Genomic DNA, 57,671 nt, shown 5'->3' with positions numbered 1-57,671 from the left:
CCTGTCCGGCTACGGGCGCTGAACCCCGTTCGGCGGACCAGGCCGGGGCGTCCGGGAGCCGTTCGATTTTCACGACCAGGAGGACTACACGTGCAGGACGTCTTGGCGCGCCAGCCCGACCGCAGCGCTGCCGCGGAAGAGGCGCCGAGCCTGGTGAATGCCATCATGCGGGAGCGCTGGGTGGTTCTGGCCTGCGTCGTGATCGCCGCCCTTCTGGGGATCGGGCTGAGCACGCTGCAGTCGCCGCAGTACGAGGCGAGCAGCACGATGTTCCTCAACAACAAGGGCGATTTCGATCCGCTCGCGACGGCCGGCAGCACCCAGGACATCGACCGCTTCCTGTCCAACCAGGTGGCTCAGATCGAGGCCGAGTCGGTGCTCGACGCAGCGAAGAAGGAGCTGGGCGAAGACTCGCTCAGCGTCCAGGAGTTCGCGTCGCGCATCACCGTGGTGCAGTCCGAGACGGCCAGCGTGATCACGGTCACCGCCACCTCGGGCACCGACACCGGTGCCGCCGCCGCGGCCGACGCGGTGGTCAAGGCCTACCGCGCGGTGCGGGCCCAGCAGATCAGCGACACGGTCGACAGCGCGGTGCAGCAGAACAGCACCGGCGTCGCGGCCAGCACGATCCGCGCCTCGGCCGCGGCCTACGGCGACGGCGTCACCTACGTCCAGGCGGCGTCGGTCCCGGCGGGCAAGTCCTCGCCGCAGCCGATTCGCAACGCGCTCATCCTGGCGCTGGTCGGCCTGATCGCCGGCACCGGATACGCCCTCTACACGCAGTCGTTCTCGCGCCGTAAGGTCGGTCCGGCCGAGGCCAGCGCCATCTTCGGCGCCCCGGTGCTGAGCGAGGTGCCCGACCGGGGCCGCATCGGTTCCGACGACTCGATCGCCGCCGCCTACTCCGAGCCCGGAGACGCGTACCGGATGGCCGCGGTGGGTCTCGACTACATCCGCGGAACGGCGCCCGGTGTCTTCCTGATCACGGCTCCGCACGACGGTGCCGGTTCCAGCCTCACCGCGCTGAACCTGGCCGCGGCCGCCGCCGACCACGGTCGTCGCGTGTTCCTGCTGAACATCGAAGACACGGTGCGTCCCCAGTCGCAGGCCGACAGCGGCATCTCCCGGGTCCCGCTGCACGACCTGGCCCAGGGGCACATCGACCTCGGCCACGCGGTCGAGCGAAAGGCCGCCTCCCGCGCCCAGTTCGGCGTCATCCGCCTGCAGGTGCTGCAGCCGGTGCAGGGGCACCCGGTGCCCGACGTGCAGTCGATCCTCGACCAGCTGCCCGACGACACCGACCTGGTCCTGATCGACGCGCCGCCGCTGCCCGCGTCCTCCGCCTCGTTCGTGCTGGCCGGTCAGGTCGACGCCGCGGTCGTCGTGATCGACGACGTCACCACCCCGGCCGACCTCGAGGAGCTGCAGCGCCGCTGCCGTCTCGCCGGGATCCCGGTCGCCGGTGTCCTGGTCAACCACATCCGCCGGTCCAGCAACCTGGTCACCCGTCGTCGCCAGCGCGCGGCCATGGGCTCGCTGCCCGACCGGATGTACGACACCTCGCCCCGGGGGCTGCCCATCCTCAGTGCCCCGGCCGGCGACCAGCGCGACCCCGCGTACTCGTCCTCCGGCGGTCGTGGCGGCTACCGCGACGACGCCTACAACACCGGTGGTCAGGGTTACGGCGGTGGCCAGGCCCGCGGAGACAGCGGTGAACTGCCGTGGTCGGCCGTCACCGGTGGGGCTCCTGACGACGACCCGAGTTCACGCCGCCGTCACCGCTGAGCCGGTGGGCTCCGGTGCCCACCGGAGTCGGTAGCACCACGAAAGATCAGCAGGCACGGGTGTTCCTGTGATCACCGAGCGTAGAAGCTCGGTGGCTACAGGCCCGTGCCTGATCTGTTTTGGTACCGCTGAAGCCGGGGCGGCGATATGCTCTTATGTGCCCTTTAAGGGGAATTTTCGAGGATCCAACAGGACGGGGTCGTGACAGGTCCCGTCGTTATGCTCTGCCCCGTGATCCCGTTCCCATCAGACGACTTGGGAGATCAACCGGCCGTGGCGTCATGTGTCAGTACCCCGCTGGTTGTTCGGATGCTCCATGTCTGACCGGATCACGGAGACCGACCCGTCCGGGATGCACCGCAGGTCCTCCAAACACCTCAATTCCCCGGCCGAACGGTCGAGGCTTTCAGGTATGGAGCCCGAGGCAACCCCGCGTCGCCGCTCCATGCCCGCCCCTGACACGGAGCCCGGGCCCACCTCGGGTCGCCGCTTCGGGCCGCAGGCCCCGGTGAACGAGTCCGGGGGCCACCGGTCCGGCTACGAGTCCGAGAACGAGGCCGCGCCGGGTCTGCGCCGGCGCGGGGCCGGTCACGGGGGCAACCCGTCCGACCCGAGCGCCGAGCCCGTCCCGGGCCTGCGTCGCCGCTCGGCATCCGGTTCGCCGGCGGAGTCCGACCGCGGTTACTCACCCTCCGCGTACGACGCCCAGCCCGGAGAGCCCCGGCCGCGTCGCATGCAGCCCCGGCCCGACACCCGCACCGAGCGGGATGCCCGTACCGAGCGGGATGCCCGTACCGAGTGGGATGCCCGCACCGAGTGGGATGCCCGCACCGAGTGGGATGCCCGTACCGAGCGGGACGCCCGTACCGAGCGTGACGCCCGCGGCGAGCGCGGTAACCGCGACGGCCGCGGCGAGCGCCCCGAGGCCCGTTACGACGGCCGCCAGGGGGAGTCCCGCAGCAGCCGCGAGGCGCCCCCGTCCCGCCGTTCCCGCGGCTCCGGCGACGACGTCTCCTTCCCCACCCTGGGCGACAGCCGGCGCACCCCTCCTCCGCCGATGGCCCTGCGCCAGACGCAGCCCAAGGAGAGCCCCCGCAACCGCAGGCTGGCCCTGATCGCGGCCGCCGTCGTCGCCCTGCTGGTGATCGGCGGGGTGGCCTACGCGCTCGACCGTGATGACAGCAGCGTCACCCCCACCACCACGGCCGCCCCGAGCGCCGAGCCCGACGTGCAGCCCTCGACCTCCACCGCTGCCGAGGCGCCGTCCACCGGCGCCGCGAAAGACGTTGCCCTGGGCGTCTACCGAGGCACTGCCCCGTCATCGGTGCGTGAGTTCGGCAACTGGCTGGGCCGCGACGTGGAGTACGCCTCGGACTTCTCCAGCCGCACCACCTGGTCGGAGATCTCCAGCCCGATGTACATGCTGAACGCGTGGCAGGGGCAGGGCTACCGCATGGTCTACGGCGTGGCGATGCTGCCGACGCAGCAGAGCGCGACGATGGCGGCGGGGGCCAAGGGCGACTACGACCAGTACTTCCGCACCCTGGCCCAGAACCTCGTGGCCACCGGTCAGGGCGACGCGATCCTGCGGCTGGGCTGGGAGTTCAACCTCTCGGCGTCACGGTGGCACCCGGACACGAAGGCCAACTTCATCAACTACTGGCGCAACATCGTGACGGCGATGCGCTCGGTGCCCGGCACCGAGAAGCTCCAGTTCGACTGGAACCCGAATGTCGGCGGCGAGACCTACAACTCGACCGTCTTCTACCCGGGCAACAAGTACGTCGACTACATCGGCGTCGACACCTACGACATCTCCTGGGAGAACTACCCCTATCCCAAGGACTGCACCGGCAAGTGCCGACTGGCTCATCAGCAGGAGGCCTGGAACAGCCTCTACAGCGGCTCCTACGGGCTCGCCTTCTGGTCGGACTTCGCCGCGTCGAAGGGCAAGCCGCTGACCCTGCCGGAGTGGGGCATGTGGGACCGGCCGGACGGGCACGGCGGCGCCGACAACCCGTACTACATCAAGCAGATGTTCGCCTTCATCGACGATCCGTCGAACAACGTCGGCTACCAGATGTACTTCGAGTTCGACGTCCCCTCGGCCGGTGACCACCGGCTCGCCACCCTGACCTCGGGCGGCAAGGCCTATCAGAGGCTGTTCGCGAAGGACTGATCAGCGCGACGGCTCGATCGGCACAACGCCGCTCGACCGGCACGCCGGCACGAAAGCCCGGCCAGGCACAACGAAAAGGCCCCGGACCGTGAGGTCCGGGGCCCTTCTCGTACCGGAAGATCAGGCGAAGAGCGCAGCCTGCTCGATGCGCAGCGCGTCGATCAGCCGGCCCTCGGGCAGCGTCACGTCGGCGTAGGTGAGCACCTCGTCCTTGGCCACGTCACGGGTGAGAACGCAGTTCTCGGCGACGCCCATCGGGAGCAGGTTCTCGTCCTTGGTGACCGCAGCCTTCTCGGCCACCGCGTAGGTGTCGTAACCGCCCAGGCCGTCGATCGTCTGACCGGCCTTCAGGTCGCGCTTGGCGACCGCGACGACCTCGACCGTGGGCGCACCCAGCGGCTGCATCACGGCGTCGTTGAAGAGCACGGCCCGCGCCACCGACAGCGGCACTTCGAAGTGGCACAGGTGGTACGGCGTGTAGAAGCTGTACAGCGGGCCCTCGCCGAGCTTGTACAGGTTCAGGTAGTGCTTCTGCTTCGGGTCGTCATGCGTCGCGAGCACGAAAACGCCCGGGCCGGGCTGGCTTCCGACGACGTAGTCGACGTAGCCGCCGTTCGCCTTGAGCTCCTCGACGTCGTACGCCTTGGTGAGCTCGTCGACGTGCGCCCGGTGGTCGGTGCCGCGCATGCCGCGCTTCTCCACCGTCATCCCGGTCGCGTTGGCCACGATCGCCTGCTCGAAGGAGATCTTCGTGCCGTCGGCGAAAGAGGTCACCATGTAGGGGTCCTGCCCCCACTGCTTGGCGAAACCCTCCTGCGTGGTGGGGTTGCGGTACTCGTCCTGCAGGCCCTTGATGTTGCCGGCCACGAGCGGGGTGAGGCCGATGCTCTTCACGAAGCGCACCAGGTTCATCTGCACACCCGGCTGGTCGCCGTCGCAGCCGGTCACGATGACGCCCTTGGCGTCGGCGCGGGCCTTGAGGGCGGAGCCCACCGTGCCGTCGACCTCGGCGTTCAGCAGCACGACGTGCTTGCCGCCGTCGATCGCCGACGTGACCACGTGGGCGCCGAACTCGACGTTGCCGGTGGCCTCGACGATCGCGTCGATGCCCTCGGCCAGGGTGACGGCCTCGTAGTTCGAGGTGATGACCGGGATGCCGGCGGCAACGGCCTTGGAGGTCGCCTCCGCGGTCTCGGTGACCTCCCACGACGTCACGCCGGCCTCGGTGTACGCCCGCTCGGCGTTGGCCTGGGTGCGGTTCACGATGGCGGCGACGACCATGCCGGGAACCGAGTTCACGACCTGGTTGACGAAGCCGCGGCCCATGAAGCCGGCGCCGACCAGGGCGACCCGCACCGGGTTGCCCTCGGCCTCGCGCTTGGCCAGGGCGGTGTCGACGATGATCACTGGCCGGCACCTTCCAGCAGCGCCCAGGAGGCGTCCTTGGTGCTGATGACGCTGACCGGCAGCGGCCAGGTCAGGCCCAGGGCCGGGTCGTCGTACCGCTGGCCGCGCTCGGCGTCGGGCGTGTACTTGCCGGTGACCTGGTACATCACCTCGGTGTCGTCGACCAGGGTCTGGAAACCGTGGGCGAACATGGCCGGCACGTAGAGAGCCTTGCGGTTCTCGGCGGTGAGCTCGACCGACACGTGCTGCAGGTAGGTCGGGCTGTCGGGCCGCATGTCGACGATCTGGTCGACGACCGCGCCACGCACGCAGCGGATGAGCTTCACCTCGGGGGCGTAGTCCAGCTGGTAGTGCATGCCGCGCAGCGTGCCGGCCTTGTGGTTGTACGACATGTTGCACTGCTCGACGGCCGGGTTCAGGCCAGCGGCCTCGAACTCGGCGACGTCGAACGTGCGGGCGAAGAAACCGCGGTCGTCTTCGCGGCGCTCCAGCTCGACGATCGCGACGTCGGGGATGTGCGTCTTGGTGATGATCACTTGGACGCCGCCTCCTTGGTCCAGAACAGGTCGGCGTCGAGCTGCTTGCTGTTGATCAGGTACTGCAGCTGCTTGAGGCGCGTGTGGCCGCGACCGGTGAAGGTCTCCTCGTCCATGTCGATGGCCTGGAAGACCTGGTGCAGCTGGGCGGCACCCTTCTGCGCGTCCCAGTCGCAGCTGAAACCGGGCAGCTGGGAGGAGATCTTGTCGAAGTTCACCTTGTAGCTGCGGTTGTCGCCACCGGCCGGGCCGAAAGTGACCTCGCAGCCCGGGAACTCGGCGCCGACGGTCTCGGCGATGGTGCGCACCTGGTAGTTCTGCTCGTTGCTGCCCACGTTGAAGACCTCGTTGTGGACGGCCTCCCGCGGGGCCTCGAGCGCGCAGTAGATCGACTTGGCGATGTCGAGACCGTGCACGAGCGGACGCCAGGGCGTGCCGTCCGAGTTCATCGCGATCTTCTTCGTGGTCCAGGCCAGGCCGGACAGGTTGTTCAGCACGATGTCGAAGCGCTGACGCGGCGACGCACCGAAGGCGGTGGCGTTGCGCATGAAGGTGGGCGAGAAGTTGTCGCTCGCCAGGGCGCCCAGGTCGCGCTCCACCAGGGTCTTGCAGTCGGCGTAGGCGGTCTGCGGGTTCACCGGCGACGTCTCGTCGACGGTGCCCTCGGCAACGCCGTACACGCTGCAGGAGCTCATGTAGACGAAGCGCTCCACACCGGCCTGGATGGCCAGCTCGGCGAGCTTGACCGAGCCCTTGTGGTTGACCGTGTAGGTGACCTCGGAGAGCAGCTCACCCAGGGGGTCGTTGGACAGCTCGGCCATGTGGACGATCGCGTCGACGCCCTCGAGGTCCTCCACGGTGACGTCGCGGATGTCCTTGGCCAGGGTCTTGGCCGTGAACGGCACGCCGTTGTAGAGCCAGCCCTGCCGGTAGTAGCCGGTGTCGACGCCGATCACCTCGTGACCGCGCTTCATCAGCTCGGGCGCCACCAGGCAGCCCAGGTACCCCTCGGTGCCTGTCACCAGGACCTTCATGGTCAATTGCTCCTTGTCGTACGTACTGCGGTCAGTGTGGAGAGGGACGGGCAGGCTCAGTCTTTCCAGAACTTCCAGACGGCCTCGCCGCGGTCCCACATCTTGTTGAGCTCGGTCCAGTCCCGGTAGGTGTCCATACCGAGCCAGAAGCCCTCGTGGCCGTTCAGAGAGAGCTGACCGTCGCGGGCCAGCTGCTGCAGCGGCTGCTGCTCGAGCATCATCGAGTCGTCTTCGATCGGGTCGAGGTAGGTGTCGATGAAACTGCGCTCGAACATGAAGAATCCGCCGTTGACCCACCCGGTCGCCAGGGTCGGCTTCTCGTTGAACTCGACGACCTGGCCGTTCTCGACGTGCATCTCGCCGTAGCGGCTGGTCGGGTGCACGGCGGTCACGGTACCGATGCGGCCACCGGCGCGGTGGGTCTCGACGACCTTGCTGATGTCGACGTCACCGACGCCGTCGCCGTAGGTCAGCATGAACTGGTCGGCCTTGAGGTGCTGGGCGACCTTCTTCACGCGGCCGACGGTGCCGGTCTGCAGGCCGGTCTCGACGAACGTGATCTCCCAGTCCTCGACCGCGCCGGCGGAGTGGAACACCGGGTCGGCGCCGTCGTGGGTGAGCGTGAAGTCACCGGCCGCCTGGCGGTAGTCGAGGAAGTACCGCTTGATCACGTCGCTCTTGTAGCCCAGGCAGATCACGAACTTACGGAAGCCGTGGGCCTGGTACATCTTCATGACGTGCCACAGCACCGGCCGCCCGCCGATGTCGACCATCGGCTTGGGCAGCTTGTCGCCGCTGGCCTCGCGAAGCCGGGTACCCATGCCCCCGGCGAGCAGGACCACGGGGATCTCGGAGACGGGCAGCTGTTCAGTCACAGGGCATTCCTCGCACAGATGGGGGGTGTGAACGGTCGGGTTCGGTAGTCGCCTTGATCACCTGTGGTGACCAGTATGGCGGCGCAGCGGGGGTGTTCCGTTCCGGTCCGGCCGGGAAAGACCGGTTCGGCCCAGAGACATACCCCCTGATCAGACGCAGGCGGCCGCCGGAGCGTTGCGTCGGATCAGCCGCCCTCGGCCCGGATCACGGACATCGCCGTCCGCATCAGGATCTTGATGTCGAGCCAGAGCGACCAGTTCTCGATGTAGTAGTTGTCGAACCGGGCGCGCTCGGCGATCGAGGTGTCGCCGCGCAGGCCGTTGACCTGGGCCAGACCGGTGAGGCCACAGGGCACGCGGTGCCGGGCCACGTAGTGCGGGTGCTGGCTGCGGAACGTGGCCACGAAGTGGGGACGCTCGGGGCGGGGGCCGACGAGGCTCATGTCGCCCCGCAGGATGTTGAACAGCTGAGGCAGCTCGTCGAGCGAGGAGCGGCGCAGGAACTTGCCGACCGGGCCGAGCCGGTCGTCGAGCGCGATGTTCCAGTTGGTCTGCGACTCGGTCTCGTCCACCGGCTTGAGCGAGCGGAACTTCATCACCGAGAAGTGCTGGCCGTCGACGCCCACGCGCTCCTGCTTGAAGATGATGCCGGGGCCACCCTCCCAGCGCACCAGCGCGGCGATGAGGGTCATCAGCGGCGACAGCAGGAACAGCGCGAAGCCGGAGAAGGCGATGTCGATCGCGCGCTTCACCTGCCAGGCGCGGCTGCGGTAGGCGGCGCGGCGCAGGCGGATCAGCGGCATGCCCCACGCGGTGTCCATCTCGCCGCCCACGTGGTGCAGCTCGAACAGGCGCGGAACCACGAAGATCTCGCAGTGCAGGCGGTCGCAGGTGCGGATGATGTCGACCAGCTCGGACTCCCGCATCGAGCCGAACGCCACGATCACGTTGCGCACCTGGTGGTCGAGCAGGACCTCGACCAGCTGCTCGGGACGGCCCAGGATGCGGTGCGAGGCGCTGACACCCGGCCGCGGCGGGTCGATGTCGAGGAAGCCGATCGGCTGCAGGCCGTACTGCGGGTGCTGCGACAGCGACTCGGCCAGATAGGTGCCGACCCGGCCGGCGCCGAGGATCAGGGTGCGGTGCGCGATCCGGCCGGTGCGGCGGGCGTACCGCACGAGCCCGTAGGCGGCGCTGCGCAGGCAGATCGTGGCGACACCGGTGACGGCGGCCGCGATCAGCAGCTTCCAGTCGACCATCTCGACGTCCCAGCGCAGCTGGTTCAGCGTGAGCTGGCCGGTGACGGTGAGGGCCAGGACCACCAGGAGACGGCCGGCCAGGGCCGGGAGGTCGTCGAGAATGCCGGGCGACAGCCGCGAGCGGTACAGGCCGGCGGTGGCGTAGGCCGAGATCAGCAGCAGCGTGAAGAGGCCCATGATCGGGCGGACCCCGCCGGAGGCCAGGGCGCCGGCCAGGCAGGCCAGCAGGTCGAGCAGCACCAGCATCGGGCGCACCCCGGCGCGCACCAGCGGGCCGGTCCAGGTGCCGGCCGGCGGGTCGTCGTCCTGGGCGCCGTTGGCGACGAAGGGTGCGTCGGCGGGGCGGGCCGACAGCTGCGGCGAGTTGAGCTGGGGCAGCTGGATCGGCTGCGTGGCCATCTGCTGGTTGAACCCGGGGGCCGGCGCGTAACCGCCGTAGCCACCCGGTGAGGCGTTCTGCTCCGCCAGCAGGTGCGCCGGCGCCGGTTCTCCGCGTAGGTCGACGACCCGCCGTGTTTCGTCCGGACGGGCGGCGTCCGGGGTGGAGTCCCCGGCGTTTCGCGCAGCCCTTCCCATCGGATCACGGAGCGTCACTTGAAAGCCCTCCCTGTCGCACTGATCGTCCGCAGCCCCGCACTGCCGTCCCTGCCAACGTACGGTCTCGCCATCTCCATCGTTAGCCAATGCAGACTTCGTTACCGCAACGCACGTGTCGAGTGACGGTTCTGGTATCAGCAACTACGTCGCGTAGTCACTGACGCAACTCCGGGATTCAAATCGGGCAAACCGAAAATTATCTTTCGGGCGATTGCCCGTCGAACCGCCGATCCCGGGCAGCACCAGAAGTATGGCCGTTCGGACGAGGTTTGAGATTCGACGTTCACCCGAGCGACAGCGCCGGGTGGATCGACAGCGGCACTGCTGCCCCCCGTCCGTAAGCATGCCAGGGTGCCGCAGTCGTTGGGTCCAGGGTCATGAAGAAAGCATGAAGAATCCGGATATAAGTAACACCGGTCACAGGCCGTGAGTTCACCCGGAAGAGGCAACTCACGGCCTGTGGACAGGGCCGGATCAGGCGGTCGGGGAGACCATCAGATCCTTCAGCTCGTCGGTGATGTACTCGGCGATCGCCAGCGACGAGGTGGCGGCCGGTGAGGGCGCGTTGCGCACCGCCATCACCTTGTCGAGCTTGGAGATGCGGAAGTCGTCGACCAGCGAACCGTCACGGTCGACGGCCTGGGCGCGCACCCCGGCCTGGGCCTTGACCAGGTCGGCGGCCTGGATCTCGGGCACGTACTGCTGGGCGAACTTCACGTACAGCTGCTTGCTGAACGAGCCCGCCATCTCGTTCGCGCCCATCTTCCAGTGCTGCGCCGCCAGCTTGCGGAAGCCCGGCCACTTCAGCGTCTCGAACAGCTCCGAGGCCTTGAATGTGCCCCGGTTGTAGCCCTCGCGGGCGAACGCCAGCACCGCGTTCGGGCCGAGGTCGACGCCGCCGTGGACCCGCTTGGTGTAGTGCACACCGAGGAACGGGTAGTCCGGGTTCGGCACCGGGTAGATCAGGCCCTTGACCATGTGCGTGCGCTCGGGCACGAGCTGGAAGTACTCACCGCGGAAGGGGACGATCGCGGGGCCCGCGTCGTCGCCCGCCCAGGTGGCGACCTTGTCGGACTGCAGGCCGGCGCAGACCACCAGGCGGTCGAACACCAGCGTGCGGCCGTTCGACTTCACCTGGACCTTGCCGTTGTACTGGCTGATGCCGTCCACCGGGAAGTTGAACTCGATGGTGCCGCTGGCCGCGCGCACGTCGTCGGCGTAGGCGTCGGTCACCGCGACGTAGTCGGTGATGGCGGTGTGCGGCGAGTGCAGGGCGGCGACACCGGCCGCGTACGGCTCGAGCTCCCGCAGGCCCACGTTGTCGAGCCACTTGACGTCCGGCACACCGTTGGCGGCGGACTTCTCCTGGATCTTCTTCAGCCCGGCGATCTCGGCCTCGTTGATCGCCACGACGAGCTTGCCGCACTCGTCGTAGGGAAGGTTCTTCTCCTGGGTGTACTCCTTCAGCAGGCCGACACCGCGGCGGCACAGCGTGGCCTTGAGCGAGCCCGGGGTGTAGTAGAGGCCGGCGTGCACCACACCGCTGTTGTGGCCGGTCTGGTGGACGGCGGGCCGGTCTTCCTTCTCCAGCACCGTGATCTGGGTGCCGGGGTAGACCTCGGTGATCCGCCGGGCCACCGCGAGACCGACGATTCCGGCGCCGATGACGCCGACGTGCTGAACGGACATCTGGGGAATCCTCCGAATTCGAGAAGGCTTCGAGGGTATCCAGCACGGCGGGGTGTTGATGACCGTCTTACGTCCCGCTCACCCGGTTCGGTGTACGGATTCAACGGATTGTCGACGACGAACCTCGCGAACGTGGTGGTTCTGCGCCGGACCGGTGGCCCTGCGTAGTCTCGAAGGGTTCATCACAGCCGTGTCGATAAAGTCGGGGGATGACGAGCTCCGTCCGGCGGCCGGTCCTGGACCTTTCGGCCAAACTGGTGCGCCGCGGGTACATCTGCGACTACGAGGCCGGCGAGCGGCCGCTGCCCGGTGCCGACAAGGTGCTCACCTACGGCCGCCCGGCGTTGCTGGGGGTCAGCACGGTCGCCTGTGTGGCGACCGACGAGAAGGTGGTCAGCCTCACCTACGACGACGGCCCGAACCCGGTGTTCACCCCGCAGATCCTCGACGCGCTGGGCGGCGCCGGTCAGCGGGCCACTTTCTTCGTGCTGGTCGAGCAGGCCGAGCGCTATCCGCACCTGATCCAGCGCATCCTGCGCGACGGGCACGAGGTCGCTCTGCACGGCATCGACCACACCCGCCTCAGCGCGTTGCCCCTGCAGAAGGCCGTCGCCCTGATCAAGGACGGCAAGAACCGCCTCGAGAACGTCGCCGGGCGCCGGGTCACGTTGTTCCGTCCCTGCTACGGCGCGCAGACCGTGGGTCAGTACCTGGCCACCCGGGCGCTGGGCCTGGAGGTCGCGATCTGGTCGGCCTGGGCGCGTGACTGGGAGGGCGTGAGCGCCGAGGTGATCGCCGAGCGCGCGATCGGCGCGCTGCACCAGGGCGGGTTCGTGCTGCTGCACGACCACTCCGGTGACGGCGTGGGCGCCGAGGGGCTGGAGCGCGGTGAGGCGACCCGGCTGCTGATGCGGGGCATGGCCGAGAAGGGCTACACCTCGCGCACGGTCACCGAGCTGCTGAACGAGTACCCCGCGGTGCGCACGGTGTGGGCGGAGAAGCGCGACCCGAACCGCGCCGACGGTGGCATGCCCGACGCGAACTGAGAAAACATCAATGGTGGACGTCGTGGTCGGGTGACCACGACGTCCACCATTGGTGTGAAAGCCCTTTACAGACGGGGCAACTGGATCGGCCGGGTCTCCGGCGGGATCGCCCGGGCCAGGCCGAAGATGTCGTCGTAACGGCGGCGCACCACCGACGGCGAGTACTTGGTGTCCCAGGCCGTGCGCGCGGCGGCGGACAGCTGCTGGTTGCGGATCGGGTCGGTGGCCTTGAGCATCGCCGCGGCCAGGTCCTGCGGGGTCTGACCGACCAGCAGGCCGGAGGTCTCGTTGCCCTCGATGCCCTGAACCCCTGCCGGGGTGCCGACCACCGGCAGCGCCCGGGCCAGCGCCTCGAGCACCTTGATCTTCACGCCGCTGCCGGTGCGCAGCGGTGACAGCAGCGCGGCGCTGGAGTTGAGCACGGTGTCGAGATCGTCGACCCAGCCCAGGAACCGGACCTGGCCCTTCCAGGCCTCGCCGGAGGGCAGGCCGGCGTCGGTGCCCGGGCCGACCACGTTGATCACGGCGTTCGGCAGCACCTGCTGTACCGCTTCGCGGCACTCGGTCAGGAACCAGTCCAGGCCGTCGCGGTTCGGGGCGTAGTCGAAGCCACCGATGAAGGTGAACTCGGGGGCGCCGGTGTAGTGCCGGGGATGGCTGTTCGAGGGCTCGCGCAGCAGCGGGGGCAGGGTGCCGATGTTGGCGCCCGGCACCTTCGACTGCAGGCGCGCGGTCTCCTCGGGACTGATCAGGTAGGTGCCGTCGAAGTACTCCGGCTGGCGGGTCTCCGAGGCGGCCACCAGGTCGCGCTCCAGACGCAGCAGCGGACGGTGCACGCGCGGGTTGGCCAGCAGTTTCTTGGCCGGGCCGGGCAGCAGCTTGGCGAACTCGCCACCCGGGTTGCCCGAGCCGCCGGTCTCTTTCAGCATCGCGTCGTAGCGCTCGGAGAACAGGTCGTCGGCGTACAGAATGCGGCGTTTCACCTGGTGCCCGGCGGGCGCAGAGGTGGGCCACAGGGCCGAGCGGTCGCGGGCGGTCTCGCCGCGCTCCAGCACGTACTGGCCCATCCGTACCGTGTCCCAGATCTCGAGGTCGGCCTCGATCTCCTGCACCTTGGCGAAGATCCGGGTGCCCAGGGCCGGCGAGTGCAGCACCGCCTCCTGCAGCGGGTGGCGGTAGCGGCCACCGCCGCGCTCACCCGCGTTCTGCCCGAATCCGGCCGGCCGGAAGCGCGGCGGCAGCACCACGTTGGCCAGCACCGAGGTGGCCTGCTCGACCGTGCCCGGCTTCGACAGCACGTGCCGCTGGTAGCGCACGTCGGGCCGCTGGATGTCGGCCCGCCCGATCAGCACCAGGTGCACGTTCTCCGGCCCGAGCCGGTCGCACAGGTGGTCGAGGATGCCGCCGATCACCACCGGCTTGCCGTACTTGCGCGGTTCCGGCTCGGTCGCCGTGACGAAGACCGCGCTCGAGATCGTTCCGTCGTTCGTGCCCGCATCCATGGCACGAACCATATCGGCGGATCCGTCGCCGGCAGCTGGGGAATCAGCCGCCCGGATCACTCCCGTAGCGCAGCCGCGAGCTCCTGTGCCGGTGCGGTGATCGCCTCGGCCCACGACGGGAAGGCGTGCGGCTGGTCGGCGAGCGCCTGGACGGTGACCCCGGCCCGCACCGCGAGGGCCAGTTCCGCCGCCCAGGAGTCGGCCTCCGGGCCGATCGCGGCGGCGCCGATGAGCACGCCGGTGTCGGCGTCGGCGATCAGCTCGATCGCGGCCGGCCGGTGGTCGTCCGGGTTTACGGTGCGTTCCACCGCGGCCCGGGTGGTGCCGGTCGCGTCGGAGCGGGCCGTCGAAGTGCGGACGTGGTGGTCGGCTGCGGTTTTCTCGGTCTCGCCGACGGCGAGCACGGTGGGGTCGGTGTAGACGACGCGAGGGGTGCCGGAGTGGTCGGCGTCCCGGCCCCGCCCGAGGAGCTCGGCGGCGACGATGCGGGCCTGGTAGTTGGCGCCGTGCGTGTACGGGTTGATCGCGGTGAGGTCGCCGACGGCGAAGATGTCGCGACTGCCCTTCACCCGCATCCGGGCGTCGACGGTGAGGTTGTCGGGGTCGAGGCCCAGTGCCTCGAAGCCCGTGGTGACGGGCTTCTTGCCGACCGCGACCAGGAGCCGGTCGGTGTCCTCGGTACCGTTCCGGGTGGTCAGGCGCAGGCCCTCCACCTTCGTGAGCTCGGTGCCGGTGCGCACGTCCACGCCGATGTCGCGCAGGGCCTGCGCCAGGGTCTCGCCGAGCCAGGGCTGCTCGCGGGGCAGCAGGTTCGGGGCCGACTCCAGCAGCGTCACCCGGCACCCGAACGACGCGTAGACCTCGGCCAGTTCGCAGCCGATCGCCCCGCCGCCGAGGATGGTCAGCCGGGCCGGGAGCTCGTCGCTCGAGAGCGCGACGTCCGAGGTCCAGACCCCCGGCGCGTCTTTCGTCAGGCCCTCGATCGGCGGGATCACCGCGTCCGCCCCGGTGGCCAGCACCAGGGCGTCGTTCCAGCGCACGGTTGCCTCGTGATCCAGGTGCACCTCACCCGGGGAGAAGGTCGCGTCGGCCCGCACCAGCACCACGCCGTCGTCGAGCATGCCCTTCGCGGCGTGCAGGTCCTCACGGTGCCAGACCGTCTTGTCGCGCACCGCCACCGCGGTGCGGAAGGCCTCGGCGTCGGGAGCGGCCGGGTGCGCCCGGTGCTGCCGGGCCGAGACCAGCATCGACTTCGACGGGACGCAGGCCACGTAGGCGCACTCGCCGCCGAACCGGTGCCGCTCGACCGCGAGCACCCGGCGGCCGGCCCGGGCCAGTTCACCGGCCAGCGGCTTGCCCGCGGAACCGGTGCCGATCACGATCACGTCGAAGCGCTCGCCGTCGATCTCCGCCGCCGATTTCACGGCTTTCCCGACAGCCTCTGCCAATTCACTGTCGCTGGACCCTCGCATGACCCGAATCCTGCCGCCGACCTGGTGCTTCGGCATCTCGGCGGGAAGCTCGGCGGATGCTTCCGGGCGGCTCAGCGGTTACCGTGGACCATGGCCGGATTTCTTGGGAAAGTCAGCGCGTTCGCCCGCTCCTCGCAGGGGAAGAAACTGATCCAGCAGGTCCAGACCGCCGCCAAGGACCCGGCCACCCGGGCCAAGGTGCAGGCGCAGGCCCAGCAGATCAGCAAGAAGCTCAAGGACCCGGAGACCCGGGCCAAGGTGCAGGCCCAGGCCCAGGGCCTGACCAAGCGCCTGAAAGACGCCGCGGGTGACAAGCCCAAGGGCGACCAGCCGCAGGGCGGGGCCGCATCACCGCAGCGCTCGACCGGGCAGAGCTCGACCGGGCAGGCCTCGTCCGACGCCCCGGCCTACGGCACCCCGCCCGGCGAGGCCCCGAAGTACGGGCCGCCGTCGCAGCACTGAGACACCCGGTGCCGGTCCGACGCACCTGACCCGGCTGACTCGCCCGCCGCTGCGTGGGGGCACCGGGCCCGGGGCGACGCTGCCTTTCGCCGTACCCCGGTCACCTACCGCACGAGGGGATCAGGCGCTCGGCTCCGGGTCGGGCGCCGTGCGGGCCTTGGTGTCCGCGCGCCCACCCGGCCCGATGGGTGACGACGCCTGGGGTCCGGCCTGGGCGAGCGACGTCTCGAACCGGGCCGCCGGCCCCCGTCCGAGCAGGTGCACCACACCCGGCATCACCCCGCGCACCGGCCTCAGCAGCCGGATGAAGCGCTGCCCGTACACGTAGGTCGACCGCCGCTCGATGCCCGAGACCAGCCGGCCGATCGCCGAGTCGAGGTCGTGCAGCCGCAGCCGCCCGCTGCGTCCGGCGACGCGTCCCATGTCGGTGTCCGTGAACGACAGGTAGGCCACCCCGGCCCCCACCCCGTGCCCGGCCAGCTCGGTGCGCAGGCCCAGGGCGAAGGCCTCCACCCCCGCCTTGCTGGCGCCGTAGGCGGTGATCATCGGGGTCGGTGACAGTGCGGCCAGCGAGGCGATCTGCAGGTAGTAGCCCCGGCTGCGGATCAGCAGCGGCAGGAACGCCCGCACCGTGCGGATGCTCCCCATCAGGTTGACCTCGATCACCCGGTCGTAGGCGTCCGGGTCGGACAGCCGCAGCGGGCTGCCCATCGCGATCCCGGCGTTGGCGACCAGCACGTCCACCCCGCCGAACCGCTTCTCGACGCCGGCCACGGTCTCGGCCAGCGCCTCGGGCGAGGTCACGTCGCACTCGAACCAGGCCGCGCCGCGCCCGCAACGGGCCGCGACCGCCGCGAGCTGCTCCGGCTCCAGCCCGACCAGGGCCACGCGGGCCCCCCGGTCGGCGAGCCGTTCCGCCAGCGCCGCGCCGATACCTCGAGCCGCGCCGGTGATGACCACGACCTTGCCGCCGATCGGCTCCGGGGTGCGCATCGCGCTGAGTCTCCTCGATGTCGGGGGCGGACGGGAATCCCGTTGACGAAGATGCTCGGCCGCCTCCGGCTGATACGTCTGCGGCACTGTGTGACATGGGCGACGTCGTTCGCGGCCAGGCGTGATTCACGGAGCGAGCCGGTCAGGAATGCACTGGGTGTCGGCGTAGGTTCGCACCAGGGCAGGAGGACCCCCGCCAGCACCACCACCGCAGAGGAGTCTTACGTGACCCAGACGCCGACCCCGGCCACCGGCCCGGCACCGACCGACACCGCGTTGCGCCGGGCCCTGCGGCGGGCCGAGGACGGCGTGACCCTGGACCCGGTGGAGGCCGAGGTACTGCTGCAGGCCCGCGGTGAGCACCTCGAACGGCTCCTGCGCGCGGCCGGTGCGGTGCGCGACGCGGGGCTGGCCAGCGCGGGGCGGTCGGGCGTCGTCACCTACTCCCGCAAGGTGTTCGTGCCGGTCACCCACCTGTGCAACGACCGCTGCCACTACTGCACCTTCGTCAAGACCCCGAAGCAGCTCGAGCGTGAGGGCAAGTCGCTCTACATGACCCCGGACGACGTGCTCCGCGTCGCCCGTCAGGGTGCCTCGCTCGGCTGCAAGGAGGTGCTCTTCACCCTCGGCGACCGCCCGGAGGACCGCTGGCCGGAGGCCCGGGAGTGGCTGGAGGAGGCCGGGTACTCCTCCACCCTGGGCTACATCCGCTCGCTCGCGGTGCAGGTGCTCGAGACCACCGGCATGCTGCCGCACCTGAACCCGGGCGTGATGTCGTGGCAGGACCTGGGCCGGGTGAAGCCGGTCTCGCCGAGCGTCGGGATGATGCTCGAGACCACGAGCCGCCACCTCTACGAGACCCCCGGCCAGGCCCACTACGGCAGCCCCGACAAGGACCCGGACGTGCGGCTGCGGGTGATCGAAGACGCCGGGCGCCACAACATCCCGTTCACCACCGGCCTGCTGATCGGTATCGGGGAGTCGTTCACCGACCGCGCCGAGTCGCTGTTCGCGCTGCGCCGCCTGGCCCGCGAGTACGGCCACATCCAGGAAGTGATCATCCAGAATTTCCGGGCCAAGCCGAAGACCGCGATGCGCTCGGTCGCCGACGCCGGTGACGACGAGTACCTGGCCGCCGTCGCGGTCGCGCGCATCGTGATGGGCCCGCGGATGCGGATCCAGGTGCCGCCCAACCTGTCCGAGCCCGGGCAGCTCGGTCTGCTGCTGAGGGCCGGGGCGGACGACTGGGGCGGTGTCTCGCCGCTCACGCCCGACCACGTCAACCCCGAGCGCCCCTGGCCACACCTCGACGACCTGGAGAAGTACAGCGCCGACGCCGGTTTCGAGCTGGTCGAGCGGCTCACGGTGCACCCGGAGTACGCGGCCGTCGGTGAACCCTGGCTCGATCCGCGGGTTTACGGGCACGTGAAGGCCCTCATGCTCGAGGGTGGGGATCGGGAGGGCCTGGCCGATCCGACGAGAATGCCCAAGGGGATGCCCTGGCAGGAGCCGGATCCCGAGTGGGGCAGTAGTGGCCGTATCGACCTGAACGTCACGATCGACACCACCGGCCGCACCAGTGACCGGCGCAGCGACTTCGATGACGTGTACGGCGACTGGTCCGCCCTGCGTGAGAAGGCCCTGCAGACCGGCGCTCCCGAGCGGGCCGACGGTGACATGGTCAAGGCGCTCAGCACGGCCGAGAGTGACCCGCAGGCCCTCACCGAGGAGCAGTCGGTGCTGCTCGCCTACGCCGAGGGCGACGCGCTCAAGCAGCTCGCCCGGATCGCCGACGACCTGCGCCGCGAGGCGGTCGGCGACGACGTCACCTACATCGTCAACCGGAACATCAACTTCACCAACGTCTGCTACACCGGTTGCCGCTTCTGCGCTTTCGCCCAGCGCCGCAACGACGACGACGCGTTCACCCTCTCGCTCGAGGAGGTGAAGAACCGGGTGCGCGAGGCCTGGGCCGTGGGTGCGACCGAGGTCTGCATGCAGGGTGGCATCGACCCGCACCTGCCCGCGGGCGCCTACTTCGACATCGCCCGGGCCGTGAAAGAGGCCGTGCCGCAGATGCACATGCACGCCTTCAGCCCGATGGAGGTCATCAACGGCTCGACCCGCACCGGCCTGCCGATCCGAGAGTGGCTGCAGCAGGCCAAGGAGGCCGGGGTCGACTCGATGCCCGGCACCGCCGCCGAGATCCTCGACGACGACGTGCGCTGGATCCTGACCAAGGGCAAGCTGCCCACCGCGGAGTGGATCGAGGTCGTCACCACTGCCCACCAGGTGGGTCTGCATACGTCGTCCACCATGATGTACGGCCACGTGGACAACCCCGCGCACTGGGCCCGGCACCTACGTCTGCTCGCCGAGCTGCAGGACCGCAGCATCGAGTACGGCAACGCCCGGTTCACCGAGTTCGTGGCGCTGCCGTTCGTGCACCAGAACGCGCCGATCTACCTGGCCGGTGTCGCCCGCCCGGGCCCCACGATGCGCGACAACCTGGTGGTGCACGCGCTCGCGAGAATCCTTCTGCACGGCCGCATCGACAACATCCAGACGTCGTGGGTCAAGCTCGGCGTGGACGGCACCCGGGCCATGCTGCAGGCCGGTGCCAACGACGTGGGCGGCACGCTGATGGAGGAGACCATCTCGAGAATGGCCGGTTCGCAGTACGGTTCGCTGAAGACCGTGGCCGAGCTGGAAGACATCTCCGAGCACCTCGACCGGCCCGCCCGGCAGCGCAACACCCTCTACGAAGAGGTGCACCTGCAGGCGAACTGAACCGGGACGCCCACGGTGGACGCGCCGGTCGAGGTGACCGGCGCGTCCACCGTTGGTGTCTGAAAAGCCTTACAGAGCCCAGTTGATCGGCTCGGCGCCGAGATCCTCGAGCTCGGCGTTGGCCCGGCTGAACGGCTTGGAGCCGAAGAAGCCGTTGTTGGCCGAGAGCGGGCTGGGGTGGGCGCTCTCGATCCGCGGGATGTCTTCCAGCGCGGGGGCGAGGGAGCGTGCGTCGCGACCCCAGAGGATCGCCACCAGCGGCTCGTCCCGCTCGACGAGCGCGTGGATGGCCTGGGCGGTGATCTCTTCCCAGCCCTTGCCGCGGTGCGAACCGGCGGCCCCGGGCGCGACGGTCAGCACCCGGTTGAGCATCAGCACGCCGCGCTCGGCCCACGGGGTCAGGTCGCCCGACTTCGAGGGCTCGATGCCCAGGTCGTCGTGCAGTTCCTTGAAGATGTTGTTCAGGCTGCGCGGCAGCGGACGCACGTCGGGCGCCACCGAGAACGAGAGCCCGACCGCGTGACCCGGTGTGGGGTACGGGTCCTGGCCCACGATCAGTACGCGCACCTCGTTCAGCGGCTGCTTGAACGCACGCAGCACGTTGGGGCCGGCAGGCAGGTAGGTCCTGCCCTCGGCGATCTCCTGACGAAGGAAGTCGCCCATCTCGGCGATCTTCTCCTCGACCGGGGCGAGGGCGGCGGCCCAGCCCGGGTCGATCTGTTCCGCGAGTGGTCGGCGTGTCACGATCGCCGAATCTAGCGTCAGCTGGACATAGACTGCACATCCGTGCATCGCTACGACGCCGGGACAGAGGTCCTCGCCGAGGCCGTGATGAGCTACTCACGGGACCGGATGAGTTACCAGCACGTCCCCCTGGATTCCCCTCGCACCGCGGCCGAACTGCGCGCCCTGGTCGGCGAGACCGTCACCCCTGAGGGCATGGGCGGTGAGAAGGCCATGCGGTTGTTCGGCGACGTGCTCGCCCAGGCCTGCATCTCCACCGACCATCCGCGCTACCTCTCCTTCATCCCGTGCGCCCCGACCAAGGCGTCCACCCTCTTCGACCTCGTGGTGAGCGCGTCCAGCCTGTACGCGGGCACCTGGATGGAGGGCTCGGGCGCGGTCTACGCCGAGAACCAGGCGCTGGCCTGGCTGGCCGGCCTGGCCGGGCTCCCGCCCCAGGCCGGCGGGGTCTTCGTGCCGGGCGGCACCTTCGGCAACCTCTCGGCGCTGGTCGCCGCGCGCCACCGGGCCCGCCTGTCCCGGGCCGGCCGCCTGCCCGGCCGCTGGGCGATCGCGGGCACGACGAATGCCCACTCGTCCATCGTCAGCGCCTGCGACGTGATGGACGTCGACTTCGTCGGGGTGCCGGTCGGTCCGGACGGACGGCTGACCGGCTCGTTGTTGCGCGCGGCGCTGGCCGACTCCGGGCACGACGGGGTGTTCGCGGTGGTGGCCACGGCCGGCACCACCAACCTCGGCATCGTCGACGACCTGGAGTCGGTCGGCGCGGTCTGCGAGGAGCTCGGTCTCTGGTTCCACGTCGACGGGGCCTACGGGCTGGCCGGACTGGCGGCACCGAGCGTGCGTCACCGGTTCGCCGGGATCGAGCGCGCCGACTCGTTCGTGGTCGATCCGCACAAGTGGCTGTTCGCGCCCTTCGACTGCTGCGCGCTGGTCTACCGCGATCCGGCGCAGGCCCGGGCCGCGCACACGCAGCGGGCCGGCTACCTGGAGGTGCTGAGCCAGGACGACGAGTGGAACCCCAGCGACTACGCGGTCGGCCTGACCCGCCGGGCTCGCGGGCTGCCGTTCTGGTTCTCCCTGGCGACCCACGGCACGCAGGCCTACACCGACGCCGTCGAGCGCACGCTGACCGTGGCCCGGCACGCCGCCGACCGGGTCCGCGCCAGTGACGTGCTCGACCTGCTGCACGAGCCGGAGCTGTCGGTGGTCTGTTTCCGCCGCCGGGGCTGGACGCCGGACGACTATCGCGCCTGGTCGGAGCGGTTGCTGGCCGACGACGTCGGTTTCGTGGTCTCGACCGTGCACGCCGGGGAGACGGTGACGCGGCTGGCCGTGGTCAACCCGGAGACCAGCGAGGCGGATATCGACCTGATCCTGGACAGCCTGGTGTGAATGACACCCGTGCGGACGCGGATCTAGAGTGGATCCGGCACGGCTGTCAGGAGGAGATGGGATGGAACCCGAACCGGATGCGCCCACGGGTGGGCTCAGCGAGCAGGAGGCCGGGATCCTGGCCTTCGAGCGCCGCTGGTTCCGCTTCCCCGGGGCCAAGGAACAGGCCATCCGTGAGCTCTTCGACCTGCCGGCCACCCGGTACTACCAGGTGCTGAATACGCTGATCGACCGACCCGAGGCTCTTGCCACCGACCCTATGCTGGTGAAACGCCTGCGCCGGATGCGTCAGACGCGACGCCGGAGTGGTTCCGCTCGGTCACTGGACACTCACGGCTGAGTGACCAGAGTCATCCGATGGGGCACACCACAGTGATATGGCGTTCTGAGATACCTGGTCGGGAGGGGCTGGGTCGGTAGTCTCAGGCCGTCGGGTGCCCCTGAACCGGGCGGTACCCGTTCCATCGTTCTGGGAGTCATGCGATGACCGCCACGAGGCCTCCGGGCTACGACGACCGCTCCGCCGCACCGGTGGAGGCGAGCCGCCGCGGTGCACACCGTGCGCGGCCGAAGGCGGTTGCCGCGATCCTGCCGGTGATCGCCGGCTTCGCCGTCGTGGTGCTGGTGATCGGCGCCGTGTACACGGTCGCGGGCAACCGCGGCGACACCAAGAACTCCGCCGCCGGGCAGTCGCTCAGCGAGGACGAGGACACGAAGGCCACTCCGGCGGCCTCCGCCTCGGCCTCGGCCGACGCGGGCGGGGCCGCCGGCGACGACACCGGGACCGGTAGCGACGCCGAGGAGACCACGGGGGCCGAAGACGGTGACGGCACCGGTAGCGGCACCGACGAGACCGCGAGCGACGTGGACAAGTCGACGAAGCTGGTCGTGCTGAACTCGCTCGGGGTGGCCGGCCTGGCCGGCAAGTACCAGGACCAGCTCGAGGGCGAGGGCTGGACGGTGTCCCGCACCGACAACTCCGCCAACCGCGATCTGCCGGTCTCGAAGATCTACTACAACGACGCCGCCTCGAAGGCGACGGCGCAGGCCGTGAAGAAGTCGCTGGGCCTCGGTGAGCTGTCGCTGAACGCCTCGGTGAACCCGGGCTTCATCACCGTCGTCCTGGGGTCCGACACCCAGTAACCCGATGCTCAGGCCTTCGGCGCCCGGTACCCCTCAGGGGGTGCCGGGCGCTTTCGTCGGGAGACTCGAGAAAGGGCGCCGGCAATTCATCGCGAGTGCCGGTCGCGCCTAAGTGCGGTTCACGATGGACGCTAAGAGTTGGTATCTCCCGCCTGTGCGATTCAGGCGCTACTGTAGGTGGCGGTCGAACAGTTCGATGAGCAATGTCCTCTCCAGCTTCACGCCAGAGGCCCGCACGTTGGACCATCCCGGACCAGCCCTCTCGGGGGTGGGCTCGGCGAGCGTGAGACCCGGTTCGTGTGCAGTGCTCGAACCGCGCCGCAGTTACAGCAAGCAGGAGTTGGAATGGCTCAGGGAACCGTCAAGTGGTTCAACGCCGAAAAGGGTTATGGCTTCATCACCGTTGACGGTGGTGGCGCGGACGTCTTCGTGCACTGGTCGGCTATCCAGATGGACGGCTACCGTTCGCTCGACGAGGGTCAGCGCGTGGAGTTCGAGGTCGGTCAGGGCCAGAAGGGCCCCCAGGCCGAGGCCGTGCGTCCCGCATCCTGATCCGTCTGTCGTGGGCCCTCGGCGGGCTTAGGACTTGACTCGTCACCGAAGCCGCCCCCGGGTCCAGCCGGGGGCGGCTTCGCGTGTTTGCGCAGGTTTTACAATTCGGTTATCGAGTCGACCTAATCGTGCCCTCTTCGTCGCCCACATCGTCATCGGCATCGTTGTCGCGCGGTCGCCGCCGAATTCACCGAGGCCATTAGCCGGTCGGCCGGGTTTCTTCAAGGGCTTCGCCGGATCTCGTCGGTCTGACCAATTCGGATCCGTGATTGTTCGGCGAACGAACCGTCCAGCCCTCGGCGCGCTAATTGCGATGAGCGGCTAATTCTTCTCGGCATAGGACGCGATCGGTGCGGCCGCCAGCGGGATACGAACCCCGCGATCCCCGAGAACCAGCGAAGTGGCCTCCGTACCGCTCTCCACGATCGCGGTGACGGCTTCTCCGGCGAGAGCGGCGGGGGCGTGAACGATGACCTCGTCATGCTGGAAGAAGACGAGTTCCGCGCGGCCCCCGGATTGCGGAAGAACGGAAAGACGGCGGCGCAGTCCGGCCACCAGGGCGTTGGCCCAGTCGGCGGCCGAGGCCTGGATGACGAAGTTGCGGGTGAAGCGGCCGCGCGCCCGGGAGCGGGCCAGGGCCTGTTCCATCGGGACGTCCTGCCAGGTGGGTTCCGGCGGGGGACAGGTGCGGCCGAGTACCGAGCGCACCACGCCACCGTTCTCGCCGGTGCGGGCGGCCCGCTCGAGCAGGTCGAGGGCCTGCGGGAAGCGGCGGCGCAGGGCGACCATGGCGGGGGAGTTGGCCCGGGCGCCGTACATGGCGGACAGGAGGCCGATCTTGGCCTCGTCGCGGGCGTCGGGACGGCCCAGAGCCTGCCGGGCGAGGGCGGTGTAGAGGTCGGGGTCGGCGGTGGCGGCGATCATGCCGCGGTCGCCGGAGAGGGCGGCCAGGATGCGGGGCTCGAGTTGGCCCGCGTCGGCCGCCACGAGCACCCAGCCCGGGTCGGCCACCACGCAGGCCCGCATCACCTTGGGGATCTGCAGCGCCCCGCCGCCGTCGGTGGCCCAGCGCCCGGTGACGACGCCGCCGGGGACGTACTCGGCGTGGAACCGGCCCTGGCGCACCCACTCGTCCTGCCACGACCAGCCGTGGGCGACGTGCAGCCGGGAGAGCTCCTTGTACCGCAGCAGCGGCTTGATCGCGGGGTGGTCGATCTCCTTGAGCTCCCCGGCCCGGGTGCTCTTGGCCATCACGCCCTGCCGCTTGAGGGCCTTGAGCACCTCGACCGGGGAGTCCGGGTTCACGGCCAGGCCGGGTCCGGTGCTGTTCGGCACGAGCTCGCGCGAGACCTCCTCGGCCAGCGTCTGCAGCTTGCGCGGACGACCGTGGTGCTGCGGACGCGGGCCGAGCAGATCGGTGAGCACGTCGTCGTGGATGCGGGTGTTCCAGGGCAGCCCGGCCCGCCCCATCTCGACGGCGGCCAGGTGCGCGGCGGACTCGGCGGCCACCAGCAACGGGAACCCGGGGCGAGCCGACCGGACCCGCTCGACGTGGGCCAGCTGCGCGGCGTAGAGCCCGAGCAACCCGGGCAGGTCCTGGGGAGGCTCCGTGCGCGTGTCGGCCTGCTGGACCACCGCGCCGCTGACCGTCGCCTCGCCGATCGTGCCGCTGCCCGTCGCCTCGCCGACCGTCGCCCCGCTGATCGTGCCGCTGCCCGTCGCGCCGCCGACCGCCCCGCTGGTCGTCGCCTCGCCGACCGTGCCGCTGACCGCCCCGCCGCTTCCCAGCGACACGCCGGCGTCTGTCGGCACCCAGCCGCCGCCGACCTCGTCCGGCCCGTCGCCCTCGTCCGAGCCGCTCATCCCGTTCAGGTCACCCGCGTTGTCGGGCCCGGCTGTCTTACCGGAGCTCTCGGCGGCGTCCCGGCCCCGGCCGGAGAAGGTGCCGCCACGCATCCTGGTTCCACCACCCGCCTCCCCCTCACCGAACAACGAGATCTGCGTGCCCCGCCGCGAGGCCGCGGCGGCGGCTGCCGCGGCCTCCCGCCCCGCCGACTGCGGTGGCACGAACGGCTCGCCCTCGTAGGTGTGCAGCAGGTTCTCCACGGCCGACAGGTCATGACACCGCGCCACCCGAACCCCGGCCTCGAGCAACAGCGGATGCACCTCGGCCGTGCGCCACCAGACCCAGCGCGGCCCCGCCGCCCCCGAACTGGCCGCAGCCGAGCTGGCCATCCGCGAACTGGCCGTCCCCGAACCGGCAGCGTGCGAACCGGTCGAGCCCAAACTGGTCGAGCCGGCGCCCGGCGCACCCCCGGACTCCAGCCGGGCGACCTCGGACGCCAGATCGCTCACCCGCGCCGGCGCCCCCACCGCGCGCCCCGACGCGTCGACCGCCTGCAACAGAAAGCCGGCGCCCGCCCGCACCACCAGAACCCGCCCCGCCGCGACCACGTCAGCAGCGGACAGCCCGCCGTTCACCGCACCGCCCGACACGAATCCCATGCTGCCACCGACCACCGACAGTCTTGGCGGCGCGCGGGTCCGGACCCGGTTCAGCGCTCAGGAGAACACTGCACGAACGGCCCTCCGGCACCGCCCGCGAGGTTTGCACTCACCAGGGTCGAGTGCTAATCATTGAACTAGCACTCTTCTAGTGAGAGTGACAGCTTTGCGAGTACGGCCAGGTGGATGAGGGCCGGTGCCGGGCGGGACAGGACCGTCGGGCGTCGTTCCGTCCGTCGCGGGCATCTCCCTGGCCAGCAACCCACCCACGTGGAGGGAACACCACACGATGGCCAAGATCATCGCGTTCGACGAGGAAGCCCGTCGCGGCCTCGAGCGGGGCATGAACCAGCTCGCCGACGCCGTCAAGGTGACCCTTGGGCCGAAGGGCCGCAACGTCGTTCTGGAGAAGAAGTGGGGCGCCCCCACGATCACCAACGACGGTGTGAGCATCGCCAAGGAGATCGAGCTCGAGGACCCCTACGAGAAGATCGGCGCCGAGCTGGTCAAGGAGGTCGCGAAGAAGACGGACGACGTCGCGGGTGACGGCACCACCACCGCCACCGTGCTCGCCCAGGCTCTTGTTCGCGAGGGTCTGCGCAACGTCGCCGCCGGCGCCAACCCGATGGCCCTGAAGAAGGGCATCGAGGCGGCTGTGACGGCCGTCAGCGCCGAGCTCCTCGCGCAGGCCAAGGAGGTCGAGACGAAGGAGCAGATCGCTGCTACCGCGTCCATCTCCGCCGCTGACCCCGCGATCGGCGAGCTCATCGCCGAGGCGATGGACAAGGTCGGCAAGGAAGGCGTCATCACCGTCGAGGAGAGCAACACCTTCGGGCTCGAGCTCGAGCTCACCGAAGGTATGCGCTTCGACAAGGGCTACATCTCCGGTTACTTCGTGACCGACCCGGAGCGTATGGAGGCCGTCCTCGACGACCCGTACATCCTCCTGGTCGAGGGCAAGATCAGCACGGTCAAGGACCTGCTGCCCCTGCTCGAGAAGGTCATCCAGAGCGGCAAGCCGCTCGCGATCATCGCCGAGGACGTCGACGGCGAGGCGCTGTCGACCCTGGTCGTCAACAAGATCAAGGGCACGTTCAAGTCGATCGCCGTCAAGGCGCCCGGCTTCGGCGACCGCCGCAAGGCCATGCTGCAGGACATCGCGATCCTGACCGGTGGCCAGGTCATCTCCGAGACCGTCGGCCTCAAGCTCGAGACCGCCGGCCTGGAGCTCCTGGGCCAGGCCCGCAAGGTCGTCATCACCAAGGACGAGACCACGATCGTCGAGGGTTCCGGTGACGCCGAGCAGATCGCCGGCCGCGTCAGCCAGATCCGCAACGAGATCGAGGCCAGCGACTCCGACTACGACCGCGAGAAGCTGCAGGAGCGCCTGGCCAAGCTGGCCGGCGGTGTTGCGGTCATCAAGGCCGGAGCGGCCACCGAGGTGGAGCTCAAGGAGCGCAAGCACCGCATCGAAGACGCGGTCCGCAACGCCAAGGCTGCCGTCGAAGAGGGCATCGTGGCCGGTGGTGGCGTCGCGCTGCTGCAGGCTTCGGTCGTCGCCTTCGGCAAGCTCGAGCTGACCGGCGACGAGGCCACTGGCGCCAACATCGTCAAGGTCGCCGTCGAGGCCCCGCTCAAGCAGATCGCGATCAACGCCGGTCTCGAGGGTGGCGTCGTGGCGGAGAAGGTGCGCAACCTGCCTTCCGGTCACGGTCTGAACGCGGCCACGGGTGAGTACGTCGACCTGATCGCCAAGGGCATCATCGACCCGGCCAAGGTCACGCGTTCCGCACTGCAGAACGCCGCCTCCATCGCGGCGCTGTTCCTGACCACCGAGGCGGTCATCGCCGACAAGCCGGAGAAGGCGGCGGCTCCGGCCGGCGGCGCTCCGGACATGGGTGGCATGGACTTCTGATCCACCCTGCACGACTGATCCACTCTGCACGACCGGGGGCGGCTCTCCTTTCGAGGAGGGCCGCCCCTCGGGCGTTGCGGCGCCTATGGTGGACGTCGTGGTCGTCGCCGGGATCGTGCTCGCCGCCGGTGCGGGGGTCCGGATGGGCCGGCCCAAGGGGCTGGTCACCGATGCGCGCGGCACCCCCTGGGTGCGTATCGGGGTAGCGGCGCTGGTGGACGCGGGGTGCACGCCGGTCGTGGTCGTCACCGGGGCGCGCAGTGAGGACGTGTCGGTGCTGGTGCCGCCGTCCGCGTCACCGGTGTACGCGGCCGACTGGGCGGAGGGCATCGGGGCCTCGCTCCGGGCCGGCCTGAAAGCCCTTCAGGGGCAGCCCGATTCGCCGGATGCCGCCGTCGTCGCGCTCGTCGACACCCCCGACGTGACCGCCGCGGTGGTGAGCCGGGTCGTGAAGGTGACCGCGACGTCCAAAGGCCCTCTTCCGAAAGCCCTTACGCGAGCCTGCTACGACGGTCGCCCCGGCCACCCGGTGCTGATAGGGCGCGACCACTGGGCGGGCGTGATCGCCGCCGCGAAGGGTGACGCGGGCGCCCGGCACTACCTGCGCGACCGCGACGACGTCGTGCTCGTCGAGTGCGCGGACCTGGCGTCGGGCACCGACCGGGACACCCCCGAGGCGCTCCGTGACCAGGGCGAGGGACCGGAGTAGGCGACCGGCGCGTCCGCAGTTGCGGCTGCCCACCGGCCTCGTGCCCGTAGAAGCGGACCCGTGCGCGAGTCGGGACCAACCCTGCTTACCCTGGTTCGGTGCCGATCGAGACCACACGCGACCACAGCCGCCTCGTCCCGCCCGCCCGGCAGGTGCTGCGCGCCCAGGTGAGCGATCAGGCGCTCGATCTGCAGGCGCACGCGGCCCTGGTCGAGGGCGCCTCGTCGGGTGCCGTGGTCACGTTCGCCGGGGTGGTGCGCAACCACGACGGCGGCCGGCCGGTGACCCTGCTGGAGTACGTCGGGCATCCCACCGCCCAGGCCGTGCTGGAGCGGGTCGTCGCCGAGGTGACGGCGGCCGGTGACGTCGAGGCGGTCGCGGTCTCGCACCGGGTGGGCACACTCGCGATCGGCGACACGGCCCTGGCCGTCGCGGTCGCCGGAGCGCATCGGCAGGAAGCCTTCGAGACCGCCATGCGCCTGGTGGACGAGGTCAAGGCGCAGCTGCCGATCTGGAAGCGCCAGGTGCTGGCCGACGGCACCGATGAGTGGGTCGCCTGCCCCTGAACGGCTGAACCGCTCAGGGGTTACGGCTCGATGCGGTAGACCAGCGAGTCGCCCTCCGGCCGAACACTGACCCCGAGCCCCTCGGTTGGGCGTGAGGCCGCTTCGGCCCAGGGAGTGCCGTCCGACGGCATGAGCACCACCGACTTCACCCCACGTTCGCGCAGGTAGGCCACGCTCGCGGCGTCGGGGAACGTCTCCACGCGCTTGCGCAGCTCGGCCTGGTAGGGCGGGTCGTAACCGCTGCCGCCGTTGGCGATCGTGGGCCAGTCGTCGGCCGACCAGGCCATCACCAGGTAGTCGCCCGCCCGCGTGATCGGCAGCACCAGCACCGGGCCGGGCAGGCTGCTCAGCTTCACCGGGGGCTCGGGCACGCGCGCCGTCGGCACCTGGCCGAAGCCCTCGACCGCGATGAGCGCGGCCAGAACCGCAGGCACCAGGCGCTGTTTCGTCAGCCGGCTGACCAGACCGGCCGCGAGCAGGGCGAGCGCCAGCGAGACCCACAGGATCAGCCGGCCCGAGGTGCGCACGCTGTTCCAGCCCGGCGCGTGGTCGAACAGCAGCAGGAAGGTGAGACGGCCGCCGAACGGGGCGTGGGTGCCCAGGGCGAACAGGGCGGCCAGTACCGCGACGGCGCCCAGGGCGATCCGGCCGGGCACCGACCAGCGGCTGGACACCAGACCCAGGGCGGCCAGGACGAGCAGGACGAAGCCGGGCAGCAGGGTCTGCTCGATCGGCGACTGCATGCCCTCGCGCCAGCCCTCGGCCAGGTCGCCCCACAGCCAGCTCTCGGGCGGCGCGGTGATCAGGCCGACGACGGGCGGGGAGTGGTAGTTCAGCGCCCCCACGGTGCGGACCGCGGTGGGGAAGCTCCGGGTGACCTGCAGCAGGGGCAGCGCCATGGCGATCCCCACCAGGCCGTAGACGGCGCCGCCGATGAGCGTCGGGCGCACCACGGCCCAGTTCGGGCGGCGGCCTCCGCGGGCGAGCCAGAGCACCACGGCCAGGAAGAGCACGAGGGCCAGCGCGTACGAGAACGACAGGCCCACGGCGAAGCCCAGGCTGAGCTGCCAGGCGGCGAGCAGCCAGCCGCCGATGATCCAGCGCGGCCGGGCCTCCCCGCGCTCGCCGGTCAGACGCCAGCCGTAGCCGTGGGCCAGCGCGGCCAGGGCCAGGGTCAGTACCCCGGTGGAGAGAACGTTCAGGTGCCGCTCGTGCCCCAGCCGCCAGGGCACGAAGGTGAAGGCCACGGCGCCGACCAGGGCTCCGGCACGGGCCGCGCCGAGCACCCGGGACAGCCAGTAGACCCCGCCGAAAGCCGCACCGCTGTTGAGGATCAGGAGGATGTTGTAGAGCGCCACCGCCCCGCCGGTACCCGAGACCAGGGCCGCGAACGGCGCGTAGCCCAGCATGGTGTCGGTGTAGGCCAGGCTGTTCTCGGCGCCGAGGAAGGCGTTGGTGGTCCACAGGCCGGCCGGGTCGGTGCGCAGGGCGTGCCCGAGCCACCCCAGCTGCCACACGAAATAGGCCGGGTCCTGCAGGTCCTGGGGGATGCGGGTGGGCAGGTGCAGCACCACCGGCCAGGTCGCGACGATCCCGGCCAGCAGACCGGCGGCGGCGACCAGGGAGATCTCCCGGGACCGGCCGGAGTGGCCCGGCGGCTCGCCCGGCGGGCGGCGCTCAGAGGCCGGTGCGGCCCCGAAGACCCTGAGCACTGCTACCTCCGCTGAGCCGGTTGTCGGGCATTGTCGGGATCCAGAATGCGAAATTGGTATTCCGGGCGGTGCAGTGTAGCGCACGGAAGTGGATATTCAGCGGTCGGGGTGGGGTGCTCACGGCCTATCACGGTGTGATTACGGGAATTCATCGGGTGAGTCCGCCGGTTGTCGCGGAACCGTTCGCCGAACGGGATCCGGTACCTGGATTTACTATTATCAAACGTTGCCTGAGGTGCTAGGGTGGCGCGGTTCGGGCCGGGAAAGTCCGGCTGGTTGTCAGGTCCCTTCGCGTGACGCGGGATGGGAAGCTCGTGTCCAGTGCCATGCGGAGTTCTACCGGTACGCCCTCGTCCGTGCAGGTCACGCGAGCCGAGGCGGTCGTCGGGCGGTTCGGCCCCACCATCGCCCTGACCGTGGCCCTGGCCGTCTTCAGCTGGCGGGTCCGGAGCCCCAGCCCGTGGTGGGACGAGGCCGTCACCCGATATGCCGTCGGCCTTTCGCTGCCCGATCTGGCCGACATGATTTCCCGGGTCGACCTCGTGCACGCGCTTTATTATCTGGCCGGGCACATTCTTTATCTTCTGCTCGGCCGACCCGACGACTCGAATCAGATATATCTGGCCCTGCGCCTGCTCTCGGTTCTCGCCAGCTCGTTCACCGCGCTGATTCTTTTTCGACTCGGCCGGAATCTGGGCGGCCCGGCGGTGGCGGTTCTCGCGGTCGCCTTCTACGTGATCTCGCCCTTCGCGCTGCGGTACGCGCAGGAGGCCCGCTCCTACGCGCTGGTGTCGATGTTCGCCACGCTCGCGGTGCTCCTGCTGGTGCGCTGGACCCGCACCGGCGAGGCCCGGCTGCTGCGGCTCAGCTCGGCGAGCCTCGCCCTGGCCACGCTGCTCAACGAGATCAGCGCCCTGACGGTGCTGCCGCTGGCCGTGGTCTGCCTCCTGGCGCGCCCCAGCGGGTTTCGTCGTTGGCTGCTCTCCGGAGGCGTGGCCCTGGCGGTGGCCTCCCCCCTGGTGCTGTTCAGCCTGGGGCAGTCCGGCCAGGTCAGCTGGCTGTACTCGCCGACGCCCACGATGTACGCCGACTTCTCGCGCTACCTGTGGGGTTCGGCGACCGCGGCCGGGCTGGTCACCGTGATCGCCGCCGGGCTGGTGTGGCGCGGGCGGACGCGGGTGGCGGCCTCGGGTCCGCAGCTCACCATGCTCGTCGGCCTGTCGATGTCGCTGCTGCCCTCGGCCGTGCTCTGGGTCGTCTCCCAGGTCGAGCCGGTGTTCGTCCCGCGCTACCTGGTGTTCGTCCTGCCGGGCGCCTGCCTGGTCGCGGCCGGGCTGGCGGCCTGCCTGCCCCGGGCCGGCGCCGTGATCATGGTGGCGGCGCTGTTCCTCACCGGCTTCTCGCTGCAGGACGCCTATCGTCAGCCGGTCACCGGTCACGGTGAGGACATCCGGGGCGCCGCCGAGGCTCTCGGGGCGCAGGCCCGGGCGGGGGACGCGGTGGTCTTCCTGCCCCGCGACCGGCGCGTGGTCTCGATGGGCTACCCGGAGCGGTTCGACGGGGTCGCCGACGTGGCTCTCGCGGGCCGGTACGACTCGATCTACGGTTCCGAGGTCGGGCCCGACGTGCTGACGCAGCGGCTGGCGGGGCGCTCGCGGGTGTGGGTGGTCTCGGGAAAGCAGCGCCTGGGCGACACCCTGACCGCCACCGACGAGAAGAAGCAGGAAATCCTCGGCCGCGGTTATGCGCCGGTCTCGGTCTTCAACACCCGCACCTATTCGGCGGTTCTCTACGTCAGCGACGAGGAGATCGCCGCGCAGGGGCTGACCGCACTGGGCGACGAGAAGCTCGATCAGTGCCCCTACTGTCCCTGAGACCGGGGCTCAGCCACCCGCGAACGGTGGCAGCACGTCCACCGTCGCGCCCGTCGGGACCACCCGCGAGCGGTCGCCCGCGACCTCGTCGATGAGGAACGACGACGCCTCGAGCACCCGGGTCAGGGCGGCCCCGTGCCGCTCGGCCAGCTGCGCCGTGAGCTGGGTGAGGGGGGTCGGCCCGGTGACGGGCAGGGTCTCGGACTCGATGCCGGAGGCCGCGCGGGCCCCGGCGAAGTAGCGGACCGTGATGGTGGTGCTCATGGCGGGTGCCTCAGCCTCCGATCGCGCTCATCGGCCGGTCGGGCTGGATGAACGAGGTGTCGTTGATGCCGTGCCCGGCGGCCTTGCCCCACATCGCCGCCCGCCAGAGATCGGCGATCTTCGCGTCGTCGGCCCCCGAGCGCAGCAGGGCTCTCAGGTCGGTCTCGTCGCGGGCGAACAGACAGTTGCGGATCTGGCCGTCGGCGGTGAGCCGGGTGCGGTCGCAGTCGCCGCAGAACGGGCGGGTCACCGAGGCGATGATGCCGACGGTGCCCTCGTGGTCGCCGTGCCGGACGCGCCAGGTCTGCGCCGGGGAGGCGCCGCGGGCCCGCGGATCGGTCGGCACCAGGTCGAACTCGGTGGCCAGGGCCTTCTGGATGTCGTCGGCGGTGACCATCGAGCCGCGCTCCCAGGCGCCCTGCGCGTCGAGGGGCATCTGCTCGATGAACCGCAGCTCGTAGCCGTGACTCACCGCCCAGCGCACGAGCGGCACGGCCTCGTCGTCGTTCACCCCCGGCAGCAGCACCGTGTTGATCTTGATCGGCCCGAGCCCGGCGGCGGCCGCCGCCTCCAGGCCGGCCAGCACGTCGGCATGCCGGTCGCGGCGGGTGATCTCGTGGAACCGCTCGGGGTCGAGCGTGTCGAGGGAGACGTTGATACGGGCGAGGCCGGCGCTCTTGAGCCGGGCGGCGCGCTTGTCCAGCCCGACGCCGTTGGTGGTGAGCGCGGTGACCGGGGCCCGGCCCGCAGCGGTCTTCAGCTGCGCCGTGGCCTCGATGATGCGCTCCAGCCCCCGGCGCAGCAGGGGCTCACCGCCGGTGAAGCGGACCTCGTCGACGCCGAGGTCGTCGACGGCCAGGGTGATGAGCCGGATCAGCTCGTCGTCGGTGAGGACCTGCTCGGTGGGCATCCAGTCCAGGCCCTCGGGCGGCATGCAGTAACCGCAGCGCAGTGAGCACTTGTCGGTCAGGCTCACCCGCAGATCGGTGGCGACACGGCCGTAGGTGTCGATGAGGCGCGGATCGCCGGGCCGCCCCGCGAGTGCGGGGGAGTGCCCGTCCTGCCGCGTCCTCGGGAGTCCGAGCATCACCGTTGCCACCTCGACAGCCTAAACAACGTTCGGTGTCTGCGACGTTCGGGCCGTTTCTGAGGGCCGGGGGCGTGAAGGTGACCGTAATTGAGGACGTCGTGGTCGGCTCGGGCGGTGTTCTCCCGGTGAGCGTCGGGCCGGGCGGTGGCCGGCCGGGGAACCCGGACGGGTCGGCAACCGGGCGCCGACCGGTTCGACCGGGTGAGTCGCGAGGGCGTCGGAGCAGTGGATGTGCCGGTTTCGGGCGGTTTCCCGAGGCCTTGCGTCAGTGTGACGTGTTCAATGCCCGGTTCGTGTTCGCGGCATTGTCCGCCCTTGTCACTCGGCTGGCGGACCGCGAAAACCCGCTCTGACGTGCTGTGATGACAGATATGGCAACAAGCGCCACTGATGGTGAAGCTTGGTCGGGCGAGTAACGCGGAGTTCCGCTGCGGTATCGCTGAACTTGACCAGGTGCTAACCTGAAGGTGAACAAAAGATGAACGAGAGGTGGCTAGACGACCATGAAGCGAATCCACGGTCTTGAAACAGTCTCTGCCGCGTCGTCTACGGAATCGACTTCCGCGGCGACCGGCTCGTCGCTGCACGAAGGTCACCCGGAGTGGACGGCCAAGGGGCTGAGCCCCGTGGCCCACTGGGTGAAGCTGCCGGACGGCAAGGGCGGCCGTCGGCTGTCCATGGTGTGGGAGGTCCCGAACCCCCTGCCCTCCGCCGCGCACTGACCGCGTACACCTGATCCGGCGGGGTGATCGCCGTCGGGCGATCGCCGGGATCGGTCGAGAGGTCCCGTCCTGACTGATTCCGGTGTGTCCGCGCGATCCCCGTCGTCCGCCGCCGCGTGCGGCCCTCCTGGTGAGGGCTGTGCGCGGCGGCGGCATTTTGGCGTCCAGCCGTGGTGGTGACTCACACGACGGCGGGGTTTTCCACAGGCTCGGGGTGTGTGGACGACGCGGAAAGTGTTCTGGGGGAACGTGTCATGGTCGTGGTGGGCCGCTCGTCGGCGGCTTCGGCATCAGGGCGACAGAACGGGGAGGCAGGCATGCCCAGGTTCGAGGTTGACAGTGTCCAGGTGGTGCAGGCGAGCGGCGCGGTGCAGGCGTCGGCGCAGCAGATCGGCACCGAGGTCGACCGCATGATGCGGCATCTCGTGCAGTTGCAGGGCAGCTGGACGGGGGTGGCGGCGTCGCAGTTCCAGACGGTGGTGAACGACTGGCGGGGCACCCAGGAGCGGGTGCGGGTGGCGCTGGAGCAGATCCAGGCGGCACTGGCCCAGGCCGGGCGGCAGTACCAGGAGGTGGAAGACGCGGCGGTGCGCATGTTTACGGCCTGAGGCCCGCGCCGGGCGCCGGGAGTGGCAAAAGCGCAGGGCCTCCGGTGATCCATCGGATCTCCGGAGGCCCAGCGGGAAAAGGCTGCTCGGATCAGCCCTTTCGCGGAGAGGGCCGTGGGGGGCCGGCCCTCGTGACCGTCCGCCCCTGGTGGGGGACGGGGACGGACGGTGGTGCGGTGTCGGTCAGTTCGAGCTGTCGGGGCGGGCGGTCAGGGTGACCTTCACGTCCTGGCTCTTACCATCTCTGACGATCGTGACGGTCACTTCAGTTCCCGGCGAGCGCTCGCGGATCTGGGCCATGAGCGATTCGGCGCCGTTCACGTACTCGCCGTCGACGGCCACCACGGTGTCGCCCTGCTTGATTCCGGCGTCCTCGGCGGGCGAGTCGGCGACCACCGACTGCACCCCGGCGCCGTCACGGTTGGCGTCGTCCACCTTCACCGTGGTGTCGCTGAGGGTGATGCCGAGCCACGGGTGCTGGGCGGTGCCGTTCTTGATGAGCTGGTTGGTGATGTCCTTGACCTGGTCGACCGGGATCGCGAAACCGAGGCCGATGCTGCCCGACTGGCTGCTGCTCTCCTGGCCGAAACCGCTGCTCTGGCTGAGGGTCGCGATCGACGAGTTGATGCCGATGAGCTTGCCGGTGGCGTCGACGAGGGCGCCGCCGCTGTTGCCGGGGTTCACCGCCGCGTCGATCTGGATCGCGTTGGTGACCACGGCCTCGCTGCTGCCCGTCGACGACTGGCTGCTCTCCGACGAAGAGGTGGTGACCGGGCGGTCGACGGCGCTCACGATGCCGGTGGTGACGGTGCCGGCCAGGCCGAGCGGGTTACCGACGGCCATGACCGAGTCGCCCACGCTGACCCCGTCGGTGTCGCCGAGGGTGATCGGCTTCAGGTCGGACGGCGGGTCTTCCAGCTGGATCACGGCCAGGTCGGTGGCCGAGTCGGTGCCGACGACCTTGGCGGTGTACTTGCGGCCGTCGTTGAGGACCACCTGGATGGTGGTGGCGTCGGCGACCACGTGGTTGTTGGTGACGATGCGGCCTTCGGTGTCGAGGATGACGCCGGAACCCTCACCCTCGGACTGCTGGCTGGTCACCTGCACCGAGACCACGCTGGGCTCGACCGCGGAGGCCACGGCCTTCCAGTCCGGGTTCTCCGAGGTGCTGCCGGTGACCGGGGCCTGCGCCGACTCCTCGTTGCTCTGTGACGAGGAGGTGAGCGAGGTGCTGGCCGGGCTCGCGTCGTCCTGGGTGGCGATGACCACGCCGGCGGTGAGCAGGCTGGCGATCAGGGCCGCGCCGAGACCGGTCGCGATCACCCCTCGCCAGCCGGGCTGCCCGAACTCCCGTCGCTTGCGGCCGTTCGGCGGCAGGGGCGGCTGGCCGCCCTGCCCCAGACCACCCGGCAGACCGGGGCCGGGCTGGCCGTAGTGGCCGGGCTGGTTCGACGTGCCGGTCTGCCCCCAGCCGGTCTGGGCGCCGGTCTGGGTTCCGGTCTGGTCGGGCGTGGTGGTCGTCGCGGTGCTCGGGTACGCGGTGAGCGTCTGCGTGCCGCCGGTGGTGTTCTGCATGGTGTTCTGGCCTCCGCTGGTCCAGCCCGTCTGCTGGTTCTGACCCTCCTGGGGCCGCGAGTACGGGCTCTGCCACTGGTTCTGCTGGTGCTGCTGGCCGTGCGGGGCGCCCTGCGGCTGCTGCCCGTAGGCCTGCGGGTTCTGCTGGTACTGCTGGTGCTGGGTGCCGTACTGGTGCTGGGTGCCGTACTGGTGCTGGCTGTCGTACGCCGGCTGGGGCTGCGTCGGCTGCCCGCCCTGAGGCTGTGCGCCCTGGGGCTGCCCGCCCTGAGGCTGTGCGCCCGGGTGGGTCTGCCCGTACGGAGCCGGTTGCGGGGACCAGGCCGGTTGCGGGGCCGTCTGGGCGTACCCGGTGGCCGGCGCCGCGGCGGTCGACGACCGCTCGTCGGCCTCGGTGCCGCCGGTGGGCGAACCGCCGGTGGGTGAACCGCCGGTGGGCGAACCGCTGGTGTCGGCCTCGCTGGCCGGGGCAGAGGCCTGCGCAGCCGGACCGGGCTGGTCGCCCTGGTTGTTGGCGGACGAGTCGTCCCCCGGGCGACGGGCCCAGGAGTAGGGGTTCTCGTCGTGGTTGTTCGTGGTCTGCGTCATTGTTCTCACCCTCGTGGCCAGCTTGCTGACGTGAACAAGTTGACCGTGCGCCCCTCGGCGTTCGCTGCACCGCGTCTGTGAGAAGCCTGAGAACGTGAACGGGTCGTGGTCTCACGGCAAAAAGCGTGATGCCCCGGTCCGGAGACCGGGGCATCACGCGATTGAACGCAAGCGTTCTAGGCGTCCTGAGTGGTGAGGACACCTGGCGGCCCGTCAGGGCCGCGGTGTCACTCGGCCGAGGACGTAGTGGCCGGAGCGCTGATCGGACGACCGTCGGCGCCGAGGCGCGTGCGACGGGGGTTCGCGACGGTCGAGGAACGAGGAGCCTCAGTGTCGTCACGGTCCGGGGTGGTCGCGGTGTGGATCATCTTCCCTCCTTAACAAAGGGTCGTAGGCCGTTGTGCTCTTCCGGAGCCAGTCGATCGCATCTTCGTGACCATCTGGTTTCGGTTCAGGGAACGCCGTGTACACCCCGAAAAATGCCCGGGGGCAACCGGAACCGCCTGTACGGACAACTATATCCCCGCAGGCCAGACCGTACGAGTCGGATTGACGAGATCACCCTGTGGTTGGCATCACGCTGGAGTAGTGCTTTTCCTGCCTGGCGTCGGAATGTGCCGGTGGGAAGCCTGGGACGGCAGAGGAAGGGCCCAAAGAACTGCCCGCCCGATGGTCGGCCATTCGGGCGGGCAGTTACTGTCGGTCAGTGATCTTCGCGTCAGCTGGACGGACTGGCACCGGGTGACAGGGGCTGGCCGGGCTCGTCGTCAGGAACGTCGGGGGTGTCCGGGGCGTCCGGCGTCTCGTCCGGGCCGGCGCCGGTCAGAGGCAGCTCGACCCGGAAGGTGGCCCCGCCGCCCGGGGTCTGGGCGACCCCGACGCGTCCTCCGTGCGAACCGATCACCGCCGCGACGATGGACAGGCCGAGCCCGGATCCGCCGCCCTGGTGCCGCGCCCTCGACGCGTCCACCCGGTAGAAGCGCTCGAACACCTTGCTCGCGTGGTCGGGGGTCAGGCCCTCGCCGTGGTCACGGACCTCGAGCACCGCGACGTTGTCCTGCCGGCCCACGGCCACCTCGATCGGGCTGCCCTTCGGCGTGTGCCGCACGGCGTTGGCGACCAGGTTGGCCACCACCTGCCGCAGCCGGTTGTCGTCACCGGTGACCACGGCCGGGGTCGGGCCCTGGGTGTCGGTCAGGCCGACCAGGCGCACCTGACGGTCGGGGGCCAGGCCACGGGCGTCGTGCGTGGCGTCACCGGCGAGCACGGCCAGGTCGACCGGTTCGCTGCGGGCGGGGCGCTGCTCGTCCAGCCGGGCGAGCAGGAGCAGGTCTTCGACCAGCGTGCCCATCCGGCGCGACTCGTCCTCGATCCGGCTCATCGTGCGGGCCACGTCCTCCGGTTCGGAGACGGCCCCCTGCCGGTAGAGCTCGGCGAATCCGCGGATGGAAGCCAGCGGCGTGCGCAACTCGTGCGACGCGTCCGCGGCGAACCGACGCGTCCTGGATTCGGAAGCCTCTCTCTGCCGGAACGCGCTCTCGATCTGGGAGAGCATGCCGTTCAGGGAGTGAGTGAGGCGCCCGACCTCGGTCGTCGGCGGGTGGGCGGGCACGCGGCGGGAAAGGTCACCCGCGGCGATGGCGGCGGCGGTCTCCTCGACCTCGGTGAGCGGCTTGAACGAGCGCCGGATCACCAGCCAGCCCAGGTTCGCGAACAGCACGGTCACCATCAGGCCGAACATCGCGATGAGGATGCGCAGGCGGTTGACGGCGTCGTCGATGTCGTCGAGAGGCATGGCGATCTGCACGCTGCCGGTGAGACCGACCGCGTCCTGGGTCCATCCCGAGGAGATGACGCGCCACTGGGTCTCGTCACCCTCGTTGGAGCTGACCGTGTAGATGCCGTCGACGCGGTGTTCCTCGGCCTGGTCGTAGCTCATGGTGCTGAGCTCGGGGATCGGGCCGTAGTCGGGCAGGAAGTCGCTGCCCACCCCGCCGTCGTCCACGCAGATCTTGATGCCGTAGCGGGCCAGCGACCAGCTCTGGGCCTCGGACCGGGTGATCTGGTTGCGCGAGATGGCGTTCTCGATCTTGGGCAGCGCCTGGGTGAGCTGGCTGTCGACCTTGCCGATCAGGTAGCTCTTCAGCACGTACTGGGTGGCGAAACCGGTGAGGGCCAGGCCGGCCACCAGCAGCACGACCATGATGCCGACCAGGCGGGCCCGCAGCGGCGCCTGGTTCCAGCGGGCGCGGGCGGTCTGGACGATTCCGGGGGCCTTCGGCGCCTCGGCGGGGACGCCCGGCGGAAGGTTCAGTGTGGGGGTGCTCATCGCGGATCAGCCCTGATCAACTCTGGGGAGGAAGACGCAGCACGTAGCCGACGCCCCGCTTGGTGTGGATCAGCGGGGGCTCGACGTCGTCGATCTTGCGTCGCAGGTAGGAGATGTAGGACTCGACGATGCCGGCCTCGCCGTTGAAGTCGTAGGCCCACACGTGGTCGAGGATCTGCGCCTTGGACAGCACCCGGTTCGGGTTCAGCATCAGGTAGCGCAGCAGTTTGAACTCGGTCGGGGAGAGCTCGACCAGGCGGCCGGCACGGCGCACCTCGTGCGAGTCCTCGTCGAGCTCGAGGTCGTGGAAGACCATGCGCCCGCTGGCGGCGTCGGTGGCGACCCCGGTGCGCCGCAGCACGGCGCGGATCCGGGCGACGACCTCCTCGAGGCTGAACGGCTTGGTCACGTAGTCGTCGCCGCCGACGGTCAGGCCGGTGACCTTGTCACCCGTCTCGTCACGCGCGGTCAGGAAGACGACCGGGATGTCGCGGCCCCGCTCGCGCAGCTTGCGGGTGACGGTGAAGCCGTCCATGTCCGGCATCATCACGTCGAGCACGACCAGGTCGGGGCGGTGCTGCTCGGCGAGCGCGAGGGCCTCGGCGCCGTCACCGGCACCCACGACGTCGAACCCGGCGAACCGCAGACTCGTCGTGAGCAGTTCGCGGATGTTCGGTTCGTCGTCCACGACCAGCAACTTCGCCTCAAAGGTCTTCTCAGCCACGTCGCCTAGCGTGCACCCGCAGTCTGGGAAGTTCCTGGACGTCAGCCGTCAGGGTGTGTCACGTTCCCGAGCGGAGGATCCCGATGATCCGCGCCAGCTCGGCCCGGTCGGAATCGCTGAGCCGGTCGAAGAACGCCTCGGCCTCGGCCGCGCGGGCCCGCCGGACCGCCGTCGCGACCTCCTGCCCCTGACTGCTCAGCGTCACCAGCGTGGCCCGGCGGTCGTCCAGGTCGGGGGAGCGCTCGACCAGGCCGCGCTCCTGCAGGGCGTCGACGACCTCGGTGCCGGAGCGCGGTGCGATGCGCAGGTGCTCGGACAGGGTGCTGATCCGCATGCTGCCGTGCCGGCTCAGCATCCCGATCGCCCGGGCCTGGCCCGGGGTGATGCCGAGGGGGCTCACGCTCTCGTGACTGCGGTGACGCAGATGCCGTGACACCGCCCAGAAGGCCTCGGCCAGCGTCTCCTCGTCATCCCGGCTGCTCACGCGGAATACCGTAACCGAGGTTACGGTTGGAGCCTCATAGTGAGGTAACCTCACTAAAACCCGAGCCAGGAGGTAGCCCTTGCCAAGGCCCCCGGAAATCTCCCCCTCCCAGCGTGCCGCCGAGAAGGCCCAGGCCGAGCACGTGTCGCTGCGCCGCATCGGCGCCCTGTTCAGGCATCACCGCACTCCGCTCGCCGTGGTGGTCGCCATCATCGTGGCGTCGTCGATCATCGCGATGGCGTCACCCTTCCTGCTCCGCGAGGTCATCGACGTCGCGATCCCCGACCAGGACGTCCCCCTGCTGGTCGGTCTGGTCGCCGGCATGGTCGGCGTCGCCGCCGTCACCAGCGTGCTCGGCGTGCTGCAGACCTGGATCAGCACCCGCGTCGGCCAGGAGGTCATGCACCGCCTGCGCACCGACGTGTTCACCCACCTGCAGCGCCAGTCCGTCGCGTTCTTCACCCGCACCCGTACCGGCGAGGTGCAGTCGCGCATCACCAACGACATCGGTGGCATGCAGAGTGTGGTCACCAGCACCGCCACCTCGATCGCCTCCAATCTCACCACCACGGTGGCCACGGCCGTCGCGATGATCGCGCTCTCCTGGAAGCTCTCGCTGATCTCGCTCGTCGTGATGCCGCCCGCCATCTACCTGAGCCGCAAGGTCGCCGCCCTGCGCCGGGTCATCACCATGCAGCGTCAGCGGGCGCTCGCCGACCTGAACGTCACCATCGAAGAAGGTCTTTCGATCAGCGGCGTGCAGCTGAGCAAGACCCTCGGCACGGCCGGCGCGCTGATCGACCGCTTCGACGCCACGTCCCAGCGCCTCATCGACCTGCAACTGCGCTCCGACCTGGCCGGGCGCTGGCGGATGGCCTCGATGACCGTCATCTTCGCCGCCATCCCGGCCGCGATCTACCTCAGCGCCGGTCTGCCCGCCACGGCCGGCGGCATGACCATCGGCACCCTGGTGGCCTTCACCGCGCTGCAGCAGAACCTCTTCCGCCCGCTGACCAGCCTGCTCAACGTCGGGGTGTCGATCACCTCGTCGCTGGCCCTGTTCGCGCGGATCTTCGAGTACCTCGACCTGCCGGTGGAGGTGGACGAGCCGGCCGACCCGGTGCACGTCGACCCCGCGGCCGTCCGGGGCGACGTGCGCATCGAGAACGTCACCTTCACCTATCCGGGCAACGACACCGCGGCCCTGGTGGGCATCGACCTGACCGTGCCGGCCGGGGACACGCTCGCCCTGGTCGGTGAGACCGGTTCGGGCAAGAGCACGCTCGGCTCGCTGGTGGCCCGGCTGGCCGACCCCACGGCGGGCCGGATCACGATCGACGGCATCGACCTGCGCCACTTCCCGCTCGAGGACCTGGCGAAGATCGTCGGGGTGGTCAGCCAGGAGACCTACCTGCTGCACACCACCGTGCGCGAGAACCTGCGTTACGCCCGGCCGGACGCCACCGACGAGCAGATCGAGGCCGCGGCCCGCGCCGCCCAGGTGCACGAGCTGATCGCCTCGCTGCCCGACGGTTACGACACCATGGTCGGCTCGCGCGGTCACCGGTTCTCGGGCGGCGAGAAGCAGCGCCTGGCCATTGCCCGCACGCTGCTGCGCAATCCGCGGGTGCTGGTGCTCGACGAGGCCACCAGTGCTCTCGACACCACCACCGAACGGGCCGTGCAGCAGGCGTTCGACGAGCTGGCCCGAGGCCGCACCACGATCACGATCGCCCACCGCCTCTCCACGGTGCGCGACGCCGACCGGATCGCGGTGCTCGACCACGGCCGCATCGTCGAGACCGGCACCCACGAAAGCCTTCTCGAGCACGACGGGCGTTACGCGGCCCTCACGCGGTGACGCGGGCCGGCCCGTCGATGCGGTGGCCGGTCGTCCGGGCCAGGGGGTCTCGGTCGCGAACTTCCGCGCGCGTCGGGCATCGCGGCGTCGCGCACGAGTGCGCTCACCGGACCGATCGCCGGACCGCTGCCGTGGCGCGTCCGGCCGCCACCACCTTCTCCACCCGGGACCGCCGGATGCACTGGTGCACCCGAAAGTCTCGACCACCGTGGGAAGGTCACGCGGACAGCGGGCCAGGACCATCGCGTCCTCGTTCGCGATCGAATCTCCCGGCCCGCCCGGCGGCGATCAGCTCTCCGACGCCGGCTCCTTGCCGATGTCCTCGGCGTCGACGATGCGGTAGGCGTAGCCCTGCTCGGCCAGGAACCGCTGGCGGTGCGCGGCGAACTCCTGGTCGAGGGTGTCGCGCGAGATCACCGCGTAGAAGCGGGCGCCCTTGCCGTCTTTCTTGGGGCGCAGCAGCCGGCCCAGGCGCTGGGCCTCTTCCTGGCGGGAGCCGAACGAGCCCGAGACCTGAATGGCCACACTGGCTTCGGGCAGGTCGATCGAGAAGTTCGCGACCTTGCTGACCACCAGGGTGGAGATCTCACCGGAACGGAACGCGTCGAACAGCCGCTGCCGTTCGGTCACCGACGTCTCGCCCTTGAGAACCGGTGCGTCGAGCCGGTTCCCGATGTCGTCGAGCTGGTCGAGGTACTGCCCGATCACCAGGATCTGCTCACCCGCGTGCTGTTTCACCAGCTGCTGCACGATGCGGGTCTTCTGGTCGCTGGTGGCGCACAGACGGTAGCGCTCCTCCGGCTCGGCCGTGGCGTAGGTCAGCCGCTCGCGCTCGGGCAGGGTGACCCGCACCTCCACGCAGTCGGCGGGCGCGATGTAGCCCTGCGCCTCGATGTCCTTCCACGGCGCGTCGTACCGCTTGGGCCCGATCAGGCTGAAGACGTCACCCTCGCGCCCGTCTTCACGCACCAGGGTCGCGGTCAGGCCGAGCCGGCGGCGGGCCTGCAGCGAGGCCGTCATCCGGAACACCGGCGCGGGCAGCAGGTGCACCTCGTCGTACACGATCAGGCCCCAGTCGCGGGCGTCGAACAGGTCGAGGTGGGCGTAGGCGCCCTTCCGCTTCGTCGTCATCACCTGGTAGGTCGCGATGGTGACGGGGCGGATCTCCTTGCGGGTGCCCGAGTACTCGCCGATCTCGTCTTCCGTCAGCGAGGTGCGGGCGATCAGCTCGTCGCGCCACTGCCGGGCCGAGACCGTGTTGGTCACCAGGATCAGCGTGGTGGTGCCGGACTTCGCCATCGCGGCCGCACCCACCAGGGTCTTGCCCGCGCCGCAGGGCAGCACGACCACCCCGGAACCGCCGTGCCAGAAGCCCTCGACCGCCTCGGACTGGTACGGCCGCAGCTCCCAGCCGTCGGGGGCCAGGTCGATGCGGTGCTTCTCGCCGTTCACGTAGCCGGCCAGGTCTTCGGCGGGCCAGCCCAGCTTCAGCAGCACCTGCTTGAGGTTGCCGCGTTCACTCGGATGCACCAGCACATCGGTCTCGCTCAGCCGCTCACCGACCAGCGGGACGACCTTCTTGCTGCGCAGCACCTCTTCGAGCACCGGCCCGTCGAGGCCCCGGAGCACCAGGTTCGGACCGTCTTTGATCAGCTGCAGCCGGCCGTAGCGAGCCATCGTCTCGGCCACGTCGACCAGCAGCGCGTGGGGCACCGGATAGCGCGAGTACTCCAGCAGCACGTCGACCACCTGCTCGGCGTCGTGCCCGGCCGCGCGCGCGTTCCACAGGCCCAGCGGCGTCAGCCGGTAGGTGTGCACGTGCTCGGGGGCGCGCTCCAGTTCGGCGAACGGGGCGATCGCCCGGCGGCAGGCCGCGGCCTGGTCGTGGTCGATCTCCAGCAGCAGCGTCTTGTCGCTCTGGACGATCAGTGGTCCGTCACTCACGTAACGCAGTCTCCCTCATCGAAGCCGTCGGCCGACCTGGGTTCAACCCGCTCAGTCGCCGGAATCATCCGTCCCGGCGACCGCGATCACCCGGTGCACCGAATATCCGCGGACCTTGCCGGTGGACAGCTCGAGCGCCCGGATCCGCCCGCCCTCCACCGCCAGCGGCTCGATGATCTGCTTCACCGGCCTCCCCGCGTCCTCCAGGTAGCCGATCCACAGCGGGCGCCGGGTGGCCGCGGCCTCGCGCAGCACCGCGATCGCCCCGGCCGGGTCCATCGGCACCATCGGCGGCGGCTCGCTCCCGACCACCGCCGGGCGCCGCTGGTTCTTGTCCACCGCCCGCATCGCCTGCACGGCCTTCTGCAGGGCCGTGGTGGTGGCGGTGGGCGGCGGCTGGCGGCGGGCCACCGGGGCGCCACCCGTGCGGGCGCGGCGCGGGGGCACGGCGTGGATCAGCAGGTCACCGTCGGGGGACTCGGCCGCCGGGGCCAGGCCCATCTCCCGCAGGGCGCTCAGCACCGTCTCGGGCGGGGCGCCGGCGGCGAGCACGGTCGGGGCCAGCCGGCGCAACCGCAGACCGGCGGCCCGGCGGTCGGCCAGCACCTCGGTGAGGAGCGCCTCGTCGTCGGCCCGCAGATAGGCCGACGCGACGCCGACCCGCAGCCGTCCGTAGCGGCGCGCGCTGTCGGAGATCAGGTACTCCAGCGGCTGCGGCACCGGTGTGCGGCTGTGCTCGGTCAGCCAGCGGGTCAGGTCTTCACCCGTGCGCCCGGCGTCCAGTGCCCGCCGCACCGAGGCCCCGGTGAACCGGAACACCGAGGCACCGCCCCGGCTCTCCACATCGGCCATCAGCATCAGCTCGCGCTCGGTCGCGGCCGGCAGCCGGCCCGGGGCGACCACGGTCAGGTCGGCCTGCAGCAGCACGTGATCGACCGGCTCGGGCAGGGTTTCGTCGAGCCGGGCGGCGGCCGCCCTCACGCCCTGGGACCGGCGGCCGGGCTCGGCCCCGCTCCCGTACCCCGGCGCGGTCTCGGCCTCGTCCAGCAGCGCCCGGCCGAACGACGACAGGGAGGCCATCCCGGTGATGCCCAGCCAGGCGGCCTCGTTCAGCGCCCACCGCACCAGCTCCGGCACCGACGCCGAGGCCCGGCGCGGGGCCGTCCACACCATCCGCTCCACCAGCCCGGAGCCGTTCGGATCGGTCAGGGCGTGCGCCGGGTGACGCATCGTCTCGGTGGCCAGATCGGTGAGCACCTGCTGCCGCACGATGCGCGCCTGTGGGCGTTCCACCCCCGGCCCGAGCGCGGCGACCGGGCCGTCCTTGGGCCCGCGGGTGCCGATCAGCGCCGCTGCGCGAGGGGTGTCCCACCAGGCCAGGGCCAGGCGGGCCCAGCGCTCGCCGATGCTCCCGGTCAGCCAGACGTCGAAGTCGGCGGTCGGCAGCCACGACGGGTCGGCCTCGCCGTCGTCGGCGATCAGGCCTGCGGCCAGGGCGATCTCGACGATCAGGCCGGCCGTGGCCTCGTCGACGTCGAGCTGGGTCGCGGTGCGCCGCAGGTCGCGCACGCTCAGGCCGCCGGCCCGCAGCAGGGGCGGCGGGTCGGAGCCCCAGCGGCTGCCCAGCTCCTCGGTCAGCCGCACCGCCTCGGCCGCGGCCAGCCCGGCGGTGTCGTCGACCTGGTCGGCCCTGCGCTCCTTCACCTCGAGCGCGGGCGGGGTCTGCTCGGGGCGGCGGTGCACCTTGCCGCCACGCAGGGCCAGGCCGATCTCGCGGGGGAGGACGACGTGGCCGGGGTCGGCGACAGCGAGAAGGCCGTGCGCGAGCAGCCATTCGACGGGGGAGCCGGCCGTGCCCGCGCGCACCGGGCGGTCGGCGTCGGGCACCTGGCCCACGGGCGGGCCCCAGACCAGGCGCTCGAGCACGCTCGCGGCGTTCGGCGGGGCCTTCTCCAGCAGCGCGGTGACGGTCGCGGGGGTGCCCAGGTGCTCGGCCAGCCGGGCCAGCGCGGTGTCCGGATCGCCGGACGGCGGCAGGCCGAGGTCTTCCATCACCTCGGCCAGGCGTTGCGGTGAGCGCCGGCCCAGGGCCTCGGCCAGCGGCGGGCCCAGCCCGGCGGGGTGGGCGCCGAGGCTCTCGCGGGCCGCGCGCACCAGGTGCAGTGAGCGAGCACCGCCCCAGACCAGACCGAGGCCGCGCAGACGGGCCAGCGGGGCGGTGACCGAGGCGCCCCAGCGGCGGCTGAGTTCGCCCGACGACACCGGTTCGGGGCTGACGGCCATCACCTCGAGCACCTGGAGCGTGCGGGCGTCCAGACCGTCCACCGCACGCTGGACCGACAGACGGCTCACGGCGGTGGTCGCCAGACCGCCCAGATCGGCCGGTGGGGGCACGGTGAGGTCGGGGCGCTGGTCCAGCAGCGCGACCAGCGCCTCGTCGTCCCAGCTGCGCAGTTCGTCGGCCAGGCTGCGCACAGGGGTGGGGGGCACGCACCAACGTTAATAGCAATGAGGCGCATTGATCGGCCTTGACGTCGGCCCTTGCATCTCGACAGGCGCTTTGCCGGGTCTGTGGTGATCCTGATCAAGGAACGCATGCCGGGGCGTCCGGTGAGCGTCTGAAGAAGGAGGACGCATGGTTACGGCGATCGTCATCATCGTCTTGCTGGCGTTGCTGCTGCTCGGCGTGTTCGCCTTCATGAAGGCCCGCCGCAACGCGGAACTTCAGCAACGGCGGTCCGAGCTGAAAGACCGTTTCGGTCCCGAGTACGAGCGCTACCTGGCCGGTTCGGACAACCGCGCGAAGGCGGAGCGCAAGCTGGCGGCCATCGCCGACCGCCGCGACAAGCTGCAGGTCCGTGAGCTCGGCAACGAGGAAAAGGCCCGGTTCGGCACCCGCTGGTCGGCGGCGCAGGCGCGCTTCGTCGACGAGCCGCCGGTGGCCGTGGACGAGGCGGAGGCGCTGATCACCGCGGTGATGAAGGAGCGTGGCTACCCGGTCGACGACTTCTCCACCCGGTCCGACATGGTCATGGTCGACCACGCGGAGATCGTGCAGCACTACCGCAGTGCCCACGAGTCGCACGAGCGGCACCGCAGCTCGGGTCAGCTCGACACCGAGGACCTGCGTCAGGCGTTCATGCACTACCGCAAGCTCTTCCACGCCCTGGTGGGCACGCCGGAGCCGGACGGGTCGACCCGTCCGCTGCCCGGTGGCAAGCACGCCGGGGGTTCGGCCACGGCTGACGTCCCGGTGAAGGACACCGTTCCGCTGCCCGCCGACGGCACTCGGGCCACCGACGAAGCACGCGCCTCCGCTCCCGGGCGGGGCACAGACGGGCAGGACGGCGAGCGCCGTCCGCCGGTCTCCTCGACGCGGTCCGGGGTCACTCAGGACGAGGTGGTGGCAGGCCGTACGTCCGCGACCACCCCGACCGTCGAGACTCCACGGAACCCCGAGGGCTCGCGCGAGACCGCGCCCAACCGCACCGTGCAGGACACCCGGCACCCGCAGGAGACGCGATGACGAGCCCGACCGACGACGCCGGCAAGAAGAACCCGGCCACCGACGACACCGAGATCTACCATCCCCCGGCCGGTGGGCGTACCGACGAGCGGGTTCCCGACCGGATCCCGGCGAGCCGGGCCGACGTGAACCGCGACGACCTGAACCGTGACGACTCCGTCCCGGGGGCCCGTTCGGAGGTCCCCCGGCGTTCGGAGGCCGCCGAAGGGGCCGACTCCGCTCTTCCCGAACCGGCCACCGATGCCGGGCGTACCGGCGGGACCGAAGGTGACCGGGGCGTCCATCGTTCGACCCCGGCCACTCCGGCTGCCGCCACGACCGAGGTGCCGGTGACCCCGGACGCGGCCGCCGCCGACCGGCGGGCCGAGGAGGCCACCCGGGCCGGCGACCGCTCGGGCACCGACCCGGTGGGCAAGAGCTGGCCCGGGCCCAGTGCGGCCAGTTCGGTGGGGCAGGCCGCGCCGGTCTCACCCGTCTCCCCGGCCCCGGATTCCGAGAAGGCCGAATCAGGGACGTCGTGGGCTGGTCCCACGGTCGTGGCACCGGAGCGGGGCGACCCCTCGGTGCGCGAGAACTACGTGTCCGCGGACGCGGAGCGCAAGGTCGGCGCTCAGGTCGACGACGCGGACGCGACGGCACCGGCTCCGGTCACGTCGATCACCAGCGGGCGCCGGCGTTCCGAGGCGAAGGCCGACGCGGTCGACGGGCGCAGCGACGTCACCTCGGACGAGGAGTGGCGTGAGCTGCAGGCGCGGTTCGTCGACGACCCGGAGTCCACCGTCGCGGAGGCGGCCACGCTGATCGAACGGGATCTGGCGGGGCTGCGCTCGAAGCTGGCGGGCGGTTCCACCGAAGACCTGCGCAACGCGTTCAAGCGCTACCGGGGGCTTCACGAGTCGCTGGGCTGAGTCCCTCCAGGTGCGGGCGGCGGGGTCTTCCCGTCGTCCGTTCCTGTGTCCGCAGGCCCCTAAAGTGGGGGACGTGCCGAGTGAGCAACTGGTGGTCGGATTCGACCTCGACATGACCCTGGTGGACTCCGCCGACGGCATCGTGGCGACCCTCCAGCGCACCCGGCAGCAGGTGCTGGGCGATGCGCCGGGTCCGGTGGTCGACCGCAAACGTGCCTGGCCGCTGATGGGTTACCCCCTCGACCGCATCATCTCCGAGCTGATGCCGGGGGCCGACGTCGATCTGCTCGCCGACACCTACCGCTCGCTCTACCCCACCACCGGCCTGGCGCGGAACACGCTGCTGCCGGGGGTGCACGAGGCGTTCGCGGCGATCCGTGAGGCGGGCGGCCGGGTGCTGGTGATCTCGGCCAAGTCCGAGCCCGGCGTGCACACGGTGCTCGAGGCGCTGGGACTGCTCGACGGCAAGCACCGGCCCGACCTGATCGCGGGTGGGCGTTTCGGCGTCGCCAAGGGCGAACTGCTCGCGGTGGAGGGTGCGTCGGCCTACGTCGGTGACCACGTCGGCGACGTGGCGGCGGCGAGGTTCGCGGGCGCCGCCAGTGTGGGTGTCAGCACCGGTCCGCAGTCGGCCGACGAGCTCAGGGCGGCAGGTGCCGACGTCGTCCTCGAGGATCTTCTCGGATTTCCCCGGTGGCTTTCGGGTCATCTGGCCGGATTAAGCCGTTCGCACGTCAGCAACTGACGGCTAATCTTGAGGAAACGACAGAACGTGAGCGAGAACGGTTGCCGCGGATACCAAGGTCCGCGGCAATCGTCACGTGACAGGGGATAAAGACGTGCCGACTGGCAGGGTCAAGTGGTTCGACGCCGAGCGAGGCTTTGGTTTCGCCAGCAACGATGACGGTGGCGAGGTGTTCGTGCACGCCTCCGCGCTGCCCGAGGGTACGACCACGCTCAAACCGGGTGCCAAGATCGAGTTCGGCGTCGCCGAGGGCCGTCGCGGTCTGCAGGCCCTGTCCGTGCGTCTGGTCGAGGCCACGCCGTCGGTCGCCCGCGCCATGCGCAAGCCCGCCGAGGACATGACCGTCATCGTCGAAGACGTGATCAAGCTGCTGGACAACGTGTCCAACAGCCTGCGCCGGGGGCGCTATCCCGACCGTTCGTCCGCGAGCAAGGTGGCTACCGTGCTCCGCGCCGTCGCGGACGACCTCGAGGCGTGATCGGCCGACCGGCTCGCCGCCCGCGCCTGCTCGACACCCTGCGCGGATGGGGGAGACTTGCGGGTGCGGCTTCCGCGCGCTCGGCGCCACCACCGTCGTCGACGATGGGGGGCACGGTGTCAGTGGAGCGGGGACAGGCCGGCCGGGGTGCAGCAGAGGTGGAGCAGATGACGGACCAGCAGATGACGGCAACGGTCGACGAGACCGACGCGGTGGCGCCGGAGCAGACCGAAGCGCAGGTGGACGCCCCTGTCCGGGTGCCCTCGGAGCCCGACCCGCTGGCCGCGGCCGCCGTGGACATCGCACGCCAGGCCGCCGAGGATGTCGCGCAGCCGGGCACCGTCGGGCGGCACCTGTCGGTGTCGGTCGACCAGGCCGGGCTCACGATGCACGCGTTCGACTGCACCTCGAAGGGCTACCGGGGGTGGCGCTGGGCGGTCACGCTCGCTCACGTTCCCGGGTCCGACCGGGTGACGGTCTGCGACACCGTCCTGCTGCCGGGCGCCGAGTCGATCATGGCGCCCGACTGGGTGCCGTGGAGCGACCGCATCGCCCCGGGCGACCTGGGCGCCGGTGACGAGCTGCCCTACAAGCCCTCCGACCCGAACCTGGTTCCGGGCTACACGGTCACCGACGAAGACGACTCCGACCAGCAGCTCTTCTGGGAGCTCGGGCTGGGGCGCGAGCGGGTGCTGGGGCCGGAGGGCGTCGCGAGTGCGGCTGACCGTTGGCACCGGGGTTCGCACGGGCCCACGGCCGACACCGCGGTGCAGGCGTCCGCGGCGTGCGTCTCGTGCGCCTACTTCGTGCCGCTGTCGGGTTCGCTGCGTCAGGCGTTCGGTGCGTGCGCCAACGAGTGGTCGCCCGCCGACGGGTCGGTGGTCGCGGTCGACTTCGGGTGCGGCGCGCACAGCGAGACCGATCTGGAGATGCCGGCGCCCGAGCCGCTGGGCGATCACATCCTCGACGAGACCGTGGTCGACCGGATGGATCTGGCCGAGCCGGAGCCGGCGCCGGGCATCGAGACCGGGTCGAGTGTGGACGACGTGGAGGCTTCGGCGGTTACGGAGGCTTCGGAGGACACGGGTCCGGGGGGTGCTGTGGCTTCCCCGGAGGCCGGCGTTGCCGGGGTTGCCGGCGATTCCGAGGTTGCCGGGGGCATTGAGGACGTTGTGGTGGCCGGAGATGCTCGGGTCACCGAGGACGTTGTGGTTGCCGGGGACGCTCGGGTCACCGAGGACGTTGTGGTGGCCGGAGATGCTCGGGTCACCGAGGACGTTGTGGTGGCCGGAGTCGTTGACGAGACGGTTGCTGACGATGTGGTTGCCGACGAGACGGTTGCCGACGAGACGGTTGCCGACGATGTGGTTGTCGGTGAGGCGGTCGGTGGCGTCGGTGCGGGCGAGTCTGCTGCTGGCGAGTCTGCGGCTGATGAGTCTGCTGCTGATGAGGCGGTTGCGGTCGGCGGCGTGGTTGCTGACGAGACGGTTGCCGACCAGGTGACCGTGGATGGCGCGGTTGCCGACGGAGCGGGTGTCGGCGGGACGGTTGTCGAGCCGCGGATTCCGCGGGACGCCGGCGGTACCACGGCCGATCTGGTCGAGCCCGAGACGGCGCCGCCCGTGGAGATCACGGTCGAGTCGACGCTCGACCCCGAACCGGTTGCCTCTCCCGAGGATTCGGTGCAGGTGCGGTCGGTCGAGGCGTCCGTCGATTCGGTGGGTGGATCGGTCGAGTCCTCGGAGGTCGAGTCCTCGGGTGCGCCGGAAGACGTGCACGTCCTCCGGTCCGAGCCGGAGACCGACCAGGCGCCGCCCGTCGCGCTGAGCCCGGAGGCCGCTGCGGCCGACGATGCTGCGCTCGAGGCGGACCGGGCGGCCGAGGAAGCCGGCGAGTCCGGTGACGCGGGTGGCCCGGGTGAGTCGATCGAGGCCGCTCAGGGACAGGCTGTCGACGTGACGGGCGAGTCCGCCCCGGCCGGCGCCGTCGCTTCTGAAACCGCCGCGGCCACGGGCGATTCGGATAGCGGGTTCCTCCCGGCCGGGTCCACGGCGACCGATGCGGTGCCGACCGAGATCGTGTCGGGCGGGGCTGCGTCGGCCGAGGATGAGGCTGTGTGGGCCGCGGGCGAGGCCGAGACGGCTTCGGACGTTCCTGGCGAGCAGGCCGAGCGCCGGACCGAGGTGCCGCCGCAGTCGTGACCGACGACCGGTTCGGTGCCGCGGACATCCGGCACCGGGTCCTGGCGGCCTGGGCCGCCTCACCGACCCGGTTCCGGGAAGACGCCAACGCCGAGGAAGAACTCGTGCTCGGCGGCTACCGGGACCGGCTCGTGGTCGAGCTGGCTCAGAACGCGGCCGACGCCGCGCTGCGGGCGGGCGTCGAAGGGCGCCTGCTCCTGCAGCTCACCGAGGGAGACATCGGCCCCGTCCTGGTCGCCGCCAACACCGGCGCCCCGCTCGACGCCGACGGTGTGCAGGCCCTGGCCACCCTGCGGGCCTCGGCCAAACGTGACGGCGGCACGGTGGGCCGGTTCGGCGTCGGGTTCGCCGCCGTCCTGGCGGTCACCGACGAGCCCGCGGTGCTGAGTCGCTCTGGGGGAGTGCGCTTCTCGGCGGCGGACACCCGCGAACTGGTGCGCACCACGTCCCTCGACGACGGCGCCCCGAAACTGGCCGAGGAGCTGCAGCGCCGCGACGGGCACGTCCCGGTGCTGCGTCTGCCGTTCGAGGCCGAGGGAACTCCGCCCGAGGGCTACGACACGGCGGTACTCCTGCCGCTGAACGGGCCCGACGCCGTGGCCCGCGTGCGTCAGCTGCTGGCCGAGGTGTCCGACGTCCTTCTGCTCGCCCTGCCCGGGCTGGAGCAGATCGTCGTCGAGCTGCCCGGTGAGAACCCGCGTGTGATCAGCGATGTCGCGCGTCGCTGGCGCATCCTGCGTCGCGAGGGCGAGATCCCGGCCGGGCTGCTGGCCGACCGCCCGACCGAGGAACAGGTCCTCACCCGCTGGAACCTGACCTGGGCCCTGCCGCTGGGCGAGGCCGAGCTGCCCGATCCGGCGGTGCTGAACGCTCCCACCCCGAGTGACGAATCCCTGCCCTGGCCCGCGGTTCTCATCGCCACCGTGCCGATGGACGTGACCCGGCGGCACGTGGTGCTGGGCCCCGTCACCGACCTGATCGTCGAGAACGCCGCCCAGGCCTACGCCGACCTGCTCACCGAGGTCACGGCCGACGGTGGTGAGGCCTGGCCGCTGGTGATGACCGGCCTGGCCGCCGGGCCGGTCGACAGTGCTCTGCGTGAGGCGGTGTCGGCGCTGCTGCCCGGTATCCCGCTCCTGCGTTCCGCCGAAGACCCCAAGGTGCTGCTGCGTCCCGCCGAGGCTCTGGCGCTCGCCGGGCCGGTGGGCGCCGACCGCGCCGTGGTCGGTGTCTTCGCCTCCTGGCTGGCCGGTCTCGTGCACGCGCCGCGTCCGTCGTGGCCGGCGCTGGAGTACCTCGGGGTGCGCCGGATCTGGTTGTCCGACGCGGTCGAGGCCCTGCCCGCGCTCCCCGACCCGCCACGCTGGCGGGCCGCCTACGAGGCGCTGGCCGGGCTGACCCTCGACGAAACCATCCGCGAGTCACTGGCTTTCCTGCCGATCCCGCTCGCCGACGGCACCGTCGCGCGCGGTGCCCGCAGTCTGCTGCTGGCCTCGCCGGAGACCGATGTCGACGCCGGGGCGCCGATCTCGGTGCCCGAGGCACTGGGCGTGCTCGGTGCCAAGGTCGTCCACCCGGAGGCGGTGCACCCACTGCTGGAGCGGATGGGCGTCACCGTGGCCGGGCCGCGGGCGCTGGTCGAGCTTCCCGTCGTCCGCACCGCGATCCACGAGATCAGCGACGAGCCGGGCGGTTTCGCCGATCTCGGCCGCAGCCCCGACGAACTGCGTGACGCCGTGCTGGCCCTGGTCGCGGTGGCGGTCGCGGCCGGTGAGCTCGGGCCGGGCGAACTGCCGTGGCTGGGCGACCTGGAACTGAGCGACGAAGACGGTGAGCCCACCCCGGCGTCGGCCCTGGCGATCGAGGGCAGCCCGGCGGCGGAGTGGTTCCACCCGGACGACGTCGGCATCCTGCCCGAGTGGTGGGCGGAGCGCTGGGGTGAGAGCACCCTGGCCGCGGTCGGTGTGCTGCACGGACCGGGCGCCTTCCTGGCCTCCGAGGTGTCGCTCGAGCCCGATCTGCTGGGTCTGGACGACGAAGAGGGAACGCCCTCCGCCGAGCTCGACGGGTGGGAGGACTACGCCGCCTGGGTGCAGGCCGTCAACCCCGAGATGCTACCCGGTGGAACGATTTCCGAGCTCGTCGCCGTGCGTGACCTGGACCTGGTGCGGCCGGAGTCGCTGCCCGACGTGGTGCTCGCGATCGCCGTCGACCCGCTGCTGCGCCCCGCGCTGGTGCGCCCGGCGCGGGTGGTCTCGGCTGGCCGGGGCTTCGACGTGCCCTCGTACACCGCCTGGTGGCTACGTTCGGAACTGACCGACCAGGACGACGAGGGCGGGGTTCTGGCCGCGCCCGGTGCCGAGCCCTCCCTGCGTGCACTGCTGCCTGCCGCTCCCGAGTGGATGTCCGGCCTCGACCCCGCCGCGGCCCGGGCCGTGGGTGTGGTCAGCGCCGTCGACGACCTCGACGCTCAGGGGCTGCACGACGTGCTCGACCGTCTCGCCGATCCGGACGTCGATCTCACCGCGGCGATGCTGCTTCCCCTGCTCGACCGGATCGCCGATCTGGCGACGGCGTCGGCCGCCACCGACACCGCTCCCGGTGACCACGACGTCCGTGCGCTCGATCCCGAACACCCGGCCGGTACCGCCGTGGTGCCGGCCGACCAGGCCGTGCTCGTCGACTCGCCGATGTATCGCCAGCGCGTCGACCTCGGGGTGCAGGTGCCGGTCGCACCCGGCAAGGCGGCGGCGCTGGCCGGGCTGCTGGGACTACGGCGCGCGCAGGACCTGGTGGCGGGCGAGGTGGACGACACCAACGGCACCGACCAGACGGTGCACGACACGGTGCTGGCTCTCCTGCCTCAGGCACCGACCACCTGGCGCGAGCACGAGGAACTCACGGTTGACGGCGTGGAGGTGGACTGGTGGATCGACGCGCCCGACGGGCGTGTCCATGCGTCCACCATCGACGGACTCGCCCGCGCCCTGTGCTGGGCCAGTGACCGCTGGGAGCTACGGGACCTCGTCGCCGTGGTGCTCGCCGACCCCGGGCTTGGACCGGATGCGCTGGTTGATCAGGTTTTCTGAGGCCTGACGCCGCAGGCGGGTGAGCTCGGCGCTGTGCCGCGGCACGTCGTCGACATCGCCGGTGTAGCCACTGGAGGGTGCCGTCTCGCCCGGCGCCGGCCGAGGGCGCCGCAGCAGCAGGTAGGTGTACCCCACGATTCCGAGAAGCACTCCGGAGGCGGCGGTCCAGATCCACCATTCGCGCCCGGACTCCGCCAGCTCGGTGCGCAGGGTCAGGCCGAGCACGAACAGCAGCGCCCAGACGCCGGTGCCGACAGCGACCGGGAGGCGCTCGCCCATGCTGCCCTGGGTGACCTGGTAGGGCACTCCGTGTTCTCCCACTCTTTCGAGGTTACCTGTCGAAACGTGCGGACCTGGGGTTATGTGCCGGTCTGCAGGACGATCTTGCGTTCGTTCGCCCGAACGGGCGAATGCGAACACTGGTTGCCCGGGGGAATAGTTAGCTCAGCTAAGAAGTTGGCTAGACTTGTGAACGTGCTCGAGGAGACAGAGCTGCGCGTGTCCTTGATGAAGGTGACGCGCAGGCTGCGCGCGGAGAAGTCGGACAGTGAACTCACCGACAGTCAGCTGTCGGTGCTCGCCGTGCTCGACCGCCGTGGCCCCCTGACCCCACGCGCACTGTCTGATTTCGAACGGGTGCAGCCGCCTTCGATGACGCGCACCCTCGCCGCCCTGGCTGATCGCGGTCTGGTCAACCGCGAGCCGGATCCGGCTGACGGCCGGCAGATCATCGTCCGGATCACCGGATCCGGGGTCGCCGCCGTCACCGAGACCCGACGGCAGCGCGACGCCTGGCTGGCCCGACGGCTGGCCGACCTCGACCCGGACGAGCGAGCCGTCCTCGCTACTGCGTCACAGATCTTGAGGAGGATCGCCGACTCGTGAGTCCCATGTTCCGGGCCCTGAGTATCCGCAACTACCGCCTCTGGGCGTCCGGTGCCATCGTGTCCAACACCGGCACCTGGATGCAGCGCGTGGCCCAGGACTGGCTGGTCCTCACCCAGCTGACCGACAACTCCGGCGTCGCCGTCGGCATCACCACCGCGCTGCAGTTCGCCCCCGTGCTCCTGCTGGCTCCCTGGGCCGGCGCGGCCACCGACCGGTTCGACCGGCGCAAGGTGCTGATCGCCACCCAGATCGCCTCGGCCGTGCTCGGTCTGACGCTGGGCCTGCTCGTGGTCACCGGCCTTGCCGAGCTCTGGATGGTCTACGCACTGGCGACCGGCCTCGGCATCGTCGCCGCCGTCGACGGCCCCGCGCGCCAGGCCTTCGTGTCCGAACTGGTGCCGGTCGACTACCTGCCCAACGCCGTCGGCCTCAACTCCGCCTCGTTCAACGCGGGCCGCCTGCTCGGCCCGGGCATCGCCGGCCTGCTGATCAACTGGTTCGGCACCGGCCCGGTCTTCTTGATCAACGGCGTCAGCTTCATCGCCGTGGTGTTCTCGCTGACCCGGATGAACCGCGCCGAGCTCGGCCACCAGCAGCGCCCCGCCCGGGGCAACCGCTCGGCCCGGGCCGGTCTGGCCTACGTGCGCAGCCGCCCCGAGATCGCCCTGATCATGGGCATCGTCGGCCTGGTGGCCATGCTGGGCCTGAACTCGCAGATCACGATCGCCCTGATGGCCCGCCTGACCTTCGACAAGGGGGCCGGTGAGTACGGCATCCTCGGCTCGGTCATGGCGATCGGCTCGCTCGGCGGTGCCCTCCTGGCGGCCCGCCGTGAGCACCCCACCGTGAAGCTGGTGATCGGCGCCGCCGCGGCCTTCGGGGCCACGTCGATCCTGTCGGCGCTGA

General features: G+C 70.7%; 45 protein-coding genes (1 of these 45 running past the window's edge). 23 read left to right on the top strand and 22 right to left on the bottom strand.

Annotation, left to right across the window (positions count from 1 at the left end; translation table 11 throughout):
• Positions 1-90 precede the first annotated feature (90 nt).
• Both J2S57_RS08565 and J2S57_RS08560 read left to right on the top strand, forming a co-directional pair.
• Positions 91-1,785, top strand: coding sequence for a Wzz/FepE/Etk N-terminal domain-containing protein (locus J2S57_RS08565; protein WP_307240279.1), 1,695 nt, complete (start codon positions 91-93; stop codon positions 1,783-1,785).
• A gap of 412 nt (positions 1,786-2,197) precedes the next feature.
• Complete coding sequence (locus J2S57_RS08560; RefSeq protein WP_307240277.1) at positions 2,198-3,964, top strand: glycosyl hydrolase; 1,767 nt, start codon at positions 2,198-2,200, stop codon at positions 3,962-3,964.
• A 120-nt stretch (positions 3,965-4,084) separates the two neighbouring features.
• On the opposite strand, the gene J2S57_RS08555 is transcribed toward J2S57_RS08560, so the two are convergent.
• The 6 genes from J2S57_RS08555 to lhgD form a co-directional block, all read right to left on the bottom strand.
• Complete coding sequence (locus J2S57_RS08555; protein ID WP_307240275.1) at positions 4,085-5,371, bottom strand: NAD(P)H-dependent oxidoreductase; 1,287 nt, start codon at positions 5,369-5,371, stop codon at positions 4,085-4,087.
• Positions 5,368-5,907, bottom strand: a complete 540-nt coding sequence (rfbC, locus tag J2S57_RS08550; protein ID WP_307240272.1) for a dTDP-4-dehydrorhamnose 3,5-epimerase — start codon at positions 5,905-5,907, stop codon at positions 5,368-5,370. The genes J2S57_RS08555 and rfbC overlap by 4 nt, the downstream gene beginning before the upstream one ends.
• On the bottom strand, positions 5,904-6,941 hold the full coding sequence (locus J2S57_RS08545) for an NAD-dependent epimerase/dehydratase family protein (RefSeq protein WP_307240270.1): 1,038 nt from the start codon (positions 6,939-6,941) through the stop codon (positions 5,904-5,906). The genes rfbC and J2S57_RS08545 overlap by 4 nt, the downstream gene beginning before the upstream one ends.
• Positions 6,942-6,997: 56 nt before the next feature.
• Positions 6,998-7,816 (bottom strand): glucose-1-phosphate cytidylyltransferase, encoded by an 819-nt coding sequence (locus tag J2S57_RS08540; RefSeq protein WP_307240268.1) that lies wholly within the window; start codon positions 7,814-7,816, stop codon positions 6,998-7,000.
• Between the two features lie 185 nt (positions 7,817-8,001).
• Complete coding sequence (locus J2S57_RS08535) at positions 8,002-9,669, bottom strand: sugar transferase (protein WP_307240266.1); 1,668 nt, start codon at positions 9,667-9,669, stop codon at positions 8,002-8,004.
• Between the two features lie 477 nt (positions 9,670-10,146).
• The gene (lhgD, locus tag J2S57_RS08530; RefSeq protein WP_307240265.1) at positions 10,147-11,361 is read right to left on the bottom strand and encodes an L-2-hydroxyglutarate dehydrogenase; all 1,215 of its coding nucleotides are present in this window, start codon (positions 11,359-11,361) and stop codon (positions 10,147-10,149) included.
• A 209-nt stretch (positions 11,362-11,570) separates the two neighbouring features.
• Here lhgD and J2S57_RS08525 point away from each other — a divergent pair, with 209 nt between their 5' ends.
• Complete coding sequence (locus J2S57_RS08525; RefSeq protein WP_307240263.1) at positions 11,571-12,407, top strand: polysaccharide deacetylase family protein; 837 nt, start codon at positions 11,571-11,573, stop codon at positions 12,405-12,407.
• Between the two features lie 65 nt (positions 12,408-12,472).
• Here the strand turns inward: J2S57_RS08525 and J2S57_RS08520 are convergent, their stop codons facing one another.
• Entirely contained in the window at positions 12,473-13,909 is a 1,437-nt protein-coding gene (locus J2S57_RS08520) for a glycosyltransferase family 4 protein (protein WP_307240261.1), read from the bottom strand.
• Between the two features lie 56 nt (positions 13,910-13,965).
• Complete coding sequence (locus J2S57_RS08515) at positions 13,966-15,333, bottom strand: dihydrolipoyl dehydrogenase family protein (protein WP_307240259.1); 1,368 nt, start codon at positions 15,331-15,333, stop codon at positions 13,966-13,968.
• Positions 15,334-15,471: 138 nt separating this feature from the next.
• On the opposite strand from J2S57_RS08515, the gene J2S57_RS08510 reads away from it, so the two are divergent.
• A complete protein-coding gene (locus J2S57_RS08510; RefSeq protein WP_307240258.1) occupies positions 15,472-15,843 on the top strand; it encodes a hypothetical protein in 372 nt (123 codons plus the stop codon).
• A 120-nt stretch (positions 15,844-15,963) separates the two neighbouring features.
• Here J2S57_RS08510 and J2S57_RS08505 read toward each other — a convergent pair whose 3' ends face one another.
• Positions 15,964-16,836 (bottom strand): SDR family oxidoreductase, encoded by an 873-nt coding sequence (locus tag J2S57_RS08505; protein ID WP_307240256.1) that lies wholly within the window; start codon positions 16,834-16,836, stop codon positions 15,964-15,966.
• Between the two features lie 225 nt (positions 16,837-17,061).
• Here J2S57_RS08505 and J2S57_RS08500 point away from each other — a divergent pair, with 225 nt between their 5' ends.
• Positions 17,062-19,626: a bifunctional FO biosynthesis protein CofGH gene (locus tag J2S57_RS08500; protein ID WP_307240254.1), complete on the top strand. Its 2,565-nt coding sequence runs from the start codon at positions 17,062-17,064 to the stop codon at positions 19,624-19,626.
• Between the two features lie 69 nt (positions 19,627-19,695).
• Here the strand turns inward: J2S57_RS08500 and J2S57_RS08495 are convergent, their stop codons facing one another.
• Positions 19,696-20,418, bottom strand: a complete 723-nt coding sequence (locus J2S57_RS08495; protein ID WP_370882450.1) for a uracil-DNA glycosylase — start codon at positions 20,416-20,418, stop codon at positions 19,696-19,698.
• Here J2S57_RS08495 and J2S57_RS08490 point away from each other — a divergent pair.
• The 4 genes from J2S57_RS08490 (at position 20,413) to J2S57_RS08475 (ending at position 23,460) form a co-directional block, all read left to right on the top strand.
• Positions 20,413-21,765 carry a pyridoxal phosphate-dependent decarboxylase family protein gene (locus J2S57_RS08490; RefSeq protein WP_307240250.1) on the top strand — a complete coding sequence of 451 codons (1,353 nt, stop codon included), beginning with the start codon at positions 20,413-20,415 and terminating at the stop codon, positions 21,763-21,765. The genes J2S57_RS08495 and J2S57_RS08490 overlap by 6 nt on opposite strands.
• Positions 21,766-21,826: 61 nt before the next feature.
• Entirely contained in the window at positions 21,827-22,105 is a 279-nt protein-coding gene (locus J2S57_RS08485; protein ID WP_307240248.1) for a DUF3263 domain-containing protein, read from the top strand.
• 143 nt (positions 22,106-22,248) lie between these two features.
• Entirely contained in the window at positions 22,249-22,908 is a 660-nt protein-coding gene (locus tag J2S57_RS08480) for a LytR C-terminal domain-containing protein (protein WP_307240246.1), read from the top strand.
• Between the two features lie 345 nt (positions 22,909-23,253).
• Complete coding sequence (locus tag J2S57_RS08475) at positions 23,254-23,460, top strand: cold-shock protein (RefSeq protein ID WP_214153400.1); 207 nt, start codon at positions 23,254-23,256, stop codon at positions 23,458-23,460.
• A gap of 321 nt (positions 23,461-23,781) precedes the next feature.
• Here the strand turns inward: J2S57_RS08475 and J2S57_RS08470 are convergent, their stop codons facing one another.
• A complete protein-coding gene (locus J2S57_RS08470) occupies positions 23,782-25,965 on the bottom strand; it encodes a bifunctional 3'-5' exonuclease/DNA polymerase (RefSeq protein ID WP_307240243.1) in 2,184 nt (727 codons plus the stop codon).
• Between the two features lie 289 nt (positions 25,966-26,254).
• Between J2S57_RS08470 and groL the strand changes: the two genes are divergently transcribed.
• The 3 genes from groL to J2S57_RS08455 all read left to right on the top strand — a co-directional run bounded on the left by groL (position 26,255) and on the right by J2S57_RS08455 (position 29,155).
• Positions 26,255-27,880 (top strand): chaperonin GroEL, encoded by a 1,626-nt coding sequence (groL, locus tag J2S57_RS08465; protein WP_307240240.1) that lies wholly within the window; start codon positions 26,255-26,257, stop codon positions 27,878-27,880.
• A 97-nt stretch (positions 27,881-27,977) separates the two neighbouring features.
• Positions 27,978-28,589, top strand: a complete 612-nt coding sequence (locus J2S57_RS08460) for a nucleotidyltransferase family protein (protein WP_307240238.1) — start codon at positions 27,978-27,980, stop codon at positions 28,587-28,589.
• A gap of 104 nt (positions 28,590-28,693) precedes the next feature.
• The gene (locus J2S57_RS08455; RefSeq protein ID WP_370882599.1) at positions 28,694-29,155 is read left to right on the top strand and encodes a molybdenum cofactor biosynthesis protein MoaE; all 462 of its coding nucleotides are present in this window, start codon (positions 28,694-28,696) and stop codon (positions 29,153-29,155) included.
• Positions 29,156-29,175: 20 nt separating this feature from the next.
• Here the strand turns inward: J2S57_RS08455 and J2S57_RS08450 are convergent, their stop codons facing one another.
• Complete coding sequence (locus J2S57_RS08450; RefSeq protein WP_307240234.1) at positions 29,176-30,867, bottom strand: hypothetical protein; 1,692 nt, start codon at positions 30,865-30,867, stop codon at positions 29,176-29,178.
• A 356-nt stretch (positions 30,868-31,223) separates the two neighbouring features.
• Between J2S57_RS08450 and J2S57_RS08445 the strand changes: the two genes are divergently transcribed.
• The gene (locus J2S57_RS08445) at positions 31,224-32,741 is read left to right on the top strand and encodes a glycosyltransferase family 39 protein (protein WP_307240232.1); all 1,518 of its coding nucleotides are present in this window, start codon (positions 31,224-31,226) and stop codon (positions 32,739-32,741) included.
• A 9-nt stretch (positions 32,742-32,750) separates the two neighbouring features.
• Here J2S57_RS08445 and J2S57_RS08440 read toward each other — a convergent pair whose 3' ends face one another.
• Both J2S57_RS08440 and moaA read right to left on the bottom strand, forming a co-directional pair.
• Positions 32,751-33,005 carry a MoaD/ThiS family protein gene (locus J2S57_RS08440; RefSeq protein WP_307240230.1) on the bottom strand — a complete coding sequence of 85 codons (255 nt, stop codon included), beginning with the start codon at positions 33,003-33,005 and terminating at the stop codon, positions 32,751-32,753.
• A 10-nt stretch (positions 33,006-33,015) separates the two neighbouring features.
• A complete protein-coding gene (gene moaA, locus J2S57_RS08435; RefSeq protein ID WP_307240227.1) occupies positions 33,016-34,104 on the bottom strand; it encodes a GTP 3',8-cyclase MoaA in 1,089 nt (362 codons plus the stop codon).
• Between the two features lie 1,030 nt (positions 34,105-35,134).
• Between moaA and J2S57_RS08430 the strand changes: the two genes are divergently transcribed.
• Entirely contained in the window at positions 35,135-35,425 is a 291-nt protein-coding gene (locus tag J2S57_RS08430; protein WP_307240225.1) for a WXG100 family type VII secretion target, read from the top strand.
• Between the two features lie 183 nt (positions 35,426-35,608).
• On the opposite strand, the gene J2S57_RS08425 is transcribed toward J2S57_RS08430, so the two are convergent.
• From J2S57_RS08425 to J2S57_RS08405, 5 genes are all read right to left on the bottom strand, one after another.
• A complete protein-coding gene (locus J2S57_RS08425; protein ID WP_307240223.1) occupies positions 35,609-37,588 on the bottom strand; it encodes a S1C family serine protease in 1,980 nt (659 codons plus the stop codon).
• Positions 37,589-37,815: 227 nt separating this feature from the next.
• Positions 37,816-37,956: a hypothetical protein gene (locus J2S57_RS08420; RefSeq protein WP_307240221.1), complete on the bottom strand. Its 141-nt coding sequence runs from the start codon at positions 37,954-37,956 to the stop codon at positions 37,816-37,818.
• A 350-nt stretch (positions 37,957-38,306) separates the two neighbouring features.
• A complete protein-coding gene (locus tag J2S57_RS08415; RefSeq protein WP_307240219.1) occupies positions 38,307-39,917 on the bottom strand; it encodes a sensor histidine kinase in 1,611 nt (536 codons plus the stop codon).
• A gap of 16 nt (positions 39,918-39,933) precedes the next feature.
• A complete protein-coding gene (locus tag J2S57_RS08410) occupies positions 39,934-40,641 on the bottom strand; it encodes a response regulator transcription factor (RefSeq protein WP_307240216.1) in 708 nt (235 codons plus the stop codon).
• Positions 40,642-40,699: 58 nt separating this feature from the next.
• Complete coding sequence (locus tag J2S57_RS08405) at positions 40,700-41,125, bottom strand: MarR family winged helix-turn-helix transcriptional regulator (protein WP_307240214.1); 426 nt, start codon at positions 41,123-41,125, stop codon at positions 40,700-40,702.
• Between the two features lie 79 nt (positions 41,126-41,204).
• Here J2S57_RS08405 and J2S57_RS08400 point away from each other — a divergent pair, with 79 nt between their 5' ends.
• Positions 41,205-42,986, top strand: a complete 1,782-nt coding sequence (locus J2S57_RS08400) for an ABC transporter ATP-binding protein (protein ID WP_307240212.1) — start codon at positions 41,205-41,207, stop codon at positions 42,984-42,986.
• Between the two features lie 288 nt (positions 42,987-43,274).
• Here the strand turns inward: J2S57_RS08400 and J2S57_RS08395 are convergent, their stop codons facing one another.
• Positions 43,275-44,930: a DNA repair helicase XPB gene (locus J2S57_RS08395; protein ID WP_307240209.1), complete on the bottom strand. Its 1,656-nt coding sequence runs from the start codon at positions 44,928-44,930 to the stop codon at positions 43,275-43,277.
• 51 nt (positions 44,931-44,981) lie between these two features.
• Complete coding sequence (locus tag J2S57_RS08390) at positions 44,982-47,420, bottom strand: helicase-associated domain-containing protein (RefSeq protein WP_307240207.1); 2,439 nt, start codon at positions 47,418-47,420, stop codon at positions 44,982-44,984.
• Between the two features lie 145 nt (positions 47,421-47,565).
• Here J2S57_RS08390 and J2S57_RS08385 point away from each other — a divergent pair, with 145 nt between their 5' ends.
• The 6 genes from J2S57_RS08385 to J2S57_RS08360 all read left to right on the top strand — a co-directional run bounded on the left by J2S57_RS08385 (position 47,566) and on the right by J2S57_RS08360 (position 55,877).
• Positions 47,566-48,456, top strand: coding sequence for a hypothetical protein (locus tag J2S57_RS08385; protein WP_307240205.1), 891 nt, complete (start codon positions 47,566-47,568; stop codon positions 48,454-48,456).
• A complete protein-coding gene (locus J2S57_RS08380; RefSeq protein ID WP_307240203.1) occupies positions 48,453-49,364 on the top strand; it encodes a chromosomal replication initiator protein DnaA in 912 nt (303 codons plus the stop codon). The genes J2S57_RS08385 and J2S57_RS08380 overlap by 4 nt, the downstream gene beginning before the upstream one ends.
• Positions 49,365-49,437: 73 nt before the next feature.
• Positions 49,438-50,109 carry an HAD family hydrolase gene (locus J2S57_RS08375; RefSeq protein ID WP_307240200.1) on the top strand — a complete coding sequence of 224 codons (672 nt, stop codon included), beginning with the start codon at positions 49,438-49,440 and terminating at the stop codon, positions 50,107-50,109.
• Between the two features lie 94 nt (positions 50,110-50,203).
• Positions 50,204-50,587, top strand: a complete 384-nt coding sequence (locus tag J2S57_RS35315) for a cold-shock protein (protein ID WP_370882449.1) — start codon at positions 50,204-50,206, stop codon at positions 50,585-50,587.
• A 167-nt stretch (positions 50,588-50,754) separates the two neighbouring features.
• Positions 50,755-52,788 carry a DUF3027 domain-containing protein gene (locus tag J2S57_RS08365; RefSeq protein ID WP_307240198.1) on the top strand — a complete coding sequence of 678 codons (2,034 nt, stop codon included), beginning with the start codon at positions 50,755-50,757 and terminating at the stop codon, positions 52,786-52,788.
• A complete protein-coding gene (locus J2S57_RS08360; RefSeq protein WP_307240197.1) occupies positions 52,785-55,877 on the top strand; it encodes a sacsin N-terminal ATP-binding-like domain-containing protein in 3,093 nt (1,030 codons plus the stop codon). Before J2S57_RS08365 ends, J2S57_RS08360 begins: the two co-directional genes overlap by 4 nt.
• On the opposite strand, the gene J2S57_RS08355 is transcribed toward J2S57_RS08360, so the two are convergent.
• The gene (locus J2S57_RS08355; RefSeq protein WP_307240195.1) at positions 55,803-56,198 is read right to left on the bottom strand and encodes a hypothetical protein; all 396 of its coding nucleotides are present in this window, start codon (positions 56,196-56,198) and stop codon (positions 55,803-55,805) included. The two genes, J2S57_RS08360 and J2S57_RS08355, sit on opposite strands and share 75 nt — an antisense overlap.
• A gap of 147 nt (positions 56,199-56,345) precedes the next feature.
• Between J2S57_RS08355 and J2S57_RS08350 the strand changes: the two genes are divergently transcribed.
• Together J2S57_RS08350 and J2S57_RS08345 are read left to right on the top strand one after the other, a co-directional pair.
• The gene (locus J2S57_RS08350) at positions 56,346-56,762 is read left to right on the top strand and encodes a MarR family winged helix-turn-helix transcriptional regulator (protein ID WP_307240192.1); all 417 of its coding nucleotides are present in this window, start codon (positions 56,346-56,348) and stop codon (positions 56,760-56,762) included.
• Positions 56,759-57,671, top strand: partial view of an MFS transporter gene (locus tag J2S57_RS08345; protein ID WP_370882448.1) — the 5' portion only. 452 nt of this gene lie beyond the right edge of the window; only the first 913 of its 1,365 coding nucleotides appear in the window; its start codon is at positions 56,759-56,761; the stop codon falls past the right edge of the window. Before J2S57_RS08350 ends, J2S57_RS08345 begins: the two co-directional genes overlap by 4 nt.

This window comes from Kineosporia succinea (genome assembly GCF_030811555.1).
GTDB classification, from domain to species: domain Bacteria; phylum Actinomycetota; class Actinomycetes; order Actinomycetales; family Kineosporiaceae; genus Kineosporia; species Kineosporia succinea.
Note: the sequence above shows the minus strand (reverse complement) of the source record. Positions and strands in the feature narration are given on the sequence as shown.

Coding starts and splice junctions, on each gene's coding strand:
- J2S57_RS08560 (WP_307240277.1), top strand. CDS start 2,198: ATGGAGCCCGAGGCAACCCCGCGTCGCCGCTCCATGCCCGCCCCTGAC.
- J2S57_RS08545 (WP_307240270.1), bottom strand. CDS start 6,941: ATGAAGGTCCTGGTGACAGGCACCGAGGGGTACCTGGGCTGCCTGGTG.
- lhgD (WP_307240265.1), bottom strand. CDS start 11,361: ATGTCCGTTCAGCACGTCGGCGTCATCGGCGCCGGAATCGTCGGTCTC.
- J2S57_RS08525 (WP_307240263.1), top strand. CDS start 11,571: ATGACGAGCTCCGTCCGGCGGCCGGTCCTGGACCTTTCGGCCAAACTG.
- J2S57_RS08520 (WP_307240261.1), bottom strand. CDS start 13,909: ATGGATGCGGGCACGAACGACGGAACGATCTCGAGCGCGGTCTTCGTC.
- J2S57_RS08510 (WP_307240258.1), top strand. CDS start 15,472: ATGGCCGGATTTCTTGGGAAAGTCAGCGCGTTCGCCCGCTCCTCGCAG.
- J2S57_RS08505 (WP_307240256.1), bottom strand. CDS start 16,836: ATGCGCACCCCGGAGCCGATCGGCGGCAAGGTCGTGGTCATCACCGGC.
- J2S57_RS08495 (WP_370882450.1), bottom strand. CDS start 20,418: ATGCACGGATGTGCAGTCTATGTCCAGCTGACGCTAGATTCGGCGATC.
- J2S57_RS08485 (WP_307240248.1), top strand. CDS start 21,827: ATGGAACCCGAACCGGATGCGCCCACGGGTGGGCTCAGCGAGCAGGAG.
- J2S57_RS08480 (WP_307240246.1), top strand. CDS start 22,249: ATGACCGCCACGAGGCCTCCGGGCTACGACGACCGCTCCGCCGCACCG.
- J2S57_RS08475 (WP_214153400.1), top strand. CDS start 23,254: ATGGCTCAGGGAACCGTCAAGTGGTTCAACGCCGAAAAGGGTTATGGC.
- J2S57_RS08470 (WP_307240243.1), bottom strand. CDS start 25,965: ATGGGATTCGTGTCGGGCGGTGCGGTGAACGGCGGGCTGTCCGCTGCT.
- groL (WP_307240240.1), top strand. CDS start 26,255: ATGGCCAAGATCATCGCGTTCGACGAGGAAGCCCGTCGCGGCCTCGAG.
- J2S57_RS08440 (WP_307240230.1), bottom strand. CDS start 33,005: ATGAGCACCACCATCACGGTCCGCTACTTCGCCGGGGCCCGCGCGGCC.
- J2S57_RS08430 (WP_307240225.1), top strand. CDS start 35,135: ATGCCCAGGTTCGAGGTTGACAGTGTCCAGGTGGTGCAGGCGAGCGGC.
- J2S57_RS08425 (WP_307240223.1), bottom strand. CDS start 37,588: ATGACGCAGACCACGAACAACCACGACGAGAACCCCTACTCCTGGGCC.
- J2S57_RS08420 (WP_307240221.1), bottom strand. CDS start 37,956: ATGATCCACACCGCGACCACCCCGGACCGTGACGACACTGAGGCTCCT.
- J2S57_RS08415 (WP_307240219.1), bottom strand. CDS start 39,917: ATGAGCACCCCCACACTGAACCTTCCGCCGGGCGTCCCCGCCGAGGCG.
- J2S57_RS08385 (WP_307240205.1), top strand. CDS start 47,566: ATGGTTACGGCGATCGTCATCATCGTCTTGCTGGCGTTGCTGCTGCTC.
- J2S57_RS08380 (WP_307240203.1), top strand. CDS start 48,453: ATGACGAGCCCGACCGACGACGCCGGCAAGAAGAACCCGGCCACCGAC.
- J2S57_RS08365 (WP_307240198.1), top strand. CDS start 50,755: ATGACGGACCAGCAGATGACGGCAACGGTCGACGAGACCGACGCGGTG.